Annotated in this window: 63 protein-coding genes and 1 tRNA gene (2 of these 64 only partly in view); 34 read left to right on the top strand and 30 right to left on the bottom strand. The window is 63.3% G+C overall.

The annotated features are described in order from the left end of the window. On the top strand, positions 1 to 639 hold the 3' portion of the coding sequence (locus V5735_RS00565; RefSeq protein WP_423744581.1) for a malectin domain-containing carbohydrate-binding protein. Its footprint begins 336 nt before the window's first position; the window shows 639 of its 975 coding nt (coding positions 337-975); the start codon falls outside the window, past its left edge; the stop codon is at positions 637 to 639. A 59-nt stretch (positions 640 to 698) separates the two neighbouring features. Further along, positions 699 to 1,346, top strand: a complete 648-nt coding sequence (locus V5735_RS00570) for a TMEM175 family protein (protein ID WP_423744582.1) — start codon at positions 699 to 701, stop codon at positions 1,344 to 1,346. Positions 1,347 to 1,669: 323 nt separating this feature from the next. Here V5735_RS00570 and V5735_RS00575 read toward each other — a convergent pair. Continuing rightward, a tRNA-Ser gene (locus tag V5735_RS00575) sits at positions 1,670 to 1,752 on the bottom strand. A 147-nt stretch (positions 1,753 to 1,899) separates the two neighbouring features. On the opposite strand from V5735_RS00575, the gene V5735_RS00580 reads away from it, so the two are divergent. After that, positions 1,900 to 3,348, top strand: a complete 1,449-nt coding sequence (locus V5735_RS00580; protein WP_423744583.1) for a Na+/H+ antiporter NhaC family protein — start codon at positions 1,900 to 1,902, stop codon at positions 3,346 to 3,348. A gap of 33 nt (positions 3,349 to 3,381) precedes the next feature. Here the strand turns inward: V5735_RS00580 and V5735_RS00585 are convergent, their stop codons facing one another. Beyond that, entirely contained in the window at positions 3,382 to 4,134 is a 753-nt protein-coding gene (locus V5735_RS00585) for a TIGR04282 family arsenosugar biosynthesis glycosyltransferase (protein ID WP_423746044.1), read from the bottom strand. Positions 4,135 to 4,202: 68 nt separating this feature from the next. Here V5735_RS00585 and V5735_RS00590 point away from each other — a divergent pair, with 68 nt between their 5' ends. After that, positions 4,203 to 4,412: a hypothetical protein gene (locus V5735_RS00590; RefSeq protein WP_423744584.1), complete on the top strand. Its 210-nt coding sequence runs from the start codon at positions 4,203 to 4,205 to the stop codon at positions 4,410 to 4,412. Between the two features lie 75 nt (positions 4,413 to 4,487). Here the strand turns inward: V5735_RS00590 and V5735_RS00595 are convergent, their stop codons facing one another. The 4 genes from V5735_RS00595 to aroC all read right to left on the bottom strand — a co-directional run bounded on the left by V5735_RS00595 (position 4,488) and on the right by aroC (position 7,970). Further along, complete coding sequence (locus V5735_RS00595) at positions 4,488 to 5,117, bottom strand: uracil-DNA glycosylase (RefSeq protein ID WP_423744585.1); 630 nt, start codon at positions 5,115 to 5,117, stop codon at positions 4,488 to 4,490. Positions 5,118 to 5,148: 31 nt separating this feature from the next. Further along, positions 5,149 to 6,063: a DUF7504 family protein gene (locus V5735_RS00600; RefSeq protein WP_423744586.1), complete on the bottom strand. Its 915-nt coding sequence runs from the start codon at positions 6,061 to 6,063 to the stop codon at positions 5,149 to 5,151. A gap of 355 nt (positions 6,064 to 6,418) precedes the next feature. Beyond that, a complete protein-coding gene (locus V5735_RS00605) occupies positions 6,419 to 6,697 on the bottom strand; it encodes a HalOD1 output domain-containing protein (protein ID WP_423744587.1) in 279 nt (92 codons plus the stop codon). 124 nt (positions 6,698 to 6,821) lie between these two features. Further along, complete coding sequence (aroC, locus tag V5735_RS00610; protein WP_423744588.1) at positions 6,822 to 7,970, bottom strand: chorismate synthase; 1,149 nt, start codon at positions 7,968 to 7,970, stop codon at positions 6,822 to 6,824. Positions 7,971 to 8,074: 104 nt separating this feature from the next. Here aroC and V5735_RS00615 point away from each other — a divergent pair, with 104 nt between their 5' ends. After that, positions 8,075 to 8,464, top strand: coding sequence for a hypothetical protein (locus tag V5735_RS00615; RefSeq protein WP_423744589.1), 390 nt, complete (start codon positions 8,075 to 8,077; stop codon positions 8,462 to 8,464). 3 nt (positions 8,465 to 8,467) lie between these two features. On the opposite strand, the gene aroA is transcribed toward V5735_RS00615, so the two are convergent. Together aroA and V5735_RS00625 are read right to left on the bottom strand one after the other, a co-directional pair. Continuing rightward, positions 8,468 to 9,757 (bottom strand): 3-phosphoshikimate 1-carboxyvinyltransferase, encoded by a 1,290-nt coding sequence (gene aroA / locus V5735_RS00620; protein WP_423744590.1) that lies wholly within the window; start codon positions 9,755 to 9,757, stop codon positions 8,468 to 8,470. 87 nt (positions 9,758 to 9,844) lie between these two features. Beyond that, the gene (locus V5735_RS00625) at positions 9,845 to 10,465 is read right to left on the bottom strand and encodes a universal stress protein (RefSeq protein WP_423744591.1); all 621 of its coding nucleotides are present in this window, start codon (positions 10,463 to 10,465) and stop codon (positions 9,845 to 9,847) included. Positions 10,466 to 10,496: 31 nt separating this feature from the next. Between V5735_RS00625 and V5735_RS00630 the strand changes: the two genes are divergently transcribed. The 5 genes from V5735_RS00630 (at position 10,497) to aspS (ending at position 17,003) form a co-directional block, all read left to right on the top strand. Further along, complete coding sequence (locus V5735_RS00630; protein WP_423744592.1) at positions 10,497 to 11,675, top strand: M24 family metallopeptidase; 1,179 nt, start codon at positions 10,497 to 10,499, stop codon at positions 11,673 to 11,675. Positions 11,676 to 11,826: 151 nt separating this feature from the next. After that, positions 11,827 to 13,059 (top strand): carboxylate--amine ligase, encoded by a 1,233-nt coding sequence (locus tag V5735_RS00635; RefSeq protein ID WP_423744593.1) that lies wholly within the window; start codon positions 11,827 to 11,829, stop codon positions 13,057 to 13,059. Between the two features lie 374 nt (positions 13,060 to 13,433). Beyond that, positions 13,434 to 14,498 carry an ATP-NAD kinase family protein gene (locus tag V5735_RS00640; protein WP_423744594.1) on the top strand — a complete coding sequence of 355 codons (1,065 nt, stop codon included), beginning with the start codon at positions 13,434 to 13,436 and terminating at the stop codon, positions 14,496 to 14,498. A gap of 53 nt (positions 14,499 to 14,551) precedes the next feature. Then, positions 14,552 to 15,580 carry a PhoU domain-containing protein gene (locus V5735_RS00645; protein WP_423744595.1) on the top strand — a complete coding sequence of 343 codons (1,029 nt, stop codon included), beginning with the start codon at positions 14,552 to 14,554 and terminating at the stop codon, positions 15,578 to 15,580. A 112-nt stretch (positions 15,581 to 15,692) separates the two neighbouring features. Continuing rightward, complete coding sequence (gene aspS, locus V5735_RS00650; protein WP_423744596.1) at positions 15,693 to 17,003, top strand: aspartate--tRNA(Asn) ligase; 1,311 nt, start codon at positions 15,693 to 15,695, stop codon at positions 17,001 to 17,003. Positions 17,004 to 17,080: 77 nt separating this feature from the next. Here aspS and V5735_RS00655 read toward each other — a convergent pair whose 3' ends face one another. After that, the gene (locus V5735_RS00655) at positions 17,081 to 17,491 is read right to left on the bottom strand and encodes a DUF7528 family protein (RefSeq protein WP_423744597.1); all 411 of its coding nucleotides are present in this window, start codon (positions 17,489 to 17,491) and stop codon (positions 17,081 to 17,083) included. Positions 17,492 to 17,634: 143 nt separating this feature from the next. Continuing rightward, the gene (locus V5735_RS00660) at positions 17,635 to 18,804 is read right to left on the bottom strand and encodes an LEA type 2 family protein (protein WP_423744599.1); all 1,170 of its coding nucleotides are present in this window, start codon (positions 18,802 to 18,804) and stop codon (positions 17,635 to 17,637) included. A 109-nt stretch (positions 18,805 to 18,913) separates the two neighbouring features. On the opposite strand from V5735_RS00660, the gene V5735_RS00665 reads away from it, so the two are divergent. The 4 genes from V5735_RS00665 (at position 18,914) to V5735_RS00680 (ending at position 20,661) form a co-directional block, all read left to right on the top strand. Next, positions 18,914 to 19,102, top strand: coding sequence for a DUF7525 family protein (locus V5735_RS00665; protein ID WP_423744600.1), 189 nt, complete (start codon positions 18,914 to 18,916; stop codon positions 19,100 to 19,102). Between the two features lie 67 nt (positions 19,103 to 19,169). Continuing rightward, the gene (locus tag V5735_RS00670) at positions 19,170 to 19,394 is read left to right on the top strand and encodes a DUF7123 family protein (RefSeq protein WP_007977383.1); all 225 of its coding nucleotides are present in this window, start codon (positions 19,170 to 19,172) and stop codon (positions 19,392 to 19,394) included. 38 nt (positions 19,395 to 19,432) lie between these two features. After that, positions 19,433 to 19,864, top strand: a complete 432-nt coding sequence (locus V5735_RS00675; protein ID WP_423744601.1) for an SRPBCC family protein — start codon at positions 19,433 to 19,435, stop codon at positions 19,862 to 19,864. Continuing rightward, on the top strand, positions 19,861 to 20,661 hold the full coding sequence (locus V5735_RS00680) for a carbon-nitrogen family hydrolase (RefSeq protein ID WP_423744602.1): 801 nt from the start codon (positions 19,861 to 19,863) through the stop codon (positions 20,659 to 20,661). The genes V5735_RS00675 and V5735_RS00680 overlap by 4 nt, the downstream gene beginning before the upstream one ends. Positions 20,662 to 20,692: 31 nt before the next feature. On the opposite strand, the gene V5735_RS00685 is transcribed toward V5735_RS00680, so the two are convergent. From V5735_RS00685 to V5735_RS00700, 4 genes are all read right to left on the bottom strand, one after another. Then, the gene (locus V5735_RS00685; protein ID WP_423744603.1) at positions 20,693 to 21,292 is read right to left on the bottom strand and encodes an archaellin/type IV pilin N-terminal domain-containing protein; all 600 of its coding nucleotides are present in this window, start codon (positions 21,290 to 21,292) and stop codon (positions 20,693 to 20,695) included. 203 nt (positions 21,293 to 21,495) lie between these two features. Then, positions 21,496 to 21,732 carry a UPF0058 family protein gene (locus tag V5735_RS00690; RefSeq protein ID WP_007977379.1) on the bottom strand — a complete coding sequence of 79 codons (237 nt, stop codon included), beginning with the start codon at positions 21,730 to 21,732 and terminating at the stop codon, positions 21,496 to 21,498. Positions 21,733 to 22,012: 280 nt separating this feature from the next. Next, positions 22,013 to 22,192 (bottom strand): hypothetical protein, encoded by a 180-nt coding sequence (locus V5735_RS00695; RefSeq protein ID WP_007977378.1) that lies wholly within the window; start codon positions 22,190 to 22,192, stop codon positions 22,013 to 22,015. A 96-nt stretch (positions 22,193 to 22,288) separates the two neighbouring features. Beyond that, positions 22,289 to 22,483: a cold-shock protein gene (locus V5735_RS00700; protein ID WP_007977377.1), complete on the bottom strand. Its 195-nt coding sequence runs from the start codon at positions 22,481 to 22,483 to the stop codon at positions 22,289 to 22,291. A gap of 188 nt (positions 22,484 to 22,671) precedes the next feature. Between V5735_RS00700 and V5735_RS00705 the strand changes: the two genes are divergently transcribed. Beyond that, positions 22,672 to 23,865: a putative manganese transporter gene (locus V5735_RS00705; protein WP_423744604.1), complete on the top strand. Its 1,194-nt coding sequence runs from the start codon at positions 22,672 to 22,674 to the stop codon at positions 23,863 to 23,865. Positions 23,866 to 23,879: 14 nt separating this feature from the next. On the opposite strand, the gene V5735_RS00710 is transcribed toward V5735_RS00705, so the two are convergent. From V5735_RS00710 to V5735_RS00725, 4 genes are all read right to left on the bottom strand, one after another. Continuing rightward, positions 23,880 to 24,170 (bottom strand): helix-turn-helix domain-containing protein, encoded by a 291-nt coding sequence (locus tag V5735_RS00710; protein ID WP_423744605.1) that lies wholly within the window; start codon positions 24,168 to 24,170, stop codon positions 23,880 to 23,882. Between the two features lie 131 nt (positions 24,171 to 24,301). Further along, positions 24,302 to 24,607 carry a hypothetical protein gene (locus V5735_RS00715; RefSeq protein WP_007977357.1) on the bottom strand — a complete coding sequence of 102 codons (306 nt, stop codon included), beginning with the start codon at positions 24,605 to 24,607 and terminating at the stop codon, positions 24,302 to 24,304. Positions 24,608 to 24,665: 58 nt separating this feature from the next. Beyond that, the gene (locus V5735_RS00720; RefSeq protein ID WP_423744606.1) at positions 24,666 to 24,941 is read right to left on the bottom strand and encodes an ArsR/SmtB family transcription factor; all 276 of its coding nucleotides are present in this window, start codon (positions 24,939 to 24,941) and stop codon (positions 24,666 to 24,668) included. 61 nt (positions 24,942 to 25,002) lie between these two features. Next, positions 25,003 to 25,287 (bottom strand): DUF357 domain-containing protein, encoded by a 285-nt coding sequence (locus V5735_RS00725; RefSeq protein WP_423744607.1) that lies wholly within the window; start codon positions 25,285 to 25,287, stop codon positions 25,003 to 25,005. A gap of 113 nt (positions 25,288 to 25,400) precedes the next feature. Between V5735_RS00725 and V5735_RS00730 the strand changes: the two genes are divergently transcribed. Next, entirely contained in the window at positions 25,401 to 26,738 is a 1,338-nt protein-coding gene (locus tag V5735_RS00730) for an FAD-dependent oxidoreductase (protein WP_423744608.1), read from the top strand. Between the two features lie 82 nt (positions 26,739 to 26,820). Continuing rightward, entirely contained in the window at positions 26,821 to 27,150 is a 330-nt protein-coding gene (locus V5735_RS00735) for a hypothetical protein (protein ID WP_423744609.1), read from the top strand. A 4-nt stretch (positions 27,151 to 27,154) separates the two neighbouring features. Here the strand turns inward: V5735_RS00735 and V5735_RS00740 are convergent, their stop codons facing one another. Continuing rightward, positions 27,155 to 28,375, bottom strand: a complete 1,221-nt coding sequence (locus V5735_RS00740; RefSeq protein ID WP_423744610.1) for an anion permease — start codon at positions 28,373 to 28,375, stop codon at positions 27,155 to 27,157. Positions 28,376 to 28,618: 243 nt separating this feature from the next. On the opposite strand from V5735_RS00740, the gene V5735_RS00745 reads away from it, so the two are divergent. Further along, a complete protein-coding gene (locus tag V5735_RS00745; RefSeq protein ID WP_007977346.1) occupies positions 28,619 to 28,918 on the top strand; it encodes a DUF7545 family protein in 300 nt (99 codons plus the stop codon). Here V5735_RS00745 and V5735_RS00750 read toward each other — a convergent pair. Together V5735_RS00750 and V5735_RS00755 are read right to left on the bottom strand one after the other, a co-directional pair. After that, a complete protein-coding gene (locus V5735_RS00750; RefSeq protein ID WP_423744611.1) occupies positions 28,915 to 29,751 on the bottom strand; it encodes an MBL fold metallo-hydrolase in 837 nt (278 codons plus the stop codon). The two genes, V5735_RS00745 and V5735_RS00750, sit on opposite strands and share 4 nt — an antisense overlap. A gap of 232 nt (positions 29,752 to 29,983) precedes the next feature. Continuing rightward, a complete protein-coding gene (locus tag V5735_RS00755; RefSeq protein WP_423744612.1) occupies positions 29,984 to 30,331 on the bottom strand; it encodes a DUF7344 domain-containing protein in 348 nt (115 codons plus the stop codon). A gap of 236 nt (positions 30,332 to 30,567) precedes the next feature. On the opposite strand from V5735_RS00755, the gene V5735_RS00760 reads away from it, so the two are divergent. Next, complete coding sequence (locus V5735_RS00760) at positions 30,568 to 31,353, top strand: helix-turn-helix transcriptional regulator (protein WP_423744613.1); 786 nt, start codon at positions 30,568 to 30,570, stop codon at positions 31,351 to 31,353. Here the strand turns inward: V5735_RS00760 and V5735_RS00765 are convergent, their stop codons facing one another. The 4 genes from V5735_RS00765 to V5735_RS00780 form a co-directional block, all read right to left on the bottom strand. After that, complete coding sequence (locus V5735_RS00765; protein ID WP_423744614.1) at positions 31,354 to 32,175, bottom strand: enoyl-CoA hydratase/isomerase family protein; 822 nt, start codon at positions 32,173 to 32,175, stop codon at positions 31,354 to 31,356. It lies immediately after the preceding gene. Continuing rightward, on the bottom strand, positions 32,172 to 33,107 hold the full coding sequence (locus tag V5735_RS00770; RefSeq protein WP_423744615.1) for a 3-hydroxyacyl-CoA dehydrogenase family protein: 936 nt from the start codon (positions 33,105 to 33,107) through the stop codon (positions 32,172 to 32,174). Before V5735_RS00770 ends, V5735_RS00765 begins: the two co-directional genes overlap by 4 nt. A gap of 466 nt (positions 33,108 to 33,573) precedes the next feature. Beyond that, on the bottom strand, positions 33,574 to 35,004 hold the full coding sequence (locus V5735_RS00775) for a zinc ribbon domain-containing protein (protein ID WP_423744616.1): 1,431 nt from the start codon (positions 35,002 to 35,004) through the stop codon (positions 33,574 to 33,576). Further along, positions 35,001 to 36,179: a thiolase domain-containing protein gene (locus V5735_RS00780; RefSeq protein ID WP_423744617.1), complete on the bottom strand. Its 1,179-nt coding sequence runs from the start codon at positions 36,177 to 36,179 to the stop codon at positions 35,001 to 35,003. The genes V5735_RS00775 and V5735_RS00780 overlap by 4 nt, the downstream gene beginning before the upstream one ends. Before the next feature lie 188 nt (positions 36,180 to 36,367). On the opposite strand from V5735_RS00780, the gene V5735_RS00785 reads away from it, so the two are divergent. After that, on the top strand, positions 36,368 to 36,724 hold the full coding sequence (locus tag V5735_RS00785) for a DUF2209 family protein (RefSeq protein ID WP_423746045.1): 357 nt from the start codon (positions 36,368 to 36,370) through the stop codon (positions 36,722 to 36,724). Next, positions 36,721 to 38,016: a GTPase HflX gene (gene hflX / locus V5735_RS00790; protein ID WP_423744618.1), complete on the top strand. Its 1,296-nt coding sequence runs from the start codon at positions 36,721 to 36,723 to the stop codon at positions 38,014 to 38,016. The genes V5735_RS00785 and hflX overlap by 4 nt, the downstream gene beginning before the upstream one ends. Here hflX and V5735_RS00795 read toward each other — a convergent pair. Then, positions 38,013 to 38,177 (bottom strand): DUF7331 family protein, encoded by a 165-nt coding sequence (locus V5735_RS00795; RefSeq protein ID WP_007977317.1) that lies wholly within the window; start codon positions 38,175 to 38,177, stop codon positions 38,013 to 38,015. The two genes, hflX and V5735_RS00795, sit on opposite strands and share 4 nt — an antisense overlap. Positions 38,178 to 38,463: 286 nt before the next feature. Between V5735_RS00795 and V5735_RS00800 the strand changes: the two genes are divergently transcribed. Further along, on the top strand, positions 38,464 to 38,838 hold the full coding sequence (locus V5735_RS00800; RefSeq protein WP_423744619.1) for a winged helix-turn-helix transcriptional regulator: 375 nt from the start codon (positions 38,464 to 38,466) through the stop codon (positions 38,836 to 38,838). Here V5735_RS00800 and moaC read toward each other — a convergent pair. Next, positions 38,828 to 39,328: a cyclic pyranopterin monophosphate synthase MoaC gene (gene moaC / locus V5735_RS00805; RefSeq protein WP_423744620.1), complete on the bottom strand. Its 501-nt coding sequence runs from the start codon at positions 39,326 to 39,328 to the stop codon at positions 38,828 to 38,830. The genes V5735_RS00800 and moaC overlap by 11 nt on opposite strands. Next, on the bottom strand, positions 39,321 to 40,745 hold the full coding sequence (locus tag V5735_RS00810; protein WP_423744621.1) for an NAD(P)H-hydrate epimerase: 1,425 nt from the start codon (positions 40,743 to 40,745) through the stop codon (positions 39,321 to 39,323). The genes moaC and V5735_RS00810 overlap by 8 nt, the downstream gene beginning before the upstream one ends. A 291-nt stretch (positions 40,746 to 41,036) precedes the next feature. Between V5735_RS00810 and V5735_RS00815 the strand changes: the two genes are divergently transcribed. Then, positions 41,037 to 41,246, top strand: a complete 210-nt coding sequence (locus V5735_RS00815; RefSeq protein WP_423744622.1) for a hypothetical protein — start codon at positions 41,037 to 41,039, stop codon at positions 41,244 to 41,246. A gap of 133 nt (positions 41,247 to 41,379) precedes the next feature. On the opposite strand, the gene V5735_RS00820 is transcribed toward V5735_RS00815, so the two are convergent. Next, positions 41,380 to 41,685 carry a PadR family transcriptional regulator gene (locus V5735_RS00820; protein WP_423744623.1) on the bottom strand — a complete coding sequence of 102 codons (306 nt, stop codon included), beginning with the start codon at positions 41,683 to 41,685 and terminating at the stop codon, positions 41,380 to 41,382. 56 nt (positions 41,686 to 41,741) lie between these two features. On the opposite strand from V5735_RS00820, the gene V5735_RS00825 reads away from it, so the two are divergent. The 8 genes from V5735_RS00825 to V5735_RS00860 all read left to right on the top strand — a co-directional run bounded on the left by V5735_RS00825 (position 41,742) and on the right by V5735_RS00860 (position 49,383). Then, the gene (locus V5735_RS00825; protein WP_423744624.1) at positions 41,742 to 42,005 is read left to right on the top strand and encodes a DUF7111 family protein; all 264 of its coding nucleotides are present in this window, start codon (positions 41,742 to 41,744) and stop codon (positions 42,003 to 42,005) included. Between the two features lie 134 nt (positions 42,006 to 42,139). Continuing rightward, positions 42,140 to 42,952: a diadenylate cyclase DacZ gene (gene dacZ, locus V5735_RS00830; protein ID WP_423744625.1), complete on the top strand. Its 813-nt coding sequence runs from the start codon at positions 42,140 to 42,142 to the stop codon at positions 42,950 to 42,952. Beyond that, on the top strand, positions 42,953 to 43,729 hold the full coding sequence (locus V5735_RS00835) for a mechanosensitive ion channel family protein (RefSeq protein ID WP_423744626.1): 777 nt from the start codon (positions 42,953 to 42,955) through the stop codon (positions 43,727 to 43,729). A gap of 117 nt (positions 43,730 to 43,846) precedes the next feature. After that, the gene (locus V5735_RS00840; protein WP_423744627.1) at positions 43,847 to 44,800 is read left to right on the top strand and encodes a polymer-forming cytoskeletal protein; all 954 of its coding nucleotides are present in this window, start codon (positions 43,847 to 43,849) and stop codon (positions 44,798 to 44,800) included. A 170-nt stretch (positions 44,801 to 44,970) separates the two neighbouring features. Next, entirely contained in the window at positions 44,971 to 45,819 is an 849-nt protein-coding gene (locus V5735_RS00845) for an electron transfer flavoprotein subunit beta/FixA family protein (RefSeq protein WP_423744628.1), read from the top strand. A gap of 2 nt (positions 45,820 to 45,821) precedes the next feature. After that, positions 45,822 to 47,318, top strand: coding sequence for an electron transfer flavoprotein subunit alpha/FixB family protein (locus tag V5735_RS00850; RefSeq protein WP_423744629.1), 1,497 nt, complete (start codon positions 45,822 to 45,824; stop codon positions 47,316 to 47,318). Positions 47,319 to 47,321: 3 nt separating this feature from the next. After that, positions 47,322 to 48,995 carry an FAD-dependent oxidoreductase gene (locus V5735_RS00855; protein WP_423744630.1) on the top strand — a complete coding sequence of 558 codons (1,674 nt, stop codon included), beginning with the start codon at positions 47,322 to 47,324 and terminating at the stop codon, positions 48,993 to 48,995. A gap of 7 nt (positions 48,996 to 49,002) precedes the next feature. Then, the gene (locus V5735_RS00860) at positions 49,003 to 49,383 is read left to right on the top strand and encodes a hypothetical protein (RefSeq protein WP_423744631.1); all 381 of its coding nucleotides are present in this window, start codon (positions 49,003 to 49,005) and stop codon (positions 49,381 to 49,383) included. Here the strand turns inward: V5735_RS00860 and V5735_RS00865 are convergent. Beyond that, a complete protein-coding gene (locus V5735_RS00865; RefSeq protein WP_423744632.1) occupies positions 49,380 to 49,775 on the bottom strand; it encodes a DUF2267 domain-containing protein in 396 nt (131 codons plus the stop codon). The two genes, V5735_RS00860 and V5735_RS00865, sit on opposite strands and share 4 nt — an antisense overlap. A 130-nt stretch (positions 49,776 to 49,905) precedes the next feature. Here V5735_RS00865 and V5735_RS00870 point away from each other — a divergent pair, with 130 nt between their 5' ends. The 3 genes from V5735_RS00870 to V5735_RS00880 all read left to right on the top strand — a co-directional run. Beyond that, positions 49,906 to 50,637, top strand: coding sequence for a GNAT family N-acetyltransferase (locus V5735_RS00870; protein ID WP_423746046.1), 732 nt, complete (start codon positions 49,906 to 49,908; stop codon positions 50,635 to 50,637). Positions 50,638 to 51,407: 770 nt separating this feature from the next. After that, the gene (locus V5735_RS00875; protein WP_423744633.1) at positions 51,408 to 52,382 is read left to right on the top strand and encodes a deoxyhypusine synthase; all 975 of its coding nucleotides are present in this window, start codon (positions 51,408 to 51,410) and stop codon (positions 52,380 to 52,382) included. Positions 52,383 to 53,216: 834 nt separating this feature from the next. Next, positions 53,217 to 54,232 carry the 5' portion of a redox-regulated ATPase YchF gene (locus tag V5735_RS00880; protein WP_423744634.1) on the top strand. It continues 166 nt past the right edge of the window, so the window shows 1,016 of its 1,182 coding nt (coding positions 1-1,016); its start codon is at positions 53,217 to 53,219; the stop codon falls past the right edge of the window.

Genomic DNA, 54,232 nt, shown 5'->3' on the forward strand with positions numbered 1-54,232 from the left:
GGACGGCGACTTTCCTCGTCGGACACTGGACCGAACTGGCTGGCGGATACCGAAAACGGCCCCGTTCGGTTCGGGAACGCGCGTGTCAGCGGCAGTCACACCAACCGAACGAACGACCCCATCGCTATGACGCCCGCGGTTCCGGCGGGCACGCCCGAGGCGATGTTCCAGAGTCGGCGGTACGACGCCGACACGAAAAACGACCGGACCGACGACACCGAGATGCAGTACCGCTTCCCGGTGCGGAGCGGGAAATACGAGGTCAGGCTGTACTTCGCGGAAACCTATCTCGGCAACTCGGGTTGGAACGACCACAAGAAGGAAGGACCGCGGGAGTTCGACGTCGAAATCGAGGGCGAGCGCGTCCTCCACAAGTACAACATGTACAAAGAACTCGGTCACGACCGGGGAACGATGAAATCGTACACCGTCACGGTCCGCGACGGCACCCTCCACCTGAAGTTCCTCCACCGGAAGGAAGACCCCATGCTCTCGGGCATCGAAATCGTCCGCGTGAACGATGGTAACGTGAACAACAGCCGCGACGGCTCGGACGGAACCGACGGATGGTCGTGGTCCCGCGACGTGCCCACCCAACCGCTCGCCGCGGTCACGGACTCGGGCTTCGAACCGGCGTAACCGTCGAACTCGTTTCTTCGGAGATAGATAAAAGCACGCACGTCACCTATTGAGAGCGTATGAGCGGCCTTCTTTCACGGGAGACGGAGGAGACGGAACGCCTCGTCACGTTCAGCGATGGCGTCTTCGCCATCGCCATCACGTTGCTGGTGTTGGATATCTCCGTGCCGACAGTCCCGGCGGGAGAACCGGCGTCGGTGCTTCCCTCCCTCGTTTTCGAACAGTGGCACGAGTTGTTCGGATACGTGTTCAGCTTTCTCGTCATCGGTTCGTACTGGGTACTCCACAGACGGGTGTTCGTGTACATCGAGAAGTCCGACAAACGCCTCGTCTGGCTCAACCTCCTCTTCCTCCTGTTCGTCGCGTTCGTGCCCTACGCCACGTCCCTGTTCACCGCCTATCCCGGCCAGTTCGGCATCATGTTCTACGCGGGAACGCTCGCCGCCACGGGCTTCCTCCTCGCTGGATTGTGGGGTCACGCCTCGCGGCGACGCCTCGTGCAGGAAGGGCTCCCTCCCCGCGCGATGGCCATCCGAGCTGCGCGATTTTTCGTGTCACCAATCGTCTTCGTCCTCTCGATAGGAATCGCGTTCATCGACCCGTTCGTCGCGATTCTCAGCTGGTTGCTGGTGCTGCCCTTGACCGCCCTGTTCGAATCACGGCTCGTCAACTACCTCGAAGGAGAAACGAAGGGATCGACGTCGTAAACCGAACGATGACTTGAATCGCCTCACTCGACGCTCACGATTCGTTCGCGTCGAGAACGGTGGGATTGGGATTTGAACAACGCCCGAGAACCTGCACTCCGTGCAGAACCTCGGTCTAATTCGAATCCAAACGCCGCTTTTCACTCCTGCCGAGACGAGCGCCGCTACGCGTCGCTCGTCGGTCAGTCACGTGAAAAGCGGTGGGATTGGGATTTGAACCACCTGAAGACGCTTCCTCACTCGCTATCGCTCATGAGACTGCCTCTTCCGTACTTCAAACCCAATCGCCTTACTCGACACTCACGGACTGTTCGTGTCGAGAACGGTGGGATTGGGATTTGAACCCAAGAGGCATGACGCCACCTGCTTTCAAGGCAGGCGCAATAGGCCGCTCTGCCATCCCACCACGGGCGGGTGTACTCGGTACCGGGTCTAAGAAGTGTCGGTCTCGGTTCGGCGACGTATCCATCGAGATAGATTACTCGAGTGGGATATTATCCAGGGACATTGAATCATAACCGTTTAATTCCCCTAGTGCATTTTCCCGGGTACGATGTCATCACTGGATTTCGAGCCGCTGACGTACGACGAGTTGCCGGAGGACAGGCGACCTTCGTTCGGACAGGCGCTCTTGCCCGTTTTCGCGACGATTCTGTTCCTCGCGGTCGGGTCGGCGTGGCTGGGGATGGCCCCGCACATGCCGCTGCTGTGGGCCATCGCGTTTACCGGTCTCGTCGGCTACTACGTCCTCGGGCTCTCGTGGGACGAGTTGTACGACGGAATCGCCGATAGCCTGTTGATGGGGCTACAGGCGGTGCTCATCCTGTTCTCCATCTACGCCCTCATCGCGACGTGGATCAGCTCCGGGACGATTCCGGGGTTGATGTACTACGGGCTGAAACTGCTGTCTCCGACCGTCTTCCTCCCCGTGACGGCGGTGCTGTCCGGCCTCGTCGCCTTCTCCATCGGGTCGTCGTGGACCACGGTGGGGACGCTCGGCGTCGCCTTCATCGGCATCGGGTCGGGACTCGGAATTCCCGCGCCGATGACCGCCGGGGCCATCCTCTCCGGCGCGTACGCCGGTGACAAGCAGTCGCCGCTCTCGGACACGACCAACCTCGCGGCGGCGGTGACGAACACGAAGTTGTACGACCACATCCGCCGCATGCGAACCGGGACGATGCTCGCGTTCGGCCTCGCCGTCGTCGGTTACGCGATTCTCGGCCTCCGGGCCAGCGGCGCGGTACCGACCGGTCGCGTCGGGAGCATCCAGCAGGCGCTGCTCGGAACGTACCACATCTCGCCGCTGGTGTTCGTCCCGCTCGTGGCGACGTTCGGGTTGGCGCTCCGGGGATACCCCGCACTGCCGTCACTCGTCGCGGGCATCTTCTCGGGCGTCGGGACGGCCATCCTCGTTCAAGGGATGTCGTTTACCGCCGCGTGGGACGTCGCGCTGGCCGGAACCGAACCGAAGACGGGTATGGAACTCGTCAACGGACTGCTCCAGAGCGGCGGTATCGAAGGCTCGGCGTGGACCATCAGCGTCGTCGTCGCTGCGCTCGCCCTCGGCGGCCTGCTGGAAACGACCGGCGTCTTGGCGGTTCTCGCCCACCGCCTCTCCGAGTCGGTCGGCAGCGTGGGCGGCTTGGTCGCCGGAACGGGTGCGGCCGCCATGGTGACGAACGCGCTCAGCGCCCAGCAGTACATGAGCATCGTCGTGCCGGGCATGACGCTCCGCAACCTCTACGAGGAGCACGGACTCGACAGCAGCGACCTCTCGCGGGCCGTCGAAGCCGCCGGGACGCCGACGGGCGCGCTCATTCCGTGGCACGCCGGGGCCATCTACATGGCGGGCGCGCTCGGCGTCTCGACGCTCTCCTACGCGCCGTACTACCTCTTCGGCTTCCTCTCGCCCGCCATCCTGTTCGTGATGGCGCTCACGGGGTGGCGGCTCGAAACCGAATCGTCGGAAAAAGCGGGTGCGGTCCCGTCCGCCGACTGACGGACGATTGGACGACGGACGAAGGAGACTGTTCTACCGAACCAACTCGCGTTCTCCGTCCCGTTCCTCGACGCGCACGCCGAGTTTGTGGAAGTACGACGCCGTGTTGACCGGGACGATTCGTTCCGCGGCGATGCGTGCGTTCAACAGGGGAATCAGCGACCGCACGTCCTCGCCCGTCTCTACGCTCGTCATCGAGGGGAGGTAGTCCACGTCGTGTCCGGCATCGACGGCCCGATGGGTCGCCGTTTCGAGTTCCGGCACGGTGTACACGTCCTCGAAGTCGATGGTGTCCGTCGCGCCGAGGTAGTAGAGTCGCCCGTCGTCCGCGGGGCCGAGGACGACCTCGCTCCGGCGGAGTTTCATCGCCGCGCTGTCGATTTCCTTCCGCGTCAGCATGGGCGTTGTGCCGTCCACGATGGCGACCGAAGTCACGCCTTCCTCTTCGAGCAGGTGCGTCGCCGTGTTTCCGGCGCGTCCGGAGAGCGTCTCGCCGACCTGCACTTCGAAGCGCACGTCGCTAACGTCCTCGAGCGCTTCCTCGGCCAGCGCGCGGAGTTCTTCCTCGGAACTCCCGGCACCTTCGTACTCGTCCGGGATTTGGTCGTCGGGACGGTAGTTGACGAGCAGTTCGCCGCCGCTGTTCGCCGCCGCGAGGAACGTGTCCTTCAGCATGGCGGCGTACAGTTCGGTCGCCTCGCTTGCGGAGAGCGGCGACGTTTCGGGGAGTTCCGGCAGGACGAACCCTTCGCGCGGCGGGTCGGCCAGTACGGCGATGGTGGTCATACCCGCCCGTCGGTGCGGAAGCGTCTTGAAAGCCACCATTTTATGCCCTCCTCGTGCCAATTTCGGCCATGCACTGGACGAAACCCCTCGGTCTGCTCGGCGTCGCCGTTCTGGCGGCGCTCACGGTCGGCGCTCTCGTCGCGTTCGTCACGCAAACGCTCACCGGCGACGCCGTCACCGCCAGCATCGCCTCCATCGCCCTGCTCGTCGTGGCCACCGCCGGACTGGCACACGTCGGCGGTCGGTCGAAACGGTGGCGGCAGAACCCGTACTGGTAACCAAATCGAGACCGCTTGTCGGCCCTGTCGTTCTTTCGCCTGCCGTTATCGGCCGTACCGCCCTTCCGTCGGCCGTTATCGGCCCTGTCGTCCTTTCGTCTGGCGGTAGTCCGTCCCCATCAACTCGGCGAAATGCGCGACGAACGCTTCCGCCTGTTCTTCCGTCTGTTCTGCGGGATGTATCATCGGCACGAGTTCGAAGCCCCGCCCGCGAATCGTCGTCGCGTGGTCGTCCACGATGTCGATGTCCGCTGCGGGCTTCGTGGTGTATTCGGCGGCGATTTCGGTCAGCGCGCCCGCACCGACCGGGACGAGGATTTCGGGGTTTATCATCCGAATCTCGGCGTTCAGATACGGCTCACACGTCATTATTTCACCGTCGTTCGGCGGGCGTTCCGGGTGGTGACACCGCGTCAGGTGGGTGAGAAACGCGTTCTCGATTTCGGGTTCCGCGGCGTCCGCCGGGGACTCGTTCAGGCCGAGTCGACCGAGAAGTTCCTGCAGTCGCTCCCCGGCCGCGTCGCCGGTGAACGGGACGCCGGTTTCGTCCGCCCCCGCGCTCGGCATCTCGCCGACGAACAGGAAATCGGCGTCCACGTCGCCGTAGCCGTGGACGACTCGCTCACGGCGTTCGCATAAATCGCAGTTCGTACACTCCTCGTCCATCCCGAAGGGGTTCGAGCGCTCCTCCTGTTTCGCGTTCATGGGTTCGCTTGTGCGGCGAGCCTAAAAGGGGCTACTCCTCGACGAGGGCGAGGAACGACGCCGCCCATCGCGCGCCGTCGCGCGCCGAGACGCGGTGACCCCGTTCGTCGTAATCGATGAGGCCCGCGGAATCGAGTTTCGGGAGGTGAAGCTGATACAGCGTCGAGTAGTACTGACGGTGCTGGGTGGATTCCAGTTCCTCCTCGCCGATTTCGCGCCGTGCGACCGCCGTCGCCAACTCGTCGATAGCGACCGCCCCGTCTGTATCGAGAAGGTACCGAAGCGCGTCACGTCGGCGTCTCGACCCGAGCGCCTCGAACATGCCGTCGAGTGGGGGGGCGTCGCGGTCCATCGTCGCGGACGAGCGAACGTCGCGGCCTCCCTCGTCGGTGACTTCGACCATCTCGTCCGCGAGCACTCGTAAGGGAGCGACCTCCGAATCGTCGGCCCCGCCGTGATAACAGAAGTACCCGACGGCGTTCGCGTCCGCGAGTCGCTCGGAGACGGCATCGAAGAAGGGAATTATTTCACGGGGCGAGACGTGCTCGAACGCGGTCGTGAGCGAGTCGAAAACGAGCGTCGTCCCCGCGTCGTTCGCCGCGAGCGCGGACGCGACCGCCGATAGAATTCCATCGAGGTCGTTCGGTCGGTGGACGGCTTCGACGGCCGCCTGCACGGTGCGTTCGGCGGACGGTCCGTCCTCCGTGGGCGGTATCGCCCCGCCAACCTCGACGAGTCGAACACGGTCGGGGAGCGTTCCGACGGAGCGTCGCCACGTTCGGAGAAACGACTCGGCGGACTTATCGCACGTCACGGCCACCAGCGCGTTCGTTTCGTCGTACGGGAGAGCGGGGAGGTCGTGATCTCCCGTACGACCGTCGTCGCTCGCCGGAGTGGTGACGAGGACGCAACTCCCCGCCCCGAAATCGAGATTCGCGTTCGTCATGGCGGCTGGTCTCGGTGCTCGTTCGTCGCGTGCGATAGCTGTTGGAGGGTCGTGGACCGAAGGGAAAGGGTACGATGATGTGTCATTGGTTCGGTTCTGTGTTTCGCGGTGGATAGGGGAATCGTTTTACGGTGAAGGGCGACACGGGTTCGCGCGTCAGCGGACGCTTCCGAAGCCATCTCTGACGGCGCAGCCGACCGGTTCGTCCGCGGCGACCGGTCCGAAATACGACGACCGGAGTACTGACGTTCGCCGTCGTCTGTTCGCCTCATACGGTGCAATTCGTAATAAGTTTGTTTGTGAATAAAAGGGGGTGAGACTGCACGGTGGCGCTCGTCGAGCGAATGCGACAGTCTTACCGTTCGCTCGTCTCGTCGTCAGTGGGTCGTTCACGGAGCAACACGTGCCCGTTCGAGTGTGCGAACACCGTGAAACCGTCTATCGTGAACGTGATGTGGCCCCGTTTTCGGTCTTCCCCTTCACGCGTGTCGGTAAAGAGCGCGTCGAGGGCGTCGGGGTCGATAACGTCAGCCAGCGGAATTCGAGTTTTGGTCGGGTCTACACCTCGAATCGACGCGACCGATTCGATGACGGTTTCGCTCAGAAATCGTGGTGTCGCCGTATCACAATACACGTGGTACGCGTGCGGATCGGAAGCGACGCGTGTTGGGATACTTGTTCCATTTTCTTCGCCACTGTCGACATTTGGTCTGTTCATCTACGATACAACAGAAATATGTACCGCAAGCGATATAAAATTACGTCTCGGGGCGGCTGGGATGATAGTCAGTTTCGTACGCACCCGGTCGGTCGTCCAGTCGGTCGGGATTGACCCGCCCGCCGAGCAACATGAAATCCACGAGCGTCAGCGCGAGCATGGCCTCGACCACGGGGACGCCGCGTGGCGGGAGCACGGGGTCGTGACGGCCGATGACCTGCACGTCCTTCTCCTCGCCGGTTTCCCAATCGACCGTCGTCTGGGTCTTCGGAATTGAGGTCGGCGCGTGGAGCGTAACCTCGCCGTGAATCGGTTCGCCCGTGGTGATGCCGCCCTGAAGGCCGCCGTGACGGTTCGTCACGGGTTTCGGGTCGTCTCTCTCGTCGAACTCCCACTCGTCGTTTCGGTCGTGCCCGGCCCATTCGCGCGCCTCTCGACCGAGCCCGAACTCGAAGGCGGTGGTCGCCGGTATGGACATCATCGCCTGTCCGAGGCGAGACTCGACGGAATCGAACCGCGGTGCGCCCAACCCGCGCGGAACGCCGCGCGCTTCGAAGTATATCGACCCGCCGATGGAATCGCCCTTCTCTTGATAGTCGTCTATCAACTCGCGCATCTCGGCGGCGGCGTCGGGGTCGGCACACCTGACTTCGTTCTCCTCGCTGTGTTCGAGTATCTGCTCGAAACTCACGTCGTCGGTGCGTACGTCGCCGATCTGATTGACGTGGGCTTTGAGTTCGATACCCTCCGCCGCGAGTATCTTCTTGGCGATGGCTCCCGCCGCGACCCAGTTCACCGTCTCGCGCGCGGACGACCGACCGCCGCCGCCCCAGTTTCGCGTCCCGAACTTCGCCGAATAGGTGAAATCCCCGTGGCTCGGCCGCGGCGCGGTGATGAACGGTTCGTACTTCCCCGAGCGGGCGTCCTTGTTCTGGATGACCATTCCGATGGGCGTTCCCGTGGTGTAACCGTCTTGAATCCCGCTGTTGATGGTTACGGCGTCGGGTTCGTCCCGACTGGTGGATATCATCGACTGACCGGGTTTCCGTCGGTCCAAGTCGGCCTGTACGTCGTCGGTCGTGAGTTCCAGCCCTGCCGGGCAACCGCTCACCGTGACGCCCATGGCTTCCCCGTGGCTCTCGCCGTAGGTCGTCACCTGAAAGAGGCGTCCGAATCGGTTTCCGTTCATTACCCGTTCCTCTGGCACCCTACCATTTAGAGGTTACAGGCCGCGGAACGTTTCGCCACGACGGCCGAAAGAAAATTTATAGCCGGAACGCGAAGACGGAGGCGATGAATCGGCGTCGATTCACCGCCCTGCTCGGTCTCGCGGGAAGTTTCGCGGGTTGTGTCAGTCGCCTCCCAGTCGATAACGGTGCTGACGCCGCGAAACCGGTGAGCCTCCGCGTTCGCAATTTCTTCGACGAGCGCCGAGTCGTCACGGTGACTATCGACGGAAATCGAACGGGCGACCACTACAAGTCCGACTTTTACCTCTTTCCCGGATGGATAGCGAACCGTCGGAATATCCTCGAAGCGGACACGTACGAGGTGAACGTCGAACTCGACAACGACATGTGGCGCACCGTCGACTGGCAGATGGAGGGCTGTGATACGAACGTCATTCTGATAGACGTCGGACCGGACGGAATCGGCGTCACCGCGACGTGCCAGAAGGAGTGAACCTCAGCGCTGTACGCCCGCTCCGAGGTCGTAGAGGACGTCGAAGAAGTCGGGGAACGACACGTCGACGTGCTCCGCGTCGGCGATCATCGTCGTCCCGTCGGCGGCGAGTCCGGCGACCGCGAGCGCCATCACGATTCGGTGGTCGCCGTGCCCGTCCACGACCGAGCCAACGAGGTTCGATTCGTCGCCGTATATCGTGAGCGCGTCGTCTTCCTCTTCGACGCTCGCTCCGAGGGTCGAGAGTTCTTTCGCCATCACGGCCACGCGGTCGGTCTCCTTGTAGCGAACGTGTTCGCAGTTCTCGATTCGCGTCTCGCCGTCGGCGAGAGCGCCGAGCGCGGCGATGGTCGGAAGCAGGTCGGGCGTGTCGCCGACGTCGACCGTGACGCCCGAGAGCGATGACCGTCGAACCGTGAGCACGCCGTCGTTGCGGTTCCACTCGACGTCCGCGCCCATGCGGTCTAGCACGTCCACGATGAACGTATCGCCCTGTGCGCTCGGATACGCGCCCTCGATTTGGACGCGCTCGTCGTCATCGGCCGCGACCGCGCCCGCCGCGAGGAGATACGAAATCGAGGAGAAATCGCCGGGGACGTGATACTCGCCGTCGCTTGGTTCGTAGAACTGTCCGCCATCGACGCGGTAGCCGCCGTCGCGTTTCTCGGCGGTGACGCCGAAGTCGTCCAGCAACTCCAGCGTGATGTCCACGTAGGGGGCCGACTTGAGTTCCGTTTCGAGGTCGATGGTCACGCCCTCGTCGGTCAGGGCGCCCGCCATCAGCAGTGCCGAAACGTACTGTGACGACACGTCGCCCGGAATCGACACCGTTCCGCCCGAAATCGGACCCTTGAGGACGAGCGGCGCTTTGCCGCTGCCGCGGGTGCTTTCGCCCCGTCCGCCGAGTTGGTCGATGGCGGAGAGCATCGGTCCTTGCGGCCGCGAGCGGAGCGACGCGTCTCCGGTCAGCACGGTAATGCCGTCGACGAGCGCCGCTGTCCCCGAAACGAGTCGGGTGGTCGTCCCGCTGTTCGCGCAATCGAGCACGTCCGCCGGGGTCGTCGGTTCGCCGTCGAAGCCGTCGATTTCGATGGCCTCGCCGGTGTCGGTCACGTCGCCGCCGAAGGCATCGACGGCCTGCATCGTCGCCTTCGTGTCGGCGCTGATGAGCGGGTCGAACACCAGCGCGCCGCCGGAGTAACCCGCCGCGAGAATCGCACGGTGCGTGTAGCTCTTCGACGGGGGTGCCCGCGCCGTCCCCGAGAGCTCAGACTGGGAGATTTCGACGTCCATGTCCGACCCGTCTATCCGAACGGGTATCAGGCTACCGCCCCCCGGAAAATATCGCCGGTCGGTGCCGTCCCGGCGGTCGGAGTCGCCTCACCTCACGATGGTGACGGGAACCGTGGCGCGCCCGGCGACCTGTTTGGCCACGCTACCGAACAGGGTTTCGTAGCGCTCCGACGCGCCCCGATGGCCGACGAAGATGGCGTCGAAGCCGTTGTCCTCGGCGAACTCCGTGACGCGCTCGACGGGTTCGCCGTACAGCAGGCCGGTTTCGATTTCGACTCCCTCGCGCTCCGCGCTCGCTACTGCATTGTCGAGCAGTTCCTGCCCGCGTGTTTCCGCGTCCTCGACCCCCGTCAAGAGGAGTTCGCGGTCCGCCTCGGCGAAACTCGTCGGCGGCACGTCGCCCCCCGCGAACACCTCCGTCGGAACGACGACGTGAATCGCCGTGACCGAGGCGTCCGTGTCCGCCGCGAGGTCCACCGCGTAGTTCAGTGCGTCCGTGCTCGACGGCGACCCGTCGAGCGCGACCAAATACCCACCCATGATGAGTGGTAGTTCGTCGTGAAGGAGGATGTGGATTTCGGCGGAAACTGGCGGCGAGTTCCGCGACCGCCGACGGGAAGGACATTCACACAGCACTGCTCGAACCGTTCGGCAGTCCGAGGGAGGTTCCCGGGCGATGTTGCCGGGAACACGTTCGCGCTCCGACATCGTTTTGGTCGTCGCCTCTGTGGCGAGGGATATGGCACAGGACCTCTCGGAATTGGATTCTGCCCTCGACTCGATGGGTGTGGATGGCTTCCTCATCGACGCCGATTCGACGGATTCGGACCAGTTGTATCTCTCGGGTTTCGACGCGCCGGACGCCTTCACGACGCTGTACGCCGATGGCGTCCACCTCCTCGTCTCCAGTCTGGAGTACGGCCGGGCGAAAAAGGAGAGCAACGCCGAAACCGTCTCCCGACTGTCGGAGTACGACTACTACGAGAAGATAGCCGAACACGGACCGGAGGCGGCGAAGAACCACATCATCGCCGAGTTCCTCGCCGACCGCGGCGTCGAGTCGGTGGCGGTCCCCGCCCGGTTCCCCGTCGGCACCGCGGACGGACTGCGCGAGGCAGGCGTGACCGTTCGCCCCGACAACTCCTCGGTCCTCGTGCGGATTCGGGCGACGAAGACGGACGAGGAGATAGAACACGTCCGCGTGGCACAGAAGGCGAACGAGGCGTCCATGCGGGCCGCCGAGGACCTGCTCGCGGCGGCGACGATAGAGGACGGTCTGCTCTACTACGAGGGCGAACCGCTGACCAGCGAGCGCGTGAAAGAGGAGATAGAGGTGACGCTCCTCCGCCACGGGGCCGCGCTTGACGAGACCATCGTGGCTTGCGGCGCGGCGGGTGCGGACCCGCACGACCGCGGCAGCGGTCCGCTCGCGGCGAACGAGGCAATCATCATCGACATCTTCCCGCGCGACAAGACCTCGAAGTACCACGCCGACATGACCCGGACCTTCGTCCGTGGCGAACCGTCCGAGGAGATACGCGAACGCTACGAACTCACGCACGAGGCGTTCGACGCGGCCTTCGACGCCCTCGAACCCGGCGCGACTGGCGAGGACGTTCACGCCGCCGTGTGCGACGTGTACGAGGAGGCGGGCTACGACACGCTCCGGAGCAACCCGAACGCGGAGACGGGATTCATCCACAGCACGGGCCACGGCGTCGGACTGGACGTCCACGAGGACCCCCGACTCAGCCCCAGCGGCGGCGAGTTGGAACCCGGCCACGTCGTCACCATCGAACCCGGCCTGTACGACCCCGAAGTCGGCGGCGTCCGCATCGAGGACATCGCCGTCGTCACGGAGGACGGCTACGAGAACTTCACCGACTACCCGATTCGACTCGTCGCGGACGAAGAGTAAGCCGAACTCGATCGGCGATCGACCCCGATTTTCGGGTCGGTTCGGTTCTAAATTCTCTCCTCTTCGTTCTCGTCTCCGTTTCCGTACCCGAGATACCGGCGGCTTTCACCCGGTCGAACAGCCTTTAGGTACCCCTCCGAAAATCGAGTCCATGGCCGACAAATTCCGTTCCTTCGAGGGGCTTCGACGCGCGCTCGCCGAGACGACGTTCGACAAACCACCGGCGATAGTCTGCAACGCACACGTCACCGGATTGAGCGTGGCTCGCGCGCTTTCCGCCCACGACGTGCCCGTCATCGCCATCGACCGGGACGGCAAGGGCGTCGCGCCGTACTCCGGCGCCGTGGACTTCGCCGGGCGGGTGACGTTCCCGCTCGACGATTTGGACGGATTCCGCGACGACGTGGAAGCGCTCGCCGCCGAATTGGACCACGAACCCGTCGCGTTCCCGTGCATGGACGAGTGGGTTCACGCCTTCGCCGGGACGGAACCCGAGGGCGTCCGCCTGCCGTTCGCCGGTCGGGAGACCATCGACGCCGTTCTCGACAAGGAGTCGCTCTACGCGAAAGCCGAGGAGTTGGGCGTCCCGTACCCCGAGACGTACCGCCTCTCGGAGACGGACCTGGACGACGCGGCCGACGCCCTCGGCTTCCCGCTGGTGGTCAAACCCGCCCGCAAACGCGAGTTCGAGGAGGCCGTCGGCACCAACGTCATCGAGGTCGCAGACCGAGAGGAGTTGGCCGACGTGACCGCCATGGCCGCGGACGCCGGAATTCGCGTCATGGCACAGGAGAAGGTGGACATCGCGGCTGGCCGCGACTGCTCACTCGCCTCCTACGTCCCCCGGTCCGGCGACCCGGTGACGTTCGTCGGCAACGCCCGCGTGCGCTACCCGCAAGCGTTCGGCACCTCGTGTCTGGTTCGTGCGGCCGACCAGCCCGAAATCGAGGACCGCGCGCTGAAGGTGCTGGCGGAGACGGGCTACTACGGCATCAGCGAATCCGAGTTCGTCTACGACCGGGACCGCGAGGAGTACGTCCTCCTCGACGTCAACACCCGCCCGTGGAAGTGGATTTCGCTGCCCGTGCAGGCCGGTGCCGACCTTCCGGGGGCCGCCTACGCCGAAGCGGTCGGCGAGGAGTTCGAATCCGGCGAGACGCACGACGCGACGTGGGTCTTCCTCGCCGACTACCTGAAACTCCTGTCGAGCGAGGCCGGGTTCTCGGACGTGCTGTCCGCGGGAGAGTGGGAGTCGCTGCTCTCCGGCGGGTTCGAGGATTCGGACGCCCTGACGACCGGCGTGTATCGACCCAGCGACGTCGGTCCCGCCTACCGACTCGTAAAGACCGAGTTCGGCACCACCGACTACTACTGCTCCTGTTAGCTCGGTTTCGGAATGGTCCCGGTCAAGCGGTCGATGGTCGGCACTTCCCTCGCGTCGGCTTCTCTTTTCGTCGTCTCGTTTTTCGGGACGACGACTGGCCGCGAGCATCCCGCACCGCACCCATCCCGAACCCGTACTGCTAGTATCCCCACACCTCCCCGCCAGCGCGGGAATGCGCTCGCCGCTCGCGTCTCCCGCCTCGCGCGAAGCGCGCTGGCGCACCCGTTCGACTGGCGAGGAGGGCGGAGTGACGCGGATGGATGGAGACCGGACGGGGGACCTGAATGGAGGACATCCCGCGGCGAAACGGGTCCCGGTGGTCCGACTGTCGGTACCCATACGCCTTTCCTTCGGGGTGCCCAAGCCCCAGCCATATGCGAATCGGCGTGGTCGTCAACCCGATCGCTGGCATGGGCGGGCGAGTCGGCCTGAAGGGAACCGACGGGAAGGTCGCGGAGGCGCGGGACCGAGGAGCGGAGCGACGCGCCCCCGACAGGGCCGTTGCCGCCCTGTCGGCGCTGTACGACCGCGCGCCGGACACCGAACTGCTGACCTACGGCGGTGAGATGGGAGCGGAAGAGGCGCGCGCCGCGGGGTTCGACCCCGAAATCGTCGGCGAACCCGGCGAGGAGGAAACGAGCGCGGCGGACACCCGCGAGGCGGTTCGCCGACTGGTCGCGGACGGCGTGGACCTCGTTCTGTTCGTCGGCGGGGACGGAACCGCCGTGGACGTGGCCGAGACGTTGGCCGAGTCCGGCGCGGACGTCCCGATGCTCGGCGTCCCCGCCGGGGTGAAAATCTACTCCTCGGTGTTCGCGGTGACGCCGAAGGCGGCGGGACGGGTCGCGGCGTCGTTCGACCGGACGGAGGAGCGCGAGGTGAACGACATCGACGAGGAGGCCTACCGAGCGGGCGAGGTGCGGGCCGAACTGAAGGCCGTCGCCAGCGTTCCGGTGGCCGAGTCGCTCCAGTCGGGGAAGCAACTCGGCGGCGGAACCGTCGAGAGCCTCGCGACCGGGGTCGCGGACGACGCGAAACCGGGCGTCACCTACGTCCTCGGACCGGGAAGCACCGTCGGAGCCATCAAATCCGAGTTGGGATTCGACGGGTCGCCGCTCGGCGTGGACGTGTGGCGCGACGGGGAGGTCGTCGCCCGCGACGCCAACGAGGAGGCACTCCTCGCCGCGCTCGGCGACGAGAACGTCATCGTCGTCTCGCCCATCGGCGGGCAGGGGTTCGTCTTCGGGCGGGGAAACCACCAGATTTCACCGGCCGTGATTCGGCGGTCGGACGTCGAAATCGTCGCCTCGAAGACGAAACTGGACGGCATCGGCGTCCTTCGGGCGGATACGGGCGACGAGGGGGTCGACGAGTCCTTGCGCGGCTGGTGGAAGGTGCGAGTCGGGCGGTTCGAACGACGAATGTTGAAACTATCGTGAGGCATTTAGTGACATACGGTGAAGTTTAAGGCTTTCTACGCGGATGCAAGGATATGGAAACACGAAAGGTACAGCGGCTGGGTCCGTCGACGTTGGCGATGACCCTCCCGGCGGAGTGGGCACAGCAACACGGGGTCGAGAAGGGCGACGAGGTGTCCCTTCGCATCAGCGGGAAGGGGACGCTCACCGTCCTGCCCGAGTCGGCCCACGACGAGGAGTCGGAGGCGACGATTCACACCGAACAGTTGGACGCGGATGCGGTCGAACGCGCTATCGTCGCCCAGTACGTCCTCGGACGGCGCGTCATCCACGTCGTGAGCGAGGACACGCTCGAAAGCAGCCACATCAACGCCGTCTACAACGCGGAGACGCAGTTGATGGGGTTGGGCGTCATCGAGGAGACGCCGGAGAGCATTGCCATTCGGTGCTCCGTGGACCCCGAGGACTTCGACTTGGACAACCTGCTCGAACGGTTGGAGAACACGGGGAGCACCATGCGCGGCGAGGCAGTGAAGGCGCTCGCCCACGGTAACCCCGACCTCGCCCAGCGGGCGCTCAACCGTGAACGGCAGGCGAACAAGATATTCGTCCTCCTCTTGCGCCTCATCTTCACGGCACACGAGAACCCCTCCATCGCCCGCGCCATCGGGTTGGACAGCGGTTTCCCGCTCATCGGCTACCGCTCGATAGCGAAGAATCTCGAACTCACGGCCGACAACGCGGAGGACATCGCGGATATCGTCCTCGAAGCGGAGGGGCACACGCTCGAAGTCGATAGCTCGACGATGCGCCGCATCCGGGAGTTCACCGACCAGGTGGACGAGATGACCGCACTGGCCGTGAAGGCGAGCGTCGAGCGTGACTACGACATGACGCTCGAAGTCAGGCACAAGTTCCACGAACTCGGCGACCGGGAGTCGGACATCCTCTCGGACCTCCCCGAAATGTCGAACGACGACCTGCTCGAAGTCCGGGACGTGCTCGTCAGCCTCCAGCACACCGCCCAGTACGCCATGCGGAACGCGGAAATCGCGGCGAATCTGGCGCTCAACGAGGAGAGCGAACACACGACCATCAACTGAGTCGAGCCACCCGGATTATCCCGATTATTCCACCGATTTGCGGCCCGTAGTCGGAAGAATCAATAGCCGCGACTGACTCGGTGGGAACACGACACGAAGCGTAGTCGAGACAATGATAGAGCGAACGTATTCTGACGACATCACGGCGGAACAGGACGGCGAGACGGTATCCATTGCGGGACACGTCCACGACATTCGGGACCTCGGTGGACTCTCCTTCGTCATCGTCCGCGACCGGGAAGGGCAGACGCAGGTCGTGTTCAAGGAAGGGAACGACGCGGACCTCTTCGAGGCGGCGAACGACCTCGGGAAGGAGGACGTCGTTCGAATCACCGGCTCGGTGAAAGCGAGCGACCAAGCGCCGGGCGGCGTCGAACTCATGCCGTCCGAACTCGAGGTCATCAACGCGGCCGAATCGCCGCTGCCGATGGAAGTGGCGAAGGATATCGAGTCGGACCTCTCGACGCGACTCGACAACCGGAGCATCGACCTCCGAAAGTCCGAAACGTACGCGGTGTTCTCGCTGCGCTCGAAGCTCGTCAACGCCATGGAGGAATGGTTCGACGGCGAGGGATTCCGCAACGTCGATACGCCCCTCCTCTCGCAGGAGGGTGCGGAGGGCGGCGCGGAACTGTTCCCCGTCGTCTACTACGGCGAGGAAGTGTTCCTCTCCCAGAGTCCCCAGTTGTACAAGCAGATGCTCATGGCGGCCGGATTCGACAAAATCTACGAAACCGGGACGGCGTTCCGCGCGGAAGCGTTCGCCACTTCTCGGCACGTCTCCGAAATCTCGATGTTCGACGTCGAGTTGGCGTACATCGACGACCATCACGACGTGATGGACGTCCAGGAGGAGTCCCTCCGCCACACGCTCGAACGGGTGAGCGAGAACGCGACGGACGAACTGGAAACGCTCGGCGTCGACCTCGCGGTCCCGACCGACCCGTTCCCGCGCGTCACGTTCGAGGAGGCCCGCGACATCCTCGCCGCGGAGTTCGACCACGTACCGGAGGACGAAACCGACCTCGACACGAAGGGCGAGAAACTGCTCGGCGAGTACTTCGAGGAGCAGGACCACCCCGCCTTCTTCGTCGTCGGCTACCCGGACGAGAAGTTCTACTACAAACAGGACGTGCCGGGCGACGACATCGCCTCGCGGAAGTTCGACCTCATCTACAAGGGTCAGGAACTCTCCTCGGGCGGTCAGCGTGAACACGACATCGAGACGATGAGCGAGTACATGGAAGACCAGGGTGCAGACCCCGAGAACTTCCACTTCTACCTGGAGGCCTTCCGGTTCGGCATTCCGCCCCACGGCGGCTACGGCCTCGGTATCGACCGACTCGTCCAGAAGGTCGGCGAGCTGGACAACATCAAAGAAGCCATCCTCTTCCCGCGCGACCCAGACCGCGTGACGCCGTAGACGCGGCCGATTTTCGACCGACTTCGCACCCGTTTTTCGACTTTTTCACACCGTTCGATACGTTCCGCGTCGGCACCTCAGTCGGCGCCGACCTCCGTCTTTCCGGTAGCGACGGCCACTTCGTCCTCCTTTTCCGCGGTCAGCGGGTTTCGTGAGGATATTCGACACGGGAAATCGGGGTGTTCCCCGAAGTGTCGAATGAGCAGGTGGCGGCGCGACCCCGTGATTCCGGTTCTGCCGACGTCCTCCGCGGTGAACTGCGCGGGGAGCCGGTCGAACAACCGCGCCATCGCGTCGAACGTTTGGAACACCTTGGCGTTCCCTGCGGAGTCGGCACCGCGGCGGGAAACCTCGTAGCTGCCGTCTTCGCGGAACGTCCCCGCCGTGCGGAAGAACTCGCGGCGCTCGGTTAGCGCGTCGCCTACCGCGTCCTGCAGGTCGGTAGCAGTTTCGCGCGATAGCTCGAAGGTTTCGCCGTCGATGTCCACTCGAATCGATTCACCGTCCCGCGTTGCGGTTACGGTATTCTCATTGCGGGAGAAGAACTCGACCAGGAGAGTGAGTACTCCGTGTCATACACCCATCTGCTCCCGCCGGAATAAAAACTCTATCGGTGGTGGTGAATTCTACGTCAGTCGTAACCGGGCGCGACGGCGCGGAGGTCTCCGAGCAAACCGCCGTCGTCCGTCGTCGCGGATTCGGTCGTGACGGTCGTCGCGGTTCCATCCGTACCGGCCGCGGTTCCGCCGTCCTCCGTGGTCCCCGTCGTCGCCGCCGTCGTTCCGCTGTCGGTCGTTTTCATCGACTCACCGCCCGCCGTTCCGTTCGCTTGGAGCGTTCCCTCGGCCGAGTCGTTCTCGAAGATGTGGGTCTGTATCCGTTTTTCGTAGGTGAGTTGGCGGAGCGGGACGCGAACCGTCTCGCCGCTCGGCAGCTCGATGTTGGCGTAAAACGAGATTTTCAGGTCCGTCTGCTGTCCGTTTCGGAGGTGACTGACCCACCAGTCGTCGAGGTGTTCGTTCCGGATGACCGTTTTCATACGAATCGTCTCCTCGGACTTGCCGGGAATCGCGTACGGCCGGTCGGTCGTTCCGTTCCCGACGGCGATGCCGTTCATCGTCACGTCGTAGCCGATTTCGCTGATAGTGTACGTCACCGCCTTGGGGTTGTACACCCGCATTCGCATCCGAATCGGCGTCGTCTCGCGCGTCACGGAACCCCAATTCGCGCTCGTTTCGTTCACGTAGAGCACCGGGTCGGAGACGAGCGGCGCGTTCGCGTTCACGGGTCGCGTCTCCGAGGAATTGAACTCGCCGATGATGTCCGTCTCTATCTGCTGGTTGTAGGGCACGCGCACCGACCGCCCAACCAGCGAGGAGTGAACCGTCGATTGAAGTCGGAGCGTGGTCCGCTCCCCGTTGCGGATGTGCGACACCCACCACTCGGGGATTTTGTCGTTTCGCATTCGCGTGGAGAACCGAAGCGTCGTGTTGCCGCGGTCGAGTCCGAGGTTCGACCTGCTTCCGCTCGCCATCGTCACGTCGTTCATATCGACGGTGTAGTTCACCGACGTGTTGCCCGCGCTGATGGCGATGGGGTTCGGATTGCTCACCACGAGCGCGGTTTCGATTCCAGTCGTCTGATTTGTCACCGATCCGAACTCGTTGTCCAACCCGACGACGCTCGGCACGCCGAGAACGCCGTACAGAACGCCTGCGCCGACGAGCGCGACGACGAGTACGATTGCGAGAAATCCTCGCTTTCCGAGACGTAATATTCCCTTGAGTTTTCCCAGGACCATACGCGGTTCCTGTCGAGCGGCGGCAAAAACCCCTCGAATTATTGGCGTACCGTGGTGGGCACTTCATCGAGTAGAATGAACTAAGTTCCCGCTCCGAAAAAGGGAGCATATGGCAGGAACACAGGCAGTTACGACGGATATGGGGACGGGGCTTTCCGTGCTGTTCGTCCTCCTCGCAATCGCTGGTGCAGCGGTAACGTTTGTCACCCCGGGGACGGAAACCGCCGCGTGGGGCTTTGCGACAGCGATGATTGCGGGAGTCCTCGCGGTCGCCGCGAGCCACCTCTATCAGAACTGACTCGAAATCGATACTTGTCCGGCGGAGGATAATGGTTAAGGCCGTCAGGCCCGTAGTGGGGGTGAGGATGACAGAGTTCAGCAACGAGGAACAGCGTATCCTCGAATTCCTGCGCGAGAGCGTGGCTGGTGGTGAGCGCTATTTCCGCGCAAAGAACATCGCCAAACACCTCGGACTCTCATCGAAGCAAGTCGGTTCCCGACTCCCCCGACTGGCCGAAAAGTCCGAAGACGTGGACATCGAGAAGTGGGGACGCGCTCGTTCGACGACGTGGAAAGTAAGTCCGAGCTAAGTGGCTGGCTTTTTACCGCTACAGCCTAATCTAGTCGTATGACTGTCCGGGTAGAGCGGACCTTCGATCTTCCGGTGCCACCGGAGGACGTGTGGGAGTTCATCGCCGACCCAAAACGCCGAGCCGAAGCTATCAGCGTGGTCGCGGACTACGACACGAAAGCCGGAGGCAGGAGGGCGACGTGGCACATCGAACTTCCGATTCCGTTCGTCAACCGAACGATTCCCGTCGAGACTGAGGACGTGACCCGCGAGGAACCTCGATACGTGAAGTTCGTCGGTCGGTCCTCGGCGATGCGCGTCACGGGAGAGCACAACATCGAGGAGACCGACTCCGGGTGTAAACTCCACAATCGGTTCATCGTGGAGGGTCGGGTTCCCGGCATCGAGCGCTATTTCAAAAAACATCTGGACGACGAGTTGACAAACTTGGAGACCGAGCTGCAAGAGGAGGTCGGTGTCGTCTCGTGAAACTCGCTCTCGCCCAAATCGCCATCGACGGCGGCGACGTGGAGACGAACGTCCGGCGGGCGACCGACGCCATCGAATCGGCGGCGGAACGCGGCGCGGACCTCGTGGCACTCCCCGAGATATTCAACGTCGGCTACTTCGCCTTCGATACGTACCAGCGAAATGCGGAAGCACTCGACGGGCCGACGCTCTCACGAATCGCCGACCTCGCCGACGAACGCGATATCGGCGTCCTCGCGGGAAGCATCGTCGAGGACCTCTCGGAAACCGACGGCGAGACGCCCGCCGAGGAGGGCCTCGCCAACACGTCCGTCTTTTTCGACCGCGACGGGCGACGGAAAGCGGTGTATCGAAAACACCACCTGTTCGGCTACGAATCGGCGGAAGCCGAGATGCTCGTTCCCGGTGAATCGCTCGGCATCGCCGAGTTCGATGGAATCACCGTCGGGATGACGACGTGTTACGACCTTCGGTTTCCCGAACTCTACCGCGACATCGCGGAGGCGGGCGCGACGTTGGTTCTCGTTCCGAGCGCGTGGCCGTATCCCAGGGTCGAACACTGGGAAGTGCTCACACGGGCGCGTGCCATCGAAAACCAGTGTTTCGTCGCCGCCATCAACGGGTCCGGGTCCTACGAGGACGCGACGCTCATCGGCCGGTCGTCGGTGTTCGACCCGTGGGGAACGATGCTCGCCAGCACGGGCGACGAACCGGAAGTCGTGGTCCGGGACATCGACCCGACGCGCGTGGAAGGGGTGCGCGAGGAGTTCCCCGCGTGGCACGATAGGCGTCGCTGAGCAGGCTGAAAAAACTGACAAAGGGGTGGGATTATAGCGCGATTGCGTGGCTATCCGAGAGCGTTTCTGGGATGCTGTGGTGGTACGTCACCGCACCTGCGGTCGTCACGATTTTCATGGTGAACTCCTGTCGCTCTTTGAGTCCGCCGGTGATCTTCTCCGTATCGAGGACGATTCTGAACCGGTCGTCCTGATTGACGAGAACGGGAAGCGTGTCGTCCGAGTCACGAATCGCTTCGACGGTGAAGTTCTGTTTGTCCGGGGTGCTTCCGTTCACCAGAATGAGACCGTCGTCCGGTCCGAGCCACTCGATTGTCGCCTTCGAGAGATTGATGTCGCCCGCGCCGGAGCCTTTCATCACCGTGAGATTGACGTAATCCACGACGTGCTGATTCATCGAGGAGTTATACGTGACGTTCCCGTACGCGCTGACCACGTGTACGCGGTCGGTGACCTGTGCGGTACTCTCCGTTCCAGTTCGTTGGGATTTCGACTGAAGGAATCCTGCCGTGTTGATGAGGACGCCCGCAGCGATTGCGGCGACCAGCACCATCGCGATGAACACGATGAGCGTTCCGATGCCGACCTGACCTCGTTCCAGCGACGAACTGTCTGTCTTATTATTTTTCATGTTTGTCTTATGGCGTTTTTGTTTGATATTTGTCAGTCCACTACCGTCCGAGTACGAAGTGACATGTATTATAACCCACAGACCGTTATCATGTCTGAGAATCCGATACAGTACTGGAATTGTCATTTTCGGCAGGAGAATGTAGCAACAGCGGAAGTTGCCACTGGAGAATCAGTTCTCGTCGAGAATCGGCGTACCGTCGCTCAGTCTGCCTGCGGTGCGACCGCTTCGCGTTCGGTCGCACGCATACCGTCGGTGATGGCCTCGGAGAGTGCAAAAACAGCTGCCTTGTGGTCTGTTTTTGATTTATGAATGGACGTCGGTCGTACACCAAGGGAGTCGTAGTCGTCCAGCGTGATCTGTTTCCCGTCCTGTTCCTCGAAATGATTGCCAACTTCCGCAAGCAGGCCGTGAAGGTGGATGAGCTCCTGCTTCTTCATAAGCACACGAACGTAACGGTTGCAGGGTTATATTATTATCTTGAGTCCCGTTAGCACGCCGTATAGTCAGCTTTTCGGTGGTTTCCGGTCGGTATCGAAGCCGACTCCGAAATCGTCCGGTTCTGGCGCTCGAACACGTCCGATTTCGAGGGGACAGTCGTCGAGTGTGTCGGGGCATAATGACGAGTAAACGGCTCGTTCGCTACGGGAAACGAGAGGCGGCGAACCGCAAAAAGATATCCGTCGTTCGAAATCGGTCCCTTCGCCGAGTAACGTCGGCTTACTGGAGTTGTTTGAGCGTTTCGAGGTCGCGCTCGGTCCGCGTGAACTCCGACGTTCGTCTCGTTGCGTGACAGTTCGGACAGTGGAACTGTCGTTTGGGTTCCGGCAGATCGTTGGGACTGGATTCCCAGTGTTTTCCGCATTCCGGGCAGAGTAATCGAACGTAGGTTTCCACCATACCGACAGTATCGGTCGGAAAGGAGAAAAATCTTGTTGGCGCGCTGCCGAAACTGAGCGGCCGCTGTCCGTCGTTCGTCCCCCGGACGAAGTTCGTTCAGAGCCGTTGGAGATTCGTCGCGCGTGGGCCTTTGTCCGCCTGTTCGATGTCGAATTCGACTTCTTGTCCCTCCTCTAAGTCCGGGCCGCCGACATCCTCCATGTGGAAGAACACGTCGTCGTCCGCGTCGTCAGTCTCGATGAAACCGTAGCCGCCGGTGTCGTTAAAGAAGGTTACCGTACCTTTCGCCATTGCAGGTAGATAGAACGGAGTGACGGGTATAAAAATTGCGGCTATTGATATCATATGACACTATCGCGGCGCGTCGGGGGAGAGATGACGGTGGTTCGGCGGGCAAAACACTAATATAGCACAGTACTAAACTAGTTTTTAGATATGTCTAAAAGCATCTTCGGCAGGCAGAACGGAGCGTGGAGCGGATGAATAACCTTGTAGAGATATTTGTCGCATCCGTCCGGGACGGCTACGTGCAGGTGAGTGCGTTCGTCGCGGTTACCGTCCTCCTCTTCGGCCTCGTCCAGTACCGAACGAACGGGGCGCTGGTTGAGCGACTCTCCGAAAACGAGCGCCTCCAACCGTTGTTCGGCGCTCTCATGGGACTCACGCCGGGCTGTGGCGGGGCGATCGTGATGATGCCGCTGTACGTTCGCGGGACGGTCAGCTTCGGCACCGTCGTCGCAACGCTCATCGCGACCGCCGGTGATTCGGCGTTCGTCATCCTCGCACTGGCCCCGAAAGCGGGACTGTACGCCTACGGCGTCGCGTTCGTGACGGCCGTCCTCTCCGGCTACGCCATCGACCGCTTCGGGATGGGTGTCGGCCGAATCGACCGCGCCGTCGCGTCGTTCGGACGAACCGCGACCGACGGGGGGTTCGCCGCCGACGGTCCCGGCGGTAATCCGACGCACGAGTACGATGCGGGCTGTGAAACGGAGGCCGCACGAACCTCGTCCGTCCTGACGCCGCTGAGTCACGCGGCCCACGCCGTTTGGTGGGTGTCGGCGGCCGCCGCGCTCGTCCTCGGTGTGATGTACCTGCTCGCGGGCGCACCGGACGTCGCGCTCACCGTCGGCCCCACCTATGCCGGAGCGTTCACCGTCGTCGGAGTGACGGGAACCACCCTGTCGTTGTATCTCTACTTCGTCGGCCGACACTACCTCGGTGACGGGCACGTCGGCCGGGCACCCGAATCGTTCGGGGATGCGTACGAAACCCTCACGCACGCGGCGATGGAAACGAGTTTCGTCACCGTCTGGGTGCTCGCCGCGTACCTGCTCTACGAGTACGGTGTCCTGCTGTTCGGTATCGACGTCGGCGCGCTCGCCGCGGCCGCGGGCCTCCTCGCCCCCATCGCCGGTGCCGTCGTCGGCCTGATTCCTGGCTGTGGCCCGCAAATCGTGCTCGCCAGCGTGTACGCCGAGGGCGCGATACCGTTCTCCGCGCTCACCGCGAACGCCATCAGCCAGGACGGGGACGCCCTCTTCCCGCTCATCGCCATCGACAAAACGGCCGCGGTCGTTGCGTCCATCTACACCACGATACCCGCGCTCGTCGTCGGTGTCCTGCTTCACGTCCTGTTCGGTCCGATGAACGGATTCGGTGTCCTCGGCTGAGCCGTGTCGGGACGCTACGACACCGTTCGGATTATCCGCTCGACCTCCTCCCAGTTCCGTTCGGTTTCCGCCGATAGGACGTACCGCGACCCGTAGTCGCCCGTCTCCGTTTCGACGAGTTCGTGCTCGACGAGGACGTCCAAATGATGCCGAACGGTGCTGTAGTCGATGTCGAGGTCGGCCGCCAACCGGTTCGGATTGCGCGGTTCCTCGGCGAGTTCCGCCAGTAGGGTCGCTCGGCGAGCGCCGCCGCGACTGCCGGAGAGGACGTACCACAGTTTCCCGTTTCCGCTCACCTTGACCACGCCCCGGTCGGTGCGCGTCGAGTTCGAGGTGTCACGGACGTTTCGTAGGTCCTCCGGACTCCTTGCTATGGAGTGGCTAAACACGCGTAAATGGTCATCTAGTCCGAGAGGCGACGGTCGAGAAGAGGAGGTCAGTCCCACGTGACCCACGCGAGGAACACCAGCGCGAGAAATTCGAGGACGTGAAGCGCGAGCATCGCTTTCCACGCGGGGGCGGGAACCTTGGTTGCGAACCAAACGGACAACAAGTTATCCCACGAGTAGATGTAGAACGCCAACGCGTTTTGCGCGAGAAGGAGGACGGAGAACACCGACAGACCGAGCGTGTGTTTCGACTGAAACTGACGGTAGTTGTCGAGCCACACGTAGCTCAAGCCGAGAAGTAACACCACGTTGAGCGCCGTGGAAACCCGCGCGACGTCTATCCAGATTCCCATCCGTCGTCCCTCCTTTGTAATCGTGTTCGCATATATGCTTTCCCAGATTCGGCCATACTCATTCCACCTTCTCGATTATCTCCTCGACCGTCTCCCAGTGCTGTCGCACTCGGTCAGTCAACAGGTACACCGCACCGTACTCGTCGCCGCTGTTCTCGACGATTCCGTTGTCCATGAGGACGTCCAGATGGTGACGAACCGTCTTGTAATCGAGGTCCAAGTCCTCCGCGAGTTGGTTGGCGTTCCGTGGTCGCTCGTCGACGGCCCGGACCAACCGAACGCGGTTGGCTCCGCCACGGGTACCGGTGAGCACGTACCAGAGGACGCCCTCCATCACCCCCAACCGAAACACTCTGCCCACGTAAGCGCATCGCCCTACTGATTCAGTATGCGGTCTACACCGTGAACAGATGCCCCTCTCGGGGAACGTCGAAGACGCCGATGCGCGCCCCTGCGTCGAGCCACGCGTGGCCGTAGGAAAACGACGCCAGCGCGTTGACGAAATCGTCCTCGTCCTTGAAGTGCCTCCCGTCCTCCAGATACGACCGGGCCATCTCCCGGCAGTCCACCGCCGCTTCGCCCATCGGGGTGTCCGTCGGCGCGGCGATTTCGGCGGCGTCGAGCGCCTCCGACAGCAGGCGTTCGTAGCGGTTCGTCTTCTCGACTAACTCTGCGGACATAGCCGAATCGTGGCGGAGCGCGAAGGTAAGAGCTTCGAGCGAGTCCGACGGTGAAACCGGAAACGACGGGAGACAGCGCAAGGTAAATACACGACGACGAGTGATATTGCACCATGAACGAAGAGCCTCGTGTCGAGATGTACATCAAGGAGAACTGTTCCTATTGCGATAAGGCCAAAGAACTCCTCGACGGAAAAGGAGTCGAGTACGAGACGTACAACGTAACCCGCGACGAGGAACTGTTCGAGGAGATGGTCGAACGCGCCGACGGGCGGAAAACCGCCCCGGAAGTGTTCATCGACGACGAGCTCATCGGCGGCTGGGACGAAACCTGCGCGCTCGAAGAGGAAGGCAAGCTGGACGAAAAGCTGGGCCTCGCGCTGGCCGACGGCGGTGAAGCCGTCGATTCCGACCCGGAACACCGGAAAGTCATCGTTTCGGGGAGCGGCATCTCGGGACTCACCGCGGCCATCTACTCCGCCCGGTCGAACAACGACCCGCTCGTCCTGCAGGGCGACGAACCCGGCGGGCAGTTGACGCTCACGACGGACGTGGAGAACTACCCCGGATTCCCCGACGGCATCAGCGGGCCGGAACTCATCAACAACATGCAGGAACAGGCCGAACGCTTCGGTGCCGACGTGCGGACCGGCATCATCGAGGACGTGGACGAGTCCTCCCGTCCGTTCCGCGTCGAGCTCACGAACGGCGACGTGTACACGACCGACGCGCTCATCGCGGCCAGCGGCGCGAGCGCCCGCACGCTCTCGATTCCGGGCGAGGACGAACTGATGGGCTACGGCGTCTCGACCTGTGCGACCTGTGACGGCGCGTTCTTCCGCGACGAGGAGATGATCGTCGTCGGCGGCGGCGACGCCGCCTTCGAGGAGGCGACCTTCCTGACGAAGTTCGCGGAGAAGGTGTACCTCGTCCACCGCCGCGAGGAGTTCCGCGCGGAGGACTACTGGCAAGACCGCCTGCAGGAGAAGGTCGACGACGGCGAAATCGAGATCATGAAGAACACCGAAGTCACCGAGATTCACGGCTCGCCCGAGGAAGGCGTGGACCACGTGACGATGGTACGAAATCCCGACGGAAAGCCGTCCGAGAAACTCGACGACCCCGAAACCGAGAAGTTCGACTTCGACATCGGCGCGGTGTTCCTCGCAATCGGCCACACGCCCAACACGGGCTACCTCGAAGATACGGGCGTCGAACTGGACGAAGAAGGCTACATCCGCACACAGGGCGGGAAAGGCGGAGACCAGACGAAGACGGACGTCCCCGGCATCTTCGGCGCGGGCGACGTGGTGGACTACCATTACCAGCAGGCCGTGACCGCCGCGGGAATGGGCTGTAAGGCGGCCCTCGACGCGGACGACTACCTGGAGACGGCCGAACTCGGCGAGGCGAGCGCCGCCCAAGAGGGTGCGGCGGCCTCCGACGACTGATCGAAGATTCGAGGCACGACGTTTTTCGCGGGGCGAACGTCCAGCCACAGCGTTTAGTGTATGGACGCGAGTAGTGGCCCGCATGGACTTCGACCTTCGCGTCTCCGAACTGGACCCCCTTCACGGGCGGCTCGAAGAAGCACAGGAGCGCGTCTTCGAGTTACAGGCGGGAACACGGGTGGACTCGGACGAGTTCTTCTCGAAGGAGTTCATGCGACGTCACACCCAGTACGACTCGTTTCGCGCCTTCTATCGGGAGAGTTCGTGGGACCTCGACGAGGCGGGAGACATGGACGAACTCCCGAACGACCGTCTCGACGGCTACGTCGCGGAGACGACGGAGTTCGAGACGTGGGAGGAGATGAAGACGGCGGCGGCGGAAGAGGAGATACTCGACCAACTGGTTTCGTGAGTCCTCACGTGAACCCCGGAATCATCGTCAGCACGCGATAGAGACCGAAGCTGATGAGTCCGGCGCCGACCATCGAGAACACCCACGCGCCGAGCGTGTAGCCCGCTTTGGACGCCGAAACGCCGCCGCCGGACCCGGACGAGCGAACGGCCAAGCCAGCGCCGACGATGCTGGAAATCATCACCTTGTTGAACGAGATGGGGATGCCGAGGACGATTGCGAGTTGGGCGATGAGGAAGGCGGGGATGAGCGCGGCGATGGACCGGCGCGGACCCAGCGACGCGTACTCCTGTGAGACGGCCTGAATCAGGCGCGGTGCGCGGGTCCACGCGCCGACGAGGATGCCGACCCCTCCGAGCGCGAGGAGGTACACCGGGGACAGGTGGAGGTCCGTTTCGAAGATGGCTTCGAGCGGTCCGGTCGCCAGACCGACCTGCGTCCCGCCGCTGGTGAACACGACCATGAGCCCGAGGACGACCAGAAACCGATTGATTCCCTTCTCCTCGTTACCCACGAGCGCCCATCGCGTGGCGAGGAGGGCGAGGAGTCCGAAGCCGACGCTGATGACGACCATGCCGAGGGTGTAGCTTCCGAAAACGTGGTCCGGAAGCAGGTGCCAATCGGTCGAGAGTGCGCGGGCGATGGACCCCGGCGCGCCGTTCGGCTTCGGCGTCACCGTCAGTTGAATGTTGGCGACGGCGTAGCCGACCAGTCCGGCCAATAGAGGGATGCCGACCGATTCCGGCACCGACTCGCTTCTGAGCGTCCGAGCGACGCTGTAGGCGATGATGGCGTTTGCGATAGGAATCGTGAACCAGAAGGCGAGGATTCTGACGTACTCGTCCGTGGCGAACCCGCCGCCGAGCGAGATGCCCGCGCCGACCATCGCCCCCGTAACGGCGAACGCCGATGGAATCGGATAGCCGCGCGTGTTGCCGATGGTGATGAGCGTCGCGGCGGTCAGCAGGGCCGCCGCGGCCGCGACCGGCGTTATCGTCACGCCGGTCACGAGGTCTTTCCCGATGGTTTCGGAGATGCTCCCGCCCTGAACGATGGCCCCGAGTCCGGCGACGACCCCGACCAAGAGCGCGGCGCGGAGGACGGACAGCGCGTTCGCCCCGACGGCGGGTGCGACGGGCGCCGAATTGCTGTTCGCGCCCACCGTCCACGACATGAACATCGATGCGGTCAACGCGACGGCGACGACGAGAACTAACGATGCCATTATGCGTGTGACGACGGGTCGGGGGGCAGTTGTGTCACGATAGTACGAAAGAGATTTTTCTCACTCAGATTCATCGCTACTCCCTACCGAATACAGCGTTAAGTGGCCTTTGGTACGAATTCCGCCGAATTGGTTCGAGAAAAGTTACGGATGGCTTGTACCGATACGGACACAAATTTGAACCCGCGGCCGCGGTGCAGTCGGCATCCACAGACCCTTAACGCTTCACGTCAAAGCGGAGGTATGGTAGATACCGATTCCGTCGAAACGGAAACGTACACCATCGAAGGACCGGACGGCAACAGCGACGAAATCGAACTCCCGCCGGGACTCATCGACCTCCTCCGCGAGGAGGACGAATCCCGCGAAACGGTCGTCGGCGACATGGCCATCGTCTCGTTCGTCCAGCAGGCTCACGCGGCCGTTCATCACACGCAGGGCGAACCCAGCGAGGACGTCGTTGCCATCGAAGAAAAGGCGCGAGAACTGTTCGAGGACCGAATCGGCATCACGTTCGAGCAGGCGACCGGCCACTCGCACTAACGGTCGATGCGGTCGCCGATTTCTACGATTTCGAGTGACTTTGGGTAGTCGTAACTCCGCGTGTGGTCGTAGAGCGCGGTCGGGTCCGCCGTCAATCCTTTCCACATGTCCCAGTGGGTCGGAAGCAGGCAGTCCAATTGCAGGGCGTCCGCGGCGGCCGCGATTTCGTTTTCGTCGCTGTACCATTTCGTGTACTTCGGCTCGCGGGTTTCCTTGTCAGGAATCCAGCCGTCGGAGCCGAACGCCAACACGCCGAGGTCGATGTCGTACTCCTCGCCGATGGCGGCGAGTTCGTCGCCGGGTTTGGTGTCGCCGCCGTGGAAGAACGTGGCCGACTCGTGTTCGATGACGTAGGAGACGGGGTGGGTCGCGTCGTCGTCGTGAGCGGGTTCGACGCGGACGGTGAACTCGCCGACTTCGAAGGTGTCGCCCTCCTCGACCGCTTCGAACTGGTCGGGGGAAACGTCCCACTCCTCGGTCCACTCCTCGTCGTCGCGCGCGACGGCGAGGCTGTCGTCCGGCGCGTAGAACCTCGCGCCCGTCGATTCGAGGATAGGGGCCTGGCTCGGCCCGTGAACGTGGTCGGTGTGTTCGTGGGTCGCCAGCACCGCGTCCGCTTCCGTCACGTCGTCCGGGTCGAACGGAACGGGAACCATTCGCACCGTTCGCGGCGGGTCGCCCGTCCCGACGTAGGGGTCGATGAACAGCGTCGTTCCGTCGCTCCCCTTCAGGATGAATCCGTTACAGCCGAGATACCAGAGCGAGAAGCCCTCCGGCGTCCAGTCTTCGACCGCGCGTGGCAGCCAGTCTCCCCAGTCGCTGTGAATCGCCATACCGAACACTGCTCGGCAAGTGCGCCTAAACCTTGCGTTCGTTTCCCCCGTCGGGACTCTTATATGTCCGAATAAATACAGGATAAATCGACAACTCCGAATTATTAACCAAAGACATATATCCTACCAGTCACATTCCGAGAACGCCTGCGGATGGTGTTTTCATCACTGCAGGCAGTCGGTACTGCAATGTGTCTCTGACGGGTGCGGCCTCTACCGCCGCACCTCACATTCACCAGAACGCACCAGTGGCACGTTCGAAGGTATCTTCGAGCGTCGGGTCGTCGAACGCGCGCTCCACGATGTTCGTGTCGATATCGTACTCGATGCAGCCATGGCAGTCGAGTCGCGGCAGATGATTGTGGTGCAGTTCGATGGACACGCATCGTCTGTCGTCAGTGCAGGCGGCTTCGTGTTCGACGACGAACGTGGCGAGTTCGTCCAACGAAACCGGACACTCGTGGTCCAACAGATAACGGAGGGCGATGCGTCGCCGATGGTGTCCGTAAATCGAGAACAGTTCCGATGCCGATGGAACGCGCGTGTCGTCGTGGTGGTTCGTATGCGTGTTCGTAACCATTTCTCCCTCCTTGCTGTCAGGTAGTTCGGCGACGGGGAGTGTCGAGCCTGCACGTAGCGAGGACCGGTGTCCGAACCGAGTCCGAACGATTGAATAATTGTACTATAGGAATATTACTTTAATTAATCAAACGAGGTTCGAAGTCGAAAAACTGTCTCGAAAACTAACCGGCGTTTATAATTGTTGCTGTTTTTTAAATCACCTTTTTAAGGGAGGAGAAGAATCGATGGATGAGTATGAACGATTCTGGTGGGCGTCCGGACGCGTTGGTTTCGACAGTCGTCAAGCGTGCCGGATTTCTCACCGCTCTCGCGTCGGGACCGATGCCGAAGCGTCATCTCAGGGACGAACTCGACGTGTCCCGCTCGACGGTTTACAAAGCGGTCCGGGAACTCCACGAGCACGAACTCGTCGAACGAACCGACGAGGGTCTCGCGTTGACCCTCGCGGGACGGATGCTCGAATCCGAGTACGGTGCATTTCGAAGCATCGCCGAGGACGTCAATCGAACCCGAGAACTGCTCTCGGTTCTCCCGAACGATTCGAAGGTGTCCACCGAACTCGTCGAAGACGCCACGACGATTTTCGCCGAACGACACGCACCGAACCATCCCCTCCGATATTTCGAGGAGATGGTTTCCGATGCCGACCGGGTGCTGGGTATTTCGCCCGTCGCACTTCCGCAGTACGTCGAACTGTTTCACGACCGCACCGTCGGGGAGGGGATGGCCGCCGAGTTGGTGCTCGAACGCCCAGTCGTCGAACACCTCATCACGGATTACGGCGAACAGTTGAGCGACGCACTGACGTCCAACCACGTCTCGATTTGGGAGCTAGACACGACGCTTCCGTTCGGTCTCATCGTCACCGAAGGGGAACGCGATGGCGTCAGCCTCGTCGTCTACGACGACCGGGGTGAACTCCGCGGCCTTCTCACGAACGACACCTCCGACGCGGTGGGGTGGGCGAAAGACGTGTTCGAAACTTACCGCGAGCGGGCGACGCTCATCGGTGGGCCGTAACTAGCGCTCTTGCCACTCGGGGTCGCGGTCTTCGAGAAAGGCGTCGATACCCTCGTTTTTGTCCTCGGAGGCGAACAGCAGGGCGAACAGTTCGGCTTCGTACTCGATACCCGCCTCCAAGTCCATCCGACTGCTCGCTTTGACCGCTTTCTTCGCCAGTTCGAGCGCCGTCGGGCTTTTGTCGGCCATCCGTCCCGCGAGTTCGTACACGCGGTCCTCGAACTCGTCGTCGGTACACACTTCGTCCACGAGGCCGATGTCGTACGCCTCCTCCGCGTCGATGATTTCACCGGAGAGAATCAACCGCATGGCCTGCCCCTCGCCGACCAACCGCGCGAGTCGTTGCGTGCCGCCGCCGCCGGGCATGATGCCGAGGTTGATCTCGGGCTGGCCGAGTTTCGCGCGTTCGTGTGCGACGCGCACGTCACAGCCCTGCGCGAGTTCGCATCCGCCGCCGAGCGCGTGACCGTTGATGGCCGCGATAACCGGCTTTTCGAGGTCGTCCACGTACTCGTAGACGCGCGGTCGCTTGCTCGCTTCGCGCTGCTCGTGTGCATCCCGCTCCCGGAGTTCCTTTACGTCGGCCCCGGCGACGAACGCCTTCGCCTCCGGTGCGCCCGTGAGCACGACGACGCGGACGTCCGGGGACGCCTCGACGGCATCGAGCACGTCCTTCAGTTCGGCGCGCAGTTGCGCGTTCAGCGCGTTTCGGGCGTCGGGGCGATTCAGCGTGACCGTCCCGACGTACTCCTCGACGTGGAAATCGACCGTCTCGCACTCGTGTGCGACCTGTTCGGGACTTCCGGGCGTTTCGTCGCTCATCGGGGGACCTCGCTGTTTCCGTCCGTGACGTCGTCGGAATCGGTCCGGCGAGCCGTCCGGCTTTCGCCGGAGACCCCCACGATTTCGCCGTCCTCCCACACGTAGAACCCCTCGCCGGTCTTCTTGCCGAGTTTCCCGGCGCGCACCTTCTGCCGGAGAATCTGTGGCGGGCGGAACCGCTCGCCCAGTTCCTCGCGGAGGTGTTCGAGGATTCCGAGACGGACGTCGAGTCCAACCACGTCGCCGAGTTCGATGGGACCCATCGGGTGGTTGTAGCCGAGTTCCATCGCCGTGTCGATGTCGCGGGGACTCGCCACGCCCTCCTGTACCATTCGAATGGCCTCGACGCCGAGCGCGACGCCCAGACGCGAGGAGGCGAAGCCGGGCGAGTCGTTGACTTCGACGCCCACCTTGTCGATGCCCGCCACGAACTCCGCGGCGAAATCGACCGTTTCGCGGTCGGCCTGCTCGGGAATCACGATTTCGACCAGCTTCATGATGTGCACCGGGTTGAAAAAGTGCAGTCCGATGGCCCTCGACGGGTCGTCCAACGCGCTGGCGATTTCGGTCAGCGAGAGCGAAGAGGTGTTCGACGCGATGATGGCGTCGTCGGACGCGAACGCCGCTACGTCCTCGAACGTCTCGCGCTTGATTTCCATCTTCTCGGGCACCGCCTCGACCACCAAATCGGCGTCGCCGACGGCGGCTTCGAGGTCGGTCGTGCCGGAAATTCGGTCAAGTGCGGCGTCCTTCTCGGTTTCCGAAACCTTGTCGCGCTCGACGCCGCCCTGGAGGTTCGCCTCGATGCTCTCGATACCGTTCTCCACGAACTCCCGTTCGATGTCGCGGAGCGTCACGTCGTGGCCCGCCATCGCCGTCACCTGTGCGATTCCGTGGCCCATCGTCCCCGCTCCGAGTACGCCTACTTTCATCGTACAAACACGCGTGCGGACCCACGAAAAGCGTTTTTCTCCGCCCTCGGTTCGGGACTCCTCGACCACGACGACGCTCCGTCCACCATCGTTCGCCTCGAACGAACGTATCCCAACGCCGACCGTTTACAGAAAGCTTTTATCGTACCCGTGAAATCGGTTAATTGTCTCGGGTAGGGGTACACGAGACAGCATTTCTTTCGACGCCGCACATCGGAGCCGTGAGTCCGCGTACCGCCCGAATACCGTTCTCAATTTCGTTCGATATGGCAACTTCGTTATCAATCTGTGGAACCGATTGGTCCGCGTTCGACTGTCCGTTTCTGTATTTCATTTAAAATCTATCGCCGAGATTTCTATCCTCCGTGAGGAGCGCCGTGCTTTCCCGCTCAAAATTTATATCCAATCTGATGTATTTTGGACCACGGTCGGAGCAAAGCTCCGACTTGGTTCAAGGTTCGCCCACTTATGGGCGAATTTTGAACCCATACCTCGTCACACCTTCCTGCGTGTAGATGCGGCGCATCGTCGTCTCCACGGCGTCGCCGATTTCGAGGTTTCCGGGGGCGGTCCCCGTCACCTGCGCCGGGACGCTCGCTTCGCCGCCGTCCGGTCCCGAGAGGGCGACGACCGCCACGTCGAAGTCGCCGGACTTGGCCTGCTGTTCCGCGAACTCGGGCGGCGCACCGCCCTGCGAGATGGTCGTCACGGCTTCCACCGTCCCCTCGCCGGTCAGTCGAACGTCGCCATATTTGACCAAGGAGTGACAACCGTTGCACGCGCCCTCCGGCGGGAAGTTCAGCGCGCCGCAGTCGGGACACTTCCCGGCGAGCAGTCGGTGTCGTTGGTCGAGCGTGCGCCGCCACGACGGCACGCTGACGTAGGCCCCGCCGCCGCTCGGCGGGCCGGAGGTGAGGTCGCCGCGCAGTCGGAGATATTCCGCGTAGGAAACCGGTTCGTCGCCGTCGAGCGCCGTCGAGACGGGAACGTCGCCCGGCGCTTCGAGTACGAGCGCGTCCGCGCCAGCACCGCTTCCGAACGAGGCGGCGAGGATACGCTCGCGGCCGTCCGCGAGGGATTTGGCGAGGCTCAACGGGACGCTCGCCGCGCCGGTGTCGCCGAGTTCGTGGACGGGCGCCCCAGCCCGAATCTCGTCGATACCGACGCCGAGCGCACCCGCGGCCCGGTAGGGGAGTTTGCCGTTCGGGGCCTGTACCGCCGCTGCGTCCACGTCCCCGACGTCCGCGTCCAATCGCCCGACCGCCGCGGCGAGCGTCTCGGAGAACGCCTCCCTGTCGTAACTCGTGACGCCCAGTCCCTCGACGTTCTCGTCGCCGGTGGCCCGGAAGCGCGTGCCGGGGAATTCGGCGGCGTACTCGGCCCGTTCGCGGATGCTGACGGGACCGTCGTCGGCGAGGACGAAGGCGGCCGCGCCAGCACCTGCCGCGTGGTCCTCGGTTGAATCCGGTTCGCCGCGGGGAGCGTCCGCAGCGACGACCACCCCAACGCCGTCGTCCCACGGTCCCGCCGCGAGTCCGGCGACGAGCGCCCGCGTTCCGGCGCGGGTGCTCCCCGTGAATACGTGCCGCGTCGCGTCCGCCGGAACGTCGAGCATCCCGCCGAGTCGGGCGGTCGCGTCCTCCTCCGCCATCGGCGGGGTGGTCGAAGCGAACGCGAGGAAGGAAACGTCCGGGTTCCCGGCGGCGTCGAGCGCGCGCGTCGCCGCCTCGTAGGCCATCGTCAGTGCGTCCTCGTCGGCGTCGGGAACCGCTTTTTCGTTCACTCCGGCGGCGTGGAACTGCCCCCACGCCTCGACGAACTCGTCGGCCGAGATTCGGAACCGAGGGGCGTAGGCACCGACAGCGGCGATGTCCGGTACCCCTTCGTCGCCCGTCATGCCTCCACCTCCGATTCCTTTTCGAGCACGTGGACGACCGCGGCACCGCCGCTCCCGCCGACGTTGTGCGTCAGGCCGCGCGTCGCGCCCTCGACCTGCCGGTCGCCCGCCGTCCGGGAGAGCTGTTTGTACGCCTCGACCATCTGTCCGGCCCCGGTCGCGCCGATGGGATGGCCCTTCGATTTGAGTCCGCCGGACGTGTTGACGGGGCGTTCGCCGCCGAGTTCGGTCGCGCCGGAGGCGACGAACTCGCCCGCTTCGCCGGGTTCACAGAAGCCGAGGTCCTCGTAGGCGAGCAGTTCCGCGATGGCGAAACAGTCGTGCACCTCGGCGAAGTCGATGTCCCCGGGTGAGACTCCGGCCATCTCGTAGGCGGACTGGGCGGCCTCGCGGGACGCCGGAACGGAGGTGTAGGTGTCGCGCTGGAAGAGCCCCACGCGGTCGCTGGCCGCGCCGACGCCCGCGATTCGGATGGGGTCGTCGGTGTACTCGTCCACCACGTCCTCGCTGGCGACGACGGCGCACGCCGCGCCGTCGGTCGTCGGACAGCAGTGATAGAGCGTCAGCGGGTCCGCGACGACTTGGGCGTTCATCGCATCCTCCAGGGAGCACTCGAAGCCGAGGTGGGCGTGCGGGTTCTTCGCGCCGTTGGCGTGGTTCTTGACCGCGACGCGGGAGAGGTGTTCGGCCGTCGTACCGTACTTCTCCATGTGAGCGTCGGCCATCTGGGCGTAGACGCCCGCGAACGTGGTACCCGAGAGTCGCTCCCACTCGGTTTCCCCGGAGACGCCGAGCCAGTACTTCGTCGCGTCGCTCGACGTGTCGGTCATGATTTCGACGCCGCCCGCGAGAACGACGTCCGCCATGCCGCTCTTGACGGCCTGTACGGCCTGCCGGACGGCGTAGCCGCTCGCCGCACAGGCGTTCTCGACGCGGGTACACGGGATTCCGTCGAGTCCGACGTGTTCCGTCACGGCTGGCCCAGACAGGCCGAGTTGCCGCCCGCCGACGCCGAGCGTGCCGACGACCGCCTCGTCCACGTCGTCCGGGTCGATGCCCGCCGGAACGCTGTCGCAGGCCGCCTCGAAGGCGGTGCGGAACAGCGACCGATAGCTTTCGTCGGGGAACGACCCGAAATCCGTCTGGGCCGCCCCGACCAGATACGCATCTCGCATGTCTCCAACTGACGTTCGCGGGGAGAAATAACTGCCGTCACTTCCGCGAGGTCGGTGGCGGTTCCCCGCCGTCGTTTCGACCGACGCATCCAGCGGGAGATTCAAGAACCTCGGCGGCCTACGGGCGCACGTGCACGGAAACGCGGCACGAATCAAGGTGAAGGGCCGGCACGGCTGACGTGGTGGGCATCGACATCAGCGGTCGCCACGAGGAGGACGGCGAATACCTGATGGTCGCCGCCGCAGTCCACGCGACGGTCGACACGACGCGACTTCACAGCGTTCGGGGGCTGGGGTTCGCGGTCAGCCACCACGAACCGACGCTTTCGGCGACGACGGGGGTCGTCGCCGAGGCGGTTTCTGACCTCCCCGACCCGTCGGCGGAACCCATCGTCGCCGAACGGGGCGAATTCTACGAGGAACCTGTGTGGATGGTCGAACAGTATCTCGAACCTGATTTTAAGTACGTCGAGAGCATAGCCGAACGTGAAACCGTGCAGGCCGCACACCACGCCGCGTACGCCGCCCGCAAACTACTCCTATGAAAGCGATACTTGCAAAACGGGTAGATGACGGAACAGCTTCCATCGACGAACTGGCCGAGTTGGCTCGCGCCGCGGGCTACGACGTCGCCGCGGAAGTTACGCAAGCCAGAGAGGAAGACGCCGCGTACCAGTTCGGCGAAGGGAAAGTCGCGGAACTCGCGGCCACCGTCACGGAACGGGGCGCCGGGGTGGTCATCTTCGACAACCAACTCGGGCCGTATCAGACGTACAACCTCGGCCAGCGACTGCCGGACGGCACGCGGGTCATCGACCGATTCCGGCTCATCCTCGAAATCTTCGGGCAGCGCGCCCAGACGCGCAAGGCGCAGTTGCAGGTCGAGTTAGCCGAACTCCGCTACGAGTTGCCGCGCGTCGAGGCGAAGACCAGCCTCGCAAAGCGCGACGAGCGGCCGGGGTTCATGGGGCTCGGTGAGTACGACGAGAGCCACGAACAGGACATCAAGGACCAGATAAGCCGCATCAAGGACGAACTCGACGCCATCGCCGACAAGGAAGCCGACCGCAGACAGAAGCGGCGCGAGTCCGGATTCGACCTCGTGGCGCTCGCCGGATACACGAACGCGGGGAAATCCACGCTCCTCCAGCGACTCGCGGCGGAGTTGGAAATCGGCGAGAACGAGGAGTTACACCCCGACTTGGACCCCACCGCGGAGGCCGAAGACCGCCTGTTCACGACGCTCGGCACCACGACCCGGAAGGCCGACATCGAGCGGCGTGACGTACTGGTGACGGATACGGTCGGGTTCATCAGCGACCTGCCGCACTGGTTGGTGGAGTCGTTCAAATCGACGTTGGACGCGGTGTACTACGCCGACCTCGTGTTGCTGGTCGTGGACGTGAGCGAGCCGATAGACGACATCCGGGAAAAGCTCGTCACCTGCCACGACACGCTGTACGAGCGCAATCAGGCGCCCATCGTCACCGTGTTGAACAAGATAGACGCCGTGAGCGACGAGGAACTCGAAGAGAAGCAACGGGCGCTGTCGGCGCTCGCGCCGAGTCCGGTGGCTATCAGCGGCAAGGAAGGGGTGAACATCGAGGAACTGAAACGGCGGGTCGACATCGAACTGCCCGCGTGGGAGTTCGAACGGTTGGTCATGCCGATGACCGACGAAACGATGAGCGTCGTTTCGTGGGTTCACGACCATGCTCGTGTGGAGGACGTGACGTACACCGACGACGAAGTGGTCGTGGAGTTCGAGGCCCGTCCGTCCATCGTTCAGCAGTCACGGTCGAAGGCGAGCGACCTGACCGCCGCGCCGTCGGCCTAAAGCATCGAATATAACGATACCGCGCCGTTCGAGCAAATCCATGCCGTGTGATTCTTCTGGTCGTAAATGAGGACTGCGTCGTCCTGCACTTCGAGTTCGGCGTATCGGTCGTCGTCCCGGTCCCGTCGGGAATCGTCTGCTTCGTGCGTGCTCGTGGTCATGCGATTCGGTTGTCTGTCGTTATCGACTTTCTCTCCAATACCCGGTAGCAACCGGCCAGTGATAAGTGTTACCCAATACCATGATTCTCCACTGTTCGATAGGCGACGGTCGAACGAGAACCTTTCGATTATACGTACATTCTCCATCCGAAACCGTTGCGTGCAGGGCTCTCGCCGCGGTGCTCACGAAATCGCGTTTTCCCCGCGAAAGCCCGGACATACGGTTACCTTCGGTAAGTCGATTTCGTAACGTAACTTTTTACCGGCCGACTTCCTACCTCGGCGTATGAGCGACGAACCGGAACGATTGACGATGTGGTGTGCCGGTGAGGAGTGGTGTCCGATCACTGCGACGGCGACCCTCGTCGGGAAGAAGTGGCACCCCGTCATCGTTCATCGACTGCTGGTGAATGGTCCCCTCGGCTTCAACGCACTCAAAGAGGAGGTGGACGGGATTTCGAGCAAGGTGTTGTCCGACAGCTTGGACGATTTGGGTGAAAAACGGCTCGTGAACCGCGAAATCGTGAACGACAAACCGGTCCGCGTCGAGTACTCGCTGACCGCGACCGGCGAATCGCTGGAACCCGTCATCCTCGCCATGCGCGACTGGGGGACGGAGTACGTCTCCCCCGCCGAGGACCCGGATTCGGCTACCGTGTGAGTTCCCGCTTTTCCTTTTCGACCACCCGAACGTCACGAATCGCGGTGTCAGGATATCCGCCGTCGTCGTCCTTCTCGACCGCCTTCACCATGTCCCAGACGGCGTTCAGCCCCGTCGTGACGCCCTCCAAGGCCTCCATCTCGCATCCGGTCTTGCCCGTCGTCTCGACGGCCACGGATAGGACCACCCGGTCGTCGCGCACGTCGAAGTCGGTATCGACGTTCGTGATGGGTATCTGGTGGCACATCGGAATCGTCTCCCACGTGTGTTTCACCGCCTGTACCGCGCCGATTCGGGCCGTCGCCAGCACGTCGCCCTTCTTCACGTCGTTCGCTCGAATTGCATCGACGGTCGAGGATTGGAGGTGAATCTCGCCCCGCGCAACCGCGCGGCGGGCCGTGTCGGGTTTCCCGCCGACGTTCACCATCTGAACCTCGCCGGAGTCGTCCGTGTGGGTCAGTTCCTCGTCGGTCGTCTCGTTTTTACGCATCGTCCTCACCCCACATCGCGGTCGGAATCGTTTCGAGCATGTCGGACGCGAGCAGGCCCTCGTATCGCTCGTCGTAGAGCAGGTCGCCCGCCCGGCCGTTGACGAACGACCCGACGCACGCGGCGTCGAAGGCCCCCGTCGTGCCGAACAGCCCCGCGACGACTCCGGCGAGCAGGTCGCCCGTGCCACCCACTTTCATGCCCGTGTTGCCCGTTCGAACGACGCGCGTTCGGTCGCCGTCCGAAATCACGTCCGTCGCGCCCTTCGCCAGCACGACGTGCCCGATGTCGTCCGCGAGGGCTTCGATTTCGTCCGTCACCTCGCGCAAGTCGTCCGCGTCCGGGCCGCCCATCTCGGCCAGTTCCTTGCGGTTCGGCGTACAGACCAGCGTCGCGTCCGTGTCGAGGCCGGGAATCGCGGGGAGCGCGTCGGCGTCCACCACCGCCCGACCCCCGAAGGATTCGAGGAAGTCCGTCGCCGCGTCGATGGTCTCGTCGGCGTTGCCGAGTCCGGGGCCGATGATAACCGTGTCGTCGTACGATTCGGCCGTCTCGACCAAGCCATCGACCTGCTCGGGCGTCAGGCGGTCGCCGTCGTAGGGTTGGACGATGAGGTCCTCCGCGTAGCCCTGAATCTCTCCCGCGACGGTGTTCGGCGCGGCGACGAACGAGAGGTCCGCACCCGCCCGCAGCGCCGACTGGGCCGCGAGCGCGGGTGCGCCGGTGAACGGCCCGCCGCCGATGACGAACACGCGCCCCCCGACGTCCCCGCGAACGCTCCGGAGGTCGCCCGGCCCGACGAACCGCTCCGCGGCGGCGGGGATGCCGATGTCGGCCACGGTCACGTCGCCGTCGTGGTCGGCGAGGCCGGGTTTCATGTCGTGGAACGTGACGACCGCATCGGCTTCGACGGCCACGCCCTCGGCTTCTCCCGAATCGGCGTTCACGCCCGAGGGAACGTCCACGGCGAGGACGGTGGCGTCGGCGTCGTTGATGTCCCGGGCCGCGGTCGCGGCGGGTTCCCGGAGCGCCCCCGTCACGCCGGTTCCGAGCACGGCGTCGATAACGAGGTCACAGTCGGGCAGTTCGAACGCGCCGGAGTCTTTCACTTCCGTCGCGTCGTACTCGGCCCGGCGGAGCGCGTCCCAGTTTTCCCGCGCGATGTCGGTGCCGATTGTTTCGGCCCGACCGAGCAGGAGGACGGACACGTCGTACTCGTCGAGAAACCGCGCGGCGACGAAGGCGTCGCCGCCGTTGTTTCCCCGTCCGGCGACAATACAGACCCGCGCGCCCGGCGACGCCATCTCGCGGACGCGGCGGGCGATGGCGTTCCCGCTCGACTCCATCAACTGTTTGCGGGGCACCCCGAGGTGTTCGGCGTTCTCGTCCACGGCGGCCATCCGGTCTGCGGTTATCATGGTCGAGCGTTCGGTCGGATTCCGGGTTAACGTTACGGGCCGCGGTGCGAAGTTCGGCCGCCGCGTGGCGCGTGAATCGTTTTCAGTGTGGCGCGGAAACGCTCGGACACGACGGCCGTCCGGTTCGAGACGGGACGGCGGTTCGACGGCGCGCTTCTCGGATCTCCCGAGTACACCGAACCAATAGAATTAACTCCTCGCCGTTTGATATGTCGGACGAACCAGACGAGGTATTCGCCGAAAGGCCAGTGGTAGAGCACTGACCTCGTGTGCTTCGACACCTATCGAAGCATGTCCGACAACGAACCTTCTTCGGAAAAGCGTATCGCCATCAAACAGGTCGGCCTCCGGTTCCGCGGCATCGACGCCGACGACGTTGACGAGGAGCTTCTCGGCTCGATTCACGCCGTCCTCGACGAGCAAGGGTTGCCCGTCAGTAGTATTTCGGTCGAACCGCGCGAGCCGTTCGTTCCGCGGCAGTCGGGACCGCATCGGCCCTGAGCGAACCTCGAGTCGTCGTTTTTTCGGAAGCGGAGTTCGGGGACGGAGACGGCTTCGAACGTTTCGCGTCCATGGTCATGTCTGCTACCGATTCCACTCCGTTCGACTTCCGTCCGTCCCCCCCTACCGCTCGTCACTCCTCGACTTTCTCGCGCATCCAGTCGAACTGCTCGCGGAGTCTCGCTTCCCCGACGTCCGTCAGCGAGAACACGTCGTACAGCCCCTCGACGCGCTTTTCGACGTGGCCGCTCTCGACGAGTCGGTCGAGGGTGGCGTAGTAGCGCTTGGGGTCGAGCTGTTTGTCGTAGTGCGATTCGAGCCGGGTTTTCAGTCTCTGGCCGCGGAGTTCCCCGGCCTCGGCGAGGAGGATACACATGTCCCGACGGGTGCCACTCTGGTGCCAGCGAGCCATGTCCGGGTGTGGGGCGGCGGGACTCACGTGGCTTTCGGGTTGGAACCGATAGCTTCGACTGTACCCCCTCCGAAGCGCCGTTCATGACCGCTTCGGACGACATCACGGCACGATACTTCGAAACAGATAACGAACGCGTCCTCGAATTCGACCGGAAGGGGCGAACCGCGGCCGTCGCCCAGAACCTCGAAGGGTACGGAATGCTGAAAGTCCGGGAGACGGCGGACAGTCCGGAACTCGAACGGTACTACGGATTCGACATGGCGCTCGACCACGCGGCGGAACTGCTCGGCGTCCGACCGAACGACTTGCCGGTTCCCGACCGCGCATCCGACATGGGTATGTAAACATTCGGACACTGATGGGGTCGAACTCGGACTAACATCTCCATTCAACGATGGGAGACACGTCCGCAAAAAGAGATTTCTGGTGACATATACCCCCACAAACCTTTTCTTCGGTGATTGAGTGCCCTTCTGTAATGGCTACCCTGAGCGAACTTCTGGAGGACCTCGTCGGTGGTGTCGACGCAGTGTTTCTCTTCTCTCCGAGCGGGTCGTACTACGAACGGTTCGCGGACCTGAACGACACCGACGTGGTGGTCGTCGCGCCGGACAACAACGTCGGCGCGGGCGACTTCGTGGAACTCCCGCTGGAGTTCGAGAGCGTCAAAGACCGCATCCGATTCGGCATCGAAGGGGCGATAGACCACGGACTCGCGGAGGACGGCGACGAACTGACGTGCGTCGCGAACATGTTCGGCGACGGCATCGATACCGTCACCCGCGTCAGGGCCGACGAGGACGTTCACTCGGGAATCTACGACCTGTTCGCCAACTCGCGGGCCGACCCCGGCGTCATCCGCGACGTGTTCGAGGTCGCCATCGAACTCGGAAAGAAGGGACAGAAGGGCAAACCCGTCGGCGCGCTGTTCGTCGTCGGCGACGCGGGCAAGGTGATGAACAAGTCGCGCCCGCTGTCGTACAACCCCTTCGAGAAGAGTCACGTTCACGTCGGCGACCCCATCGTGAACGTCATGCTGAAGGAGTTCTCCCGCCTCGACGGCGCGTTCGTCATCTCCGACTCGGGGAAGATAGTCTCGGCGTACCGCTACCTCGAACCGTCCGCGGAGGGCGTGGACATTCCGAAAGGTCTCGGCGCACGACACATGGCTGGCGGTGCAATCACCCGCGATACGAACGCAACGGCAATCGTCCTCTCGGAGAGTGATGGACTCGTCAGGGCGTTCAAGGGCGGTGAAATCATCCTCGAACTCGACCCGGAGGCGTATTAGATGACGGCGGACTGGCAGGTACTCCTCCAACAGGAGTACCGCATCGTCCTCGCACTCCTCATCCTCATCGCGGGCGGCATCGCCGGGTATCTGCTCGGCCGGTTGAACATGCGCATCCTCAAGGCCGCCGGTCTGCCCGAGGTCGTCGAGGGAACGCCGTTCGAACGCACCGCCCGAAGCCTCGGAACCACGACGGTCTCGCTCATCGCGCGTCTCACTTCGTGGTTCATCTACGGCGTCACGATTCTCCTCGCGCTCAACACGGCCGAACTGCCGCTGAGCACGCAACTGTTCTGGCAGATCATCCTCTTTACGCCGCAGTTGTTCGTCGCGGCGCTCGTGTTCATCGTCGGATTCGTCGTCGCGGACAAGGCGGAACTGCTGGTGAGCGAACGCCTCCGGAGCGTCAAACTCCCCGAAGTCAACGTCATCCCCCGAATCGTCAAGTACAGCATCGTCTACATCGCGTCGCTCATCGCGCTGAGTCAAATCGGTATCGCGGTGCTCACGTTGCTGGTGCTGTTCGGCGCGTACGTCCTCGCCGCCATCGTCTTCGGCGCGGTCGCGTTCTGGGACTTGCTCCGCTCCTCGGCGGCGGGTATCTACCTCCTGCTCAACCAACCGTACGGCATCGGTGACGAGATTCGCGTCGCGGGCAATCAGGGAATCGTCCAAGAGGTGGATATGTTCGTCACGCACATCGAGAACGACGGCGAGGAGTTCATCATCCCGAACCATCTCGTCTTCCGGAAGGGCGCGGTTCGGCTCCGGAACTAGCGGATTCGCGGTCGTGGTCGCGGTCGCGTGGGATTTTCGACGGACGGCTGAAACGTGGCAGACGAACGTCTGACGGTCTCGGGAGGTTTTATTACGAGCGACTTGCTGGTAGGATGTGTGCCGCTCCGTTCCGACCCACTGGATGAACTCTCGATTCCCGACGGGACGACCGTCGAAGAACACGACCTCGTGACCGACGGGGACATCATCGTCGGTGCGCAGACCACCGTCGAGTTCGGCGTGCGCGGGAACAACGTCATCGCGGGCGAACGGGCGACCTTCGGCGGACACATCGAGGCCGAAGCGGACTGCCGCCTCGACCTCTGGTGCGACGTGAATGGCGACGTGCTCGTCGGACAGGACGCCTATTTGGGCGAGCGCGTCCACGTCACGGGGCAACTGATGGTCAGCGGCGACCTCGACATCGGCGATGACGTACAGATCGACGAGGGCTTCGAAGCCAACGGGTGGATCGTCATCCGCAACCCGATGCCGACCGTCGTCTTCCTCTTCGTCTACCTCTCACAGCTTCTCCGACTCGGCGAGGAGGAGGCCGCCCAAGGCATCATCGACGAGATGGTGGACGAGAGCGAGGCGGAACCGGTGACGATTCCCCGAAGCGGCCACGTCAGCGACGACGCGTGGCGCGTCTCGACGCCCGCGACGGTCGGAGACGGCTGTCGCCTCCACGGTAACATCCGGGCGGAGGAGATCACGGTCGGTGCGGACAACGAGGTCTTTGGGAGCCTTCGAGCGCGGGGCGACATCGTGGTCGGCGAGCGAACGCGGATTCACGGCGACGTGACGACCCGGAACGGGACCGTCGTCCTCGAAGACGGTGCGGAGGTGCTCGGCGACGTCTCATGTACCGACCTCGAATTCCACGAGAACGCGACCGCCGACGGGACCATGCGCGCCCGCGGCGAGATGACGATGGTGCGAGCCGACACGCGAAAATCGACCGACGAGGAGGGAGAGAAATCCGAGAATACCGACGAGGACGCTTCGGAAGCGGTCGAGACGACGCATCGGGACCGAAGCGGGTCCGACGGCCCGGCCCCACAAGCCTGAGCGTTGATACCTTTTCGCCGTCGTTTCCGCTGAGCACGAGCCATCAACAGACGATTGTACCGCGGCCGTATGTCAGATTTTTGTTGACTCTCCGACAGTATAATAACGACTGGCGCAATTGGTAATGATTGACGTATGCATACTAAATACACTCACGGTAGGAGGTACCGATGCACTCGGTCGTGTTGACCAAGGGCGTCCCGGACTTCCGCGAGGGGCAGGTGTCGTTCGACGAGGACGGCCACCTCGAACGTGGGAAAACCCCGACGGTGATGAACCCGAACGACCGGTTCGCACTGAACGCCGCCCTCCAGACGAAGGTGAAACACGGCGGGCACGTGAGCGCGATGAGCATGGGACCGCCCGGTTACGGCGACGTGCTGGGCGAGGCGATGGAGGTGTACGCCGACGATCTCTACCTGCTGTCCGACCGTGCGATGGCCGCCGCCGACACGTGGGCGACGGCGATTACGCTCTCGGCGGGAATCGAGAAGATCGGCGACCCCGATCTCGTGTTCGCGGGCTTCAAGACGGCGGACGGGGAGACGGGCCAGACCGGTCCCCAGACGGCGTGGTGTCTCGACTATCCCATCATCACGCACGTCATCGCGTTGGAGGTGGACGAGGACGAGGGACGCGTCCGCGCCAAGCGACTCGTCGAGGGCGACGTGGACGAAATCGAGACGGTCGAATCCCCGCTCCCGGCGTTCATCGTCACCGACCCCGAGTACGAGGCGAGTTATCGGACGGCCAGACACCGCCTCCGGCGAAAACAGCTGAAAGCCGAGACGGCGGACCGCGCCGAGGAGTACGAGGAACACCTCACGACGTGGGACCACGAGGACCTGAATCTCGACCCCGACTACATCGGACTGGACGGGTCGCCGACCATCGTGTCCTCGGTGGACCCGATTCCGAAGGCACCGGCCGAGCGCGAAGCGACGATGGCGACGTTGGACGACGAGGAGGCGATGGCGGACGTGCTCGAAACGATGCGACCATTCGCGGCGGGTGACTGATAATGACCGACACCGACCCCGGCGACCGAACCGTCGAGGAGATAGAAGACGACGTACGTACCATCGAGGACCCCGGCGCGCTGTCCGACCTCCTCACGGCCGAGGAGGAAGGAAAGGACCGCAAGACGGCCAAAGAGGCGATTCAGGCGCGAATCAACGAGGTTCGGGAAGCGACCGACGGCGGCGAGGATACGGTCGATGCCGACGAGGGCGATGATACGGGCGACGCGGACGACGCCGAAACCGAGGGCGAGTACGAGGCGACGGAAGAAGACGTCCAGGACCCGGACGAGACGACGGAGACGGCCGATAAGAAGCACGTCCGGGCGCTCGAAAACGGCGTCTATCAGGACATGTGGGTGTACTGCGAGACGCAGGGCGGCGAACTCCTCGACGTGTCCAAGGAGATGCTCGGCAAAGCCCGCGAGTTGATGGACGGCTACGCCGAGGACTACGGCGACGAGGAACGCGTCGTCGCCGTCCTCGTCGGCGACGACATGGAAGAACTCGCCGAGGAGTGTATCGCCCTCGGCGCGGACGTGGCGGTCTACCTCGACGACGACCGCCTGGAGCGATTCCGCCACAAGCCGTACACCGAAATCGTGGCGGACATGGCGCGAACCACGGCGGACTGGAAGGACTACGACAAGCCGCGATACTTCCTCTTCCCGGCGACGAACAACGGGCGCGACCTCTCCGCACAGGTGCAGGGCGAACTCGACTCCGGGCTGGCGAGCGACTGTTCCGGCCTGACCATCACGGACGAACTCATCTCGAACCCGGTGAAGACCGGCGAACCCGGCGAGAAGGTGGAGTTCGAGCGCATCCTCCACATGCAACGCCCGGACTTCTCCGGATTCGAGTACTCGACCATCCTCTGTATCGACAACCCGGACCGGGAGTTCCACCCGCAGGGCTGTTCGGTGATTCCGGGCAGTTTCGACGCGATGGAACCCGACGGGGACCGGGAAGGCGAGGTCGTCGCCCACGACATCGACCTCCCGGACGACTGGTTCCGCGTGGCGGTCACCGAGTGGGACACGCTCGACACCGGCGTCGATCTGACCGGACGAGAAGTCATCGTCGCCATCGGCCGCGGCATCGGCGACGACCCGACGAAGGGTATCGAACTCGCGGTGGACCTCGTGGACGCTTTCGACGACGCGGACCTCGGGCTGTCCCGCGGTATCGTGACGGCCTCCTACAACGTCGAGGGACACGTCGAGCGGTACGTCACCGAGGAGCGCCAAATCGGCGAGACGGGACAGATAGTCCAACCGCCGCTCTACATCGCGGCGGGTATCAGCGGCGCGATTCAGCACAAGGTGGGGATGGACGAGTCGGAAACCATCGTCGCCATCAACACCGACCCGGAGGCGGACATCCGGGACTTCAGCGACTTCTTCATCGAGGGCGACCTGTTCGACGTGCTTCCCCGCCTGACGGACGCGATAGAGGCGGGCGAACTGGATGCGGTCGTAGCGGAGGACGATGACTGAACGATGAGCGAGGAATACGAACACTACGAAGCCGTCGTGGTCGGTGCCGGTCCCGGCGGGGCCGCCGCCGCCGCGACGCTTGCACGCAACGGAATCGAAACGCTCGTCCTCGAACGCGGTGTCGAGGCCGGGTCGAAGAACGTCTCGGGCGGCCTCATCTACGCCGAGGAGTCGGCCCCCTACACCATCGACTCGCTGTTCCCCGATTTCCGCGAGGAGGCGGCGGAACGGCCGATTACGGACTACCACATTCACAACGTGGCGGGCGACAAGGTGAAATCGTTCGACATCACCCGACTCCACGACCACGACACGGAGTGGTGTGACGCGGTTCTCCGACGCGAGATGGACTCGTGGTTGGCCGACCGGGTTCACGAGATGACCCACGAGACGGGCGGTGGATTGCTGACCGGCGTCCGGGTGAACGGCCTGCTCCGCGAGCGGGGCAAAATCGTCGGCGTCACGTGCGACGAACTCGACCCCATCAAGGCCGACTTCGTCGTCGCGGCTGACGGCGTGAACAGCGAACTCGCCCGCCAAGCGGGGCTGATGAACTGGGACGAACCGGACGAGTGGTTCCAAGGCGTCAAGGCCGTCATCGACATGCCCGAGGACGTCATCGACGAGCGGTTCGACGTCGGCCCGAACACGGGCGCGGCGCACCTCTTCTCGGGCGACCTGTTCGACGGCGTTCGGGGCGGCGGCTTCCTCTACACGAACGAGGATACGCTCTCCATCGGGTCCGTCTTCCACCTCGACAGCCTCGTCGCGGAGGAGGCGGAACCGCACCAACTGCTCGACAACCTGCTCACGCACCCGCTGCTCGCCCAGTGGTTGAACGGCCAGTACGACGAAGTGGAGTACTCCGCGAAACTCGTTCCCGACTCGAAGAAGGTGGCACATCCGGCACCGCACCGCGGACGACTCGTCCTCGTCGGCGACGCTGGCGGACAGATGCAGGCGCAAGGTCCCATCATCAAGGGCATGAACCACGCCGTGACCGCCGGGGCGCTCGCCGCCGAGGCCTTCGCTGAAGCGCGGATGCGCGGCACCCCCGAGAAGGCCGGACGGCTCTACGAGAAGAAACTGGAGGACGAGGGCGTGATGGGCAAGCTCCGTCCGACCCAGTACCGGGCGACCCGCGGTATCGCCGAGAACGACCGGGTGAGCGAACTCGTGGACGGCGTGCTCTCCTCGTCGCTCGGCCGCGCGGTGCTCAGTTCCGGCGTGATGTCGGGCCAACTCGAACGCCTGTACGGCTCGCCGTATCTCTCCTCGATGATTCCCGACACGCGGACGCCGTACGTCACGCTGCCGACGGTCATCGCGGAGGAGCTGGGAACCGAAATCACGGACGAAAACGAGGTCGAACCGAAGAGCCTCGCCGACCGCATCGGCGACCTGACCTACGACACCGACGTGGGCAACCCGCACATCAGGCTGCGGGACAACTCCTACGAAGCGAGCGGCGCGGCGGTGTCGGCCTGTCCGGTCAGCGCGAAGGACTTCGGCGGCGGCTGTTACCGCGAGGAGACGGTGCGGGAGAACGGCAACGAGGAAAAAATCGTCAGCCTCGACACGCAACCCTGCGTCGAGTGCGGGACGTGTGCGCTCGTCGCCGACACGGAGTGGGAACACCCGCGCGGCGGCAAGGGCGTCGAGTTCCGAGAGGGATAACGAGCGAATGAGCGAGTACCGCGACCGAATCACGTCCCTCGCGGAACGGGCGCGGAACGAGCGCGAATCGTTCGTCGCGCCGGACACCCCCCCGGACGAGGAGCGGGCGGTATCGTACCTCCGGAAGGGCGTCGGTGACGTCGTGTCCGTGTACATCGACGGTCGGACCGGCGAGTTCGCGCGGTTCGACGCGGACGAGATGGAACGGATGGAGCAGGCGCTCAACGACTGGCTGGCGCTGTACGCACGCTGTTACGGCTACGAGATAGAGACGGAGTTCACGGTGCGCGAGGTCGCGGAACTCGTGATACAGACCCACGACCTCCACGACACGGTGCAGTTGCTGACGCGCGTTCCCGACCCGAAAGCGCGGCGCGCCCGACGTTAGTCGAACGCCTCTTCGTTTCCGACGAGTTCGAAGAGCGGGTCGTACTCCTCGGGTAGTTGCCCGCGAATCTGTTCGAATTCGCCTTCGGGAACGACCTCCTCGACGAGCGACATCACGCCCTGCGCGTGAAAGAGCGACTTCTGTCGGTCGATGGTCTCGCGCTCGGCGACGCGGTCGACGAACTCGTCGAAGTGGAACCGTTGGCCGGACTCCGCCTGCAGGAGATACCAGTCTATCTCCATCGGGAGCGGTCCCGCGAGGTCTTTGGCTTCGCCTTCCTGCAATCGCTCGCCGAGCGTCGTTAGCGTGGCCCGAATCGCTCGCACCGCCTGTCCCTGTTTGCCCAACTGGAGTCGATGCTGTACCTGTCCGATGAAATCGCTGTAATCCATGCTTCCCCCCAGCGTCACCACGACGGCATGCTACAAGAATCGAGCGGCGGTTCTCACGGCCGCCGGGACCTCCCAGTACGGCGTCAAATCCATCGTTAAAAATAAGTATAGATGGATGGTAACAGTCCTCATGGAGTTCTCCGAGAAACTGGAGTTCGGCCACGAGGACCGCCGACGAATTTACGAGTACGTCGAACGCCACGGACGGGCGAACGCGAACGAGGTGCAGGACTCGCTCCGCATCGACCCGAGCGGGTTCCGCCATCACGTCGCCATCCTTCGTCGGGATGGCTACCTCTCGGAGGACGAGGACATGCTCTCCGTCGCGCTGGAAACCGGCGCGGAAGAGGAGTTCGACGTGGACGACGTGGAGTTTATCATCCGCCCCGCGCGGCAGGAGGACCTCTCGGGCATCATCGGCGCGATTCGACAGGTCGCCCAGGAGGGGTCGTACATCGTCGCGGAAACGGTCGCCGACGAAATCGACCATCAGGAGGCCTTACTCCGGCACAACGACCTCGAATCGCGGATGTTCTTCGTCGCGACCGTCAACGACGAAGTGGTCGGGTGGGTCCACCTCAACGCGCCCGAACTCGACAAACTCAGCCACACCGCCGAGTTGACCGTCGGCGTGCTGGACGAGTATCAGGGCCACGGCATCGGCAGCCACCTCCTCGAACGCGGACTGGAGTGGGCGGCCTCGAACGGCTACGAAAAAGTGTACCAGAGCGCGCCGTCGACCAACCAGAACGCCATCGACTTCCTCGAAGCACACGGTTGGGAAACCGAGGCCGTGCGGAAGAACCACTACAAGATAGACGGCGAGTACGTGGACGAAGTGATGATGGCCGTAAAACTGTAGCAGAGTTTGATCGGCAGCGATGGATTCCGTTTTGTGGCTCTGTTGAAATTCTCATCGAGTTACGAGTTAGAGCGGTAGTTTGCGTACCGTTCAGAGCAGAGCGCACGTCTAACAGTGTTATTGATCGTCGGTACCAAAATACCATTTCCAGAAATCGATTCCTGTCCAAGCGGTGTACACGATTGAGAGCGGAACGAGCAAATAAAACGGGTCGATACTGAACCCAATCAAGTGGAGAGAGTAGTTCCCGGGCGGTGCGTACAGGAGTGTAGCAACGAACACAGCGATACCGACACCAACATTGCTTAGATGCCAGAAGAATTCGTCTGCACGCACGATTTTCCTACTGAGTCCATCCATATGATTGATTACGTTCACTTGCAATTATGAGTTCTGCCGATGAGGTGTCTGGTCGAGTATCGGTAAACTCGTACACCACCTCTCCGATGTTTCACTTCCAATCGCGTCTAATCAGTAGTATTTCGGCAGAGCCGTTTTTGTTTTTCTGAATGTCATGAGTAACGACAGCGTAAACAACGACCAAGCGGTAATGAAACCGCACCGAACCTCACCCTCCCCACCCTCCTCGGTCGCTTGCTCGCGGTTTATCCGCGAGCATGAGAGCCACGCGGTGGCTCTCACCGCGTCCTCGTCCCTCGCGCGTTTCTCGCGCGCCGGAGAGTCACCGTTCCGGGTACCGTTGTGATTCTCCGCCGACACGCCGCCGTCAAATCTGAAGACTCATTTTCGCGCGGTGATGAAAACGAACCATGAGCGACGAAAGCCACGAACACGTCGTCCCCGGAAGCGAGGAGGAACTCGATTCCGAGGACGTTGCGGGCTACGATTTCAGGGGCGATTTCGACTTCTTCGACATGCTGTCGTCGTACGAGACGACCGGGTTTCAGGCGACCCACCTCTCCGAGGCAATCGAACTGATTCGCGCGATGCGCGAGGAGGGCGCGGAGATATACCTCACCTTCACCTCGAACATCGTTTCTTCGGGGCTTCGGGAGACGCTCGCCTACCTCGCCCGCGAGGACCTCGTTGACGTGATGATAACCACCTCGGGGTCGATAACGGAGGACGTCATCAAGACCGAAAAGCCGTTCAAGATGGGCGAGTGGGACGTGGACGAGGCCGAGATGCGCGAGCAGGGCATCAACCGCCTCGGCAACATCTTCGTCCCTTCCGACCGCTACGTCTGGTTGGAGTCCTACCTCAACGACTTCTTCGAGGACTTCTTCGCCGAGGAGAAAATCCGCACGCCGATGGAGTTCTCCCGCGAACTCGGCGAGACGTTGGACGACGAGGATTCCATCCTCTCGAACGCGGCGGACAACGACATCCCAATCTTCTGTCCCGCCCTGACCGACGCGGAGGTCGGCAACTTCCTCTACTACTACCGACAGGGTTACGACTCGGACATCGGCATCGAAATCGTGGACGACTACGACACCCTCATCGAGCAGGGACTGCTCGCGGACAAGACGGGTCTCATCGTCCTCGGCGGCGGCGTCCCCAAGCACCACGCCATCATGACCAACCTCTTCCGCGGCGGTGCGGATTACGCGGTGTACGTTTCGACCGGCATGGAAGGCGACGGGTCGCTGTCCGGTGCCCCGCCGCACGAGGCCGTCTCGTGGGGAAAAATCAAACAGGAGGCGAAAAACTACGTGCAGGTCGAGGCCGAAGCGACCCTCGTGGTTCCCATGCTGGTCGCGGGCGGATTTAAAGTCGAGTAATCACCTTCTCAAACGCTTCTTTGGCCGCGTCCTCCCACGACACCGCCGAGATTTCGAGCGCTTCGGTGACGTTCACCGCTGTCACGGCACGCGCCCGACGCCGTGGTCGAGATAGCCAATTGCGGCCAGATAGAAATGGACAGACATGGGTCGTAGACGGTTGATTCGTTGCACGTGGAGATTCGCTTGAGAAGGGATACGAGACGCTTCGTGAACAACTACTGGCGGCATACGACCGCACCTCGTCCTCCCCAGCCTCCTCGGTCGCTTGCTCGCGGCTAAACCGCGAAGCATGCGAATCACGGAGTGATTCGCACCGCATCCCTCGTCCCTCGCGCGAACTGTGGCGGGGCGACCAACCGGTAGCTCGCGGTTACACCGCTCGCTGGCCGCGTCGCCCCGCCAGCGCGCGCCACGGCTGAAAGTCGGTCCGAGCGGAATCGACCAAACGTCCTCGGCGCGTGCGTTAGCAGTCTCGAGGCCAGCGAGGTTTCACAGAAACCTCGGAAGCGAGCGGCAACGCCGTGAGTCGTCGGGCTGAGGGTCTGTTTGGTAATCACGCGAGGTCTTCGTGAACGTAGTTCTCGTAAACGAAGTTCTGAAAATCGAAGATTTTCTGGATGCGCAAACGCGAAGCGTTTGCAAGCTGCTCGTCAGAGCAAGCTCTGACGGTGGGTGAGCGAAACGAATCGGGGGGGGGGAGGATGTGGTACGGTGCGGTGGCGGCTTTCGAAGCGGTCTGCTTCTCGGTAACAGAAATCACAGAATCACCGAATACGTATCGTCGCCGCAAAAATCGAAACACAATTCCGACCCTCTGTGGTACCACCAAACATGATTTCTATCGCGCTGGCGGGCAAACCGAACGCCGGGAAGTCCACCTTCTACAAGGCTGCCACGATGGCCGACGTAGACGTGGCGAACTACCCGTTCACGACCATCGACGCGAATCGCGGCGTGAGCTACGTCCGCACCGACTGCCCCTGTCTCGAACGCGACGAGCGCTGTGGCAACGACGACTGCCACGACGGCAAGCGCTACGTCCCCATCGAACTGCTGGACGTGGCCGGACTCGTTCCGGGGGCACACGAAGGGCGCGGATTGGGCAACCAGTTCCTCGACGCCCTGACCAACGCCGACGCTATCGTCAACGTCGTGGACGCCTCCGGGGGGACGAACGAGGAGGGTGAACCCGTCGAGGTCGGGAGTTACGACCCGGTGGCGGAAGTCGATTTCATCGAGGAGGAGATGGACCAGTGGTTGACCGGCATCATCGACCGCAACTGGGAGGGCGTGGTGCGCCAATCGCGCTCGCCCGGGTTCGACATCGACGAGGCGCTGGCGGACATGCTGACGGGGTTCGGTGCGACGGAACACGACGTGACGGCGAGCCTCCGCGGCTTGGAGTATCCCGACGACCCGCAGAAGTGGACGGACGAACACCGCGAGGAACTGGCCCGCGACATCCGCGCCCGGACCAAGCCCATCATCCTCGTGGCGAACAAGGCCGATGTCGCGCCTGAGGAGAACATCGAGCGACTCCGCGAGACGGGGAAGATGGTCATCCCCGCGACGGCGGAGGGCGAACTCGCGCTCCGACAGGGCGTCGAGGCGGGCGTCGTGGATTACGACCCCGGGGACGACGACTTCGAGGTGGTCGGCGACCTGAGCGACCAACAGCGGGCCGGACTCGAACGAATCCGCGACGTCATGCGAGAGTGGGACGGCACGGGCGTCCAGGGAAGCCTCGACGCCGCCGCCTACGACCTGCTCGACCGCATCACGGCCTACCCCGTCCAGAACGAATCGAAGTGGACGGACGGACAGGGGAACGTCCTCCCGGACGCCTT

The sequence above is a fragment of the Haladaptatus sp. SPP-AMP-3 genome (assembly GCF_049568665.1).
Lineage (GTDB): Archaea > Halobacteriota > Halobacteria > Halobacteriales > Haladaptataceae > Haladaptatus > Haladaptatus paucihalophilus.

Coding starts and splice junctions, on each gene's coding strand:
- V5735_RS00570 (WP_423744582.1), top strand. CDS start 699: ATGAGCGGCCTTCTTTCACGGGAGACGGAGGAGACGGAACGCCTCGTC.
- V5735_RS00580 (WP_423744583.1), top strand. CDS start 1,900: ATGTCATCACTGGATTTCGAGCCGCTGACGTACGACGAGTTGCCGGAG.
- V5735_RS00585 (WP_423746044.1), bottom strand. CDS start 4,134: ATGACCACCATCGCCGTACTGGCCGACCCGCCGCGCGAAGGGTTCGTC.
- V5735_RS00590 (WP_423744584.1), top strand. CDS start 4,203: ATGCACTGGACGAAACCCCTCGGTCTGCTCGGCGTCGCCGTTCTGGCG.
- V5735_RS00595 (WP_423744585.1), bottom strand. CDS start 5,117: ATGAACGCGAAACAGGAGGAGCGCTCGAACCCCTTCGGGATGGACGAG.
- V5735_RS00600 (WP_423744586.1), bottom strand. CDS start 6,063: ATGACGAACGCGAATCTCGATTTCGGGGCGGGGAGTTGCGTCCTCGTC.
- aroC (WP_423744588.1), bottom strand. CDS start 7,970: ATGAACGGAAACCGATTCGGACGCCTCTTTCAGGTGACGACCTACGGC.
- V5735_RS00615 (WP_423744589.1), top strand. CDS start 8,075: ATGAATCGGCGTCGATTCACCGCCCTGCTCGGTCTCGCGGGAAGTTTC.
- aroA (WP_423744590.1), bottom strand. CDS start 9,757: ATGGACGTCGAAATCTCCCAGTCTGAGCTCTCGGGGACGGCGCGGGCA.
- V5735_RS00625 (WP_423744591.1), bottom strand. CDS start 10,465: ATGTCGGAGCGCGAACGTGTTCCCGGCAACATCGCCCGGGAACCTCCC.
- V5735_RS00630 (WP_423744592.1), top strand. CDS start 10,497: ATGGCACAGGACCTCTCGGAATTGGATTCTGCCCTCGACTCGATGGGT.
- V5735_RS00635 (WP_423744593.1), top strand. CDS start 11,827: ATGGCCGACAAATTCCGTTCCTTCGAGGGGCTTCGACGCGCGCTCGCC.
- V5735_RS00640 (WP_423744594.1), top strand. CDS start 13,434: ATGCGAATCGGCGTGGTCGTCAACCCGATCGCTGGCATGGGCGGGCGA.
- V5735_RS00645 (WP_423744595.1), top strand. CDS start 14,552: ATGGAAACACGAAAGGTACAGCGGCTGGGTCCGTCGACGTTGGCGATG.
- aspS (WP_423744596.1), top strand. CDS start 15,693: ATGATAGAGCGAACGTATTCTGACGACATCACGGCGGAACAGGACGGC.
- V5735_RS00660 (WP_423744599.1), bottom strand. CDS start 18,804: ATGGTCCTGGGAAAACTCAAGGGAATATTACGTCTCGGAAAGCGAGGA.
- V5735_RS00665 (WP_423744600.1), top strand. CDS start 18,914: ATGGCAGGAACACAGGCAGTTACGACGGATATGGGGACGGGGCTTTCC.
- V5735_RS00670 (WP_007977383.1), top strand. CDS start 19,170: ATGACAGAGTTCAGCAACGAGGAACAGCGTATCCTCGAATTCCTGCGC.
- V5735_RS00675 (WP_423744601.1), top strand. CDS start 19,433: ATGACTGTCCGGGTAGAGCGGACCTTCGATCTTCCGGTGCCACCGGAG.
- V5735_RS00685 (WP_423744603.1), bottom strand. CDS start 21,292: ATGAAAAATAATAAGACAGACAGTTCGTCGCTGGAACGAGGTCAGGTC.
- V5735_RS00690 (WP_007977379.1), bottom strand. CDS start 21,732: ATGAAGAAGCAGGAGCTCATCCACCTTCACGGCCTGCTTGCGGAAGTT.
- V5735_RS00695 (WP_007977378.1), bottom strand. CDS start 22,192: ATGGTGGAAACCTACGTTCGATTACTCTGCCCGGAATGCGGAAAACAC.
- V5735_RS00700 (WP_007977377.1), bottom strand. CDS start 22,483: ATGGCGAAAGGTACGGTAACCTTCTTTAACGACACCGGCGGCTACGGT.
- V5735_RS00705 (WP_423744604.1), top strand. CDS start 22,672: ATGAATAACCTTGTAGAGATATTTGTCGCATCCGTCCGGGACGGCTAC.
- V5735_RS00715 (WP_007977357.1), bottom strand. CDS start 24,607: ATGGGAATCTGGATAGACGTCGCGCGGGTTTCCACGGCGCTCAACGTG.
- V5735_RS00720 (WP_423744606.1), bottom strand. CDS start 24,941: ATGGAGGGCGTCCTCTGGTACGTGCTCACCGGTACCCGTGGCGGAGCC.
- V5735_RS00725 (WP_423744607.1), bottom strand. CDS start 25,287: ATGTCCGCAGAGTTAGTCGAGAAGACGAACCGCTACGAACGCCTGCTG.
- V5735_RS00730 (WP_423744608.1), top strand. CDS start 25,401: ATGAACGAAGAGCCTCGTGTCGAGATGTACATCAAGGAGAACTGTTCC.
- V5735_RS00735 (WP_423744609.1), top strand. CDS start 26,821: ATGGACTTCGACCTTCGCGTCTCCGAACTGGACCCCCTTCACGGGCGG.
- V5735_RS00740 (WP_423744610.1), bottom strand. CDS start 28,375: ATGGCATCGTTAGTTCTCGTCGTCGCCGTCGCGTTGACCGCATCGATG.
- V5735_RS00745 (WP_007977346.1), top strand. CDS start 28,619: ATGGTAGATACCGATTCCGTCGAAACGGAAACGTACACCATCGAAGGA.
- V5735_RS00750 (WP_423744611.1), bottom strand. CDS start 29,751: ATGGCGATTCACAGCGACTGGGGAGACTGGCTGCCACGCGCGGTCGAA.
- V5735_RS00755 (WP_423744612.1), bottom strand. CDS start 30,331: ATGGTTACGAACACGCATACGAACCACCACGACGACACGCGCGTTCCA.
- V5735_RS00760 (WP_423744613.1), top strand. CDS start 30,568: ATGAACGATTCTGGTGGGCGTCCGGACGCGTTGGTTTCGACAGTCGTC.
- V5735_RS00765 (WP_423744614.1), bottom strand. CDS start 32,175: ATGAGCGACGAAACGCCCGGAAGTCCCGAACAGGTCGCACACGAGTGC.
- V5735_RS00770 (WP_423744615.1), bottom strand. CDS start 33,107: ATGAAAGTAGGCGTACTCGGAGCGGGGACGATGGGCCACGGAATCGCA.
- V5735_RS00775 (WP_423744616.1), bottom strand. CDS start 35,004: ATGACGGGCGACGAAGGGGTACCGGACATCGCCGCTGTCGGTGCCTAC.
- V5735_RS00780 (WP_423744617.1), bottom strand. CDS start 36,179: ATGCGAGATGCGTATCTGGTCGGGGCGGCCCAGACGGATTTCGGGTCG.
- hflX (WP_423744618.1), top strand. CDS start 36,721: ATGAAAGCGATACTTGCAAAACGGGTAGATGACGGAACAGCTTCCATC.
- V5735_RS00795 (WP_007977317.1), bottom strand. CDS start 38,177: ATGACCACGAGCACGCACGAAGCAGACGATTCCCGACGGGACCGGGAC.
- V5735_RS00800 (WP_423744619.1), top strand. CDS start 38,464: ATGAGCGACGAACCGGAACGATTGACGATGTGGTGTGCCGGTGAGGAG.
- moaC (WP_423744620.1), bottom strand. CDS start 39,328: ATGCGTAAAAACGAGACGACCGACGAGGAACTGACCCACACGGACGAC.
- V5735_RS00810 (WP_423744621.1), bottom strand. CDS start 40,745: ATGATAACCGCAGACCGGATGGCCGCCGTGGACGAGAACGCCGAACAC.
- V5735_RS00815 (WP_423744622.1), top strand. CDS start 41,037: ATGTCCGACAACGAACCTTCTTCGGAAAAGCGTATCGCCATCAAACAG.
- V5735_RS00825 (WP_423744624.1), top strand. CDS start 41,742: ATGACCGCTTCGGACGACATCACGGCACGATACTTCGAAACAGATAAC.
- dacZ (WP_423744625.1), top strand. CDS start 42,140: ATGGCTACCCTGAGCGAACTTCTGGAGGACCTCGTCGGTGGTGTCGAC.
- V5735_RS00835 (WP_423744626.1), top strand. CDS start 42,953: ATGACGGCGGACTGGCAGGTACTCCTCCAACAGGAGTACCGCATCGTC.
- V5735_RS00845 (WP_423744628.1), top strand. CDS start 44,971: ATGCACTCGGTCGTGTTGACCAAGGGCGTCCCGGACTTCCGCGAGGGG.
- V5735_RS00850 (WP_423744629.1), top strand. CDS start 45,822: ATGACCGACACCGACCCCGGCGACCGAACCGTCGAGGAGATAGAAGAC.
- V5735_RS00855 (WP_423744630.1), top strand. CDS start 47,322: ATGAGCGAGGAATACGAACACTACGAAGCCGTCGTGGTCGGTGCCGGT.
- V5735_RS00860 (WP_423744631.1), top strand. CDS start 49,003: ATGAGCGAGTACCGCGACCGAATCACGTCCCTCGCGGAACGGGCGCGG.
- V5735_RS00865 (WP_423744632.1), bottom strand. CDS start 49,775: ATGGATTACAGCGATTTCATCGGACAGGTACAGCATCGACTCCAGTTG.
- V5735_RS00870 (WP_423746046.1), top strand. CDS start 49,906: ATGGAGTTCTCCGAGAAACTGGAGTTCGGCCACGAGGACCGCCGACGA.
- V5735_RS00875 (WP_423744633.1), top strand. CDS start 51,408: ATGAGCGACGAAAGCCACGAACACGTCGTCCCCGGAAGCGAGGAGGAA.